Here is a 43,368-nt window from a genome sequence, read left to right on the forward strand (position 1 = left end):
TTCACCCCCACCGGCAACGTCATCGCCAACGACCCCGCCTCCCCCAACGACCCCGCCGTCCGCCGCATCTACCAACGCCACCAGCTCGAGACCATCTGGCTACGAACGAAGCGCAAGGACGCCAACGGCCAGGTCAAGTCCGGGTCTGGTGGGGTGTGTTACCTGTACTTTCCGGTGGAGTCAGCACCAAGTCAGCACCGAGTCCTGCGTGAGCTCGGGATCCGGTAGCGGTCAGGTCGCTGCCGAACGCCACACCGACCGCGGAGCGGTAGCGGTTGCTCGCCCACCTGCTGAACCAGTGGGGGATCGCCTCATGCGCGCCGGGGATATGCCGCTCACCACACGACCGCTCCGCCATGCTGTTGTCCTTCGCGCAGCAGTGGATCTGGTTCTTCCACCGGCTGGCACCGACGTCGGCCGTCTACAACGTGGCCGGCGCCGCCCGCATGCGCGGGCCGCTGGACCAAGGGGAGCTGCGGCACTGTCTCGATGAAGTGGTTCAGCTGCCACGAGGCGCTGCGCACCGCCTTCCGTCTGCGTGAGGGTCGGCCGGTGCAGCGGGTGGAACCGCCGCGTCCGCTCACCGTCCCGGTGCATGACCGGAAGGTGTGCTTCAGGTTGAACCTGCGGAGGAATTTCTGCCACCAGTGGTCCGCGTCCGCCGCGGTAGCTCCGGCCTCGGAGGGCCACAGCCACATCGGTGGCACCTGTCGGTCCTTGGAGAGGTGCTCGACCTGCAAGGGGACCAGAGTTCCCTCGGCGATGGGGAGTTCACTGTTGTGCTCCAGCCAGGCCGAGCGGTGGGTCGGTCTCGGGTGGACTCAGGCCCATGTCTGAGGTTCCCCATGTCTGAGCTTCGGCCTGTCCGTAGTTGGTGGTGTCCATGGTTGTGGTCACGGAGGGCTTGGACCACGTCTCGGTTCTGGCGAAGCGGAGCTCCGGACCGTGCTTGGGCGGGCGTTCGCCCTTGAGGCCGTAGACGTGGGGTGGCTCGGTAGGCGCATCACCGGGTCGCCGCGGATCCGGCCGACCAGCTCGACGGGCAGATCCCGCACCACCCGGGCCGGTGGACCGAAATTCTGGGCACGTTTTCAGCAACGTCTACCTAAAGAGTAACGCCTGTCTAAAGGGTGGGGTGCGATCGATGGGAAGTGTGGCGAATGTCCAAAAGGAAGTGATCTAAGGGTTCCGGATCCTGGTGGGTGTCGGGGTGCGGCGGACGGGTCGGGTGTCTAGTGTTTGAGCTGAAAGGGCGGCCTGTTGGTCGTCTGTCATGCGTGCTCATGACAGATGAGGGCAATGTTGCGGCAATGTATGTGGGTGGGTTGTCGGCCATGAACATTTTGGCAAGTGGGACGGTGGGGCGGACAAGATTGCTGCTCACGGCGGTTTGAAGGCGGTTGCGGCCTGCCGGGTGGGTGGCTTGAAGGGGGTGGCTGAGGGCGCTCTTTTGCGTCAAGGGGTTGCAAAGGCGCAACACGTTGTTATTGCCTGGGGATGTCCAAGCGAGCCCGTTGCTTGTGACATCACCTTTGATCTGTCATTCAACTTCTATATCGGTTCCGGTCGCCTGCTGGCGAGATCCGGCCTCCCTTGGGAATCGCCTGGGTGGGGAAAGTTGGCGGTTCGTCGACAAGTGGGCTCGGCATGCGCGGAGCGCGCTGACCCCTTTCACTCGTATGCGAAAAGGGGATCCGGTGCGGCGTCGGGTCGGAGAGAAGTAGGGGGAATCACGTGAGTTCTCGTTCGATGGTTGCTGCTGCATTGCCGATGGCGATGATTTCCTCGGTGGCTTTCGCGCAACCAGCCGCGTCGGCGGCTGCCGGCTCGGCGGGTGCGGCAAGGCCCGGGCTCTCCGACACCGCCGTGGCAGGCCATATCGAGGCGCTACAGCGCATCGCCGACACGAACGACGGTAACCGGGCGTCGGGGACGCCTGGTTACGCCGCCTCGCTCGACTACGTCGAGAGCCAGCTCAAGCAGGCGGGGTACCAGGTCGAGCGCCAGCCGTTCGCCTTCCACTACACCCAGACCCTGCGGGAGCGGCTGACACTGCCCGGGGGCCAGGAAGTGCCCGTGGTGCTCGCCAAGTACTCTCCCTCGACGCCTGGAAAGGGGCTCACCGCGCGGTTCGCGGCAGTGCCGGGGACGAAGGAACAACGGCAGGGGTGCACGGACAGCGCCTACGACGGAGCCGAGGTCTCCGGGCGGATTGCCCTGGTGCGCAACGGCGGTTGCACAACGGACGAGAAGGAGCATGCCGCGGCCAGGGCAGGGGCCGCCGCGGTAATCGTCATCAACGACGGCCCGGGGCCGGTGTACGGCTGGCTCAAGGACTCGGCCGCAGCGCGGATTCCCGTCGCGGGGGTGTCACCGCAAACTGGGGAGGCACTGGTCCGTGCCGGGAAGGACGACGCCCCCGGCGCCCTGGTGGCTCGGTCGCTGACCGAGTGGCGTACCACCCACAACCTCATCGCGCGTGCCCCGACCGGGGACCCGGAGCACCAGGTGATCTCCGGTGCGCACCTGGACTCGGTGCCTGAGACGGCGGGGATCAACGACAACGGCGCCGCTGTGTCCGTACTCCTGGAGACCGCGCTGCAACGGGCCGAGCGCGCCCAGCACTCCCGCAACCAGCTGGTCTACGCCTTCTGGGGCGCGGAGGAGTTCGACCTGCTCGGCTCGCAGCACTATGTCGACTCCCTCACCTCCGCGCAGCGCAAGCACATCGACGCCTACCTCAACCTGGAGATGATCGGCGGAGCCAACTCCGGGCTGTTCGTCATGGACGGTGTCAACACGGACCCCGGCAGCGGCATCGTCCCGCCGAAAGGTTCGGCCGCCATCGCCGAACGGTTCGCCCGTGCCTTCGCCGCAGCCGGGCAGAGCTCGCAGACCTGGAAGCTGGACGGGCGCTCCGACTACGCCCCGTTCATGAAGGCCGGTATCCCCGCCGGCGGCCTGAACGGTGGTTCCTACGAGGTCAAGTCCCAGAAACAGGCGCGGCTTTGGGGCGGAACGGCCGGGGCGGCCTTCGACCCCTGCTACCACAGGGCATGCGACAGCACTGCCAACTTCAACGCCGGGATCGCCCGCCGTCACGGCAACGCGTTCCTCGCCACGCTCGACCACTTCGCCGAAGCCCGCCCGGACAGCTCCCGGTGAGCGCGCTGGTGGTAGGCGCCCTGATCGTGGACGCCCGGGACCGGGTCTTCCTGCAACAGCGCGCCGCCGACCGCAAGCTCTTCCCCGGCTGCTGGGACGTGGTCGGCGGCCATGTCGAGGCGTACGAGAGCCCGTTGGCCGCGTTGCAGCGGGAGATTGCGGAGGAGACCGGGTGGCGGCTGGCCCGGGTGCTGCACCGGGTCGCCGAAGGGACGTGGGAGGCCGACGGAGGCATCCGTACCGAGGTCGACTACGTGGTCGAGGTCGGCGGCGACCTGTCGGCCCCGCGGCTCGAACGGGACAAGCACCCCCGGTACGCCTGGTTCGGACCGGCCGACCGCCCGTTGCTGGACGAAAGCGTCCGGCGCAGCGGCAGCGCCTTCATCAGGGACGCGGTGACTGCGGCACACGCTTGGCTCGCACGGACACCGGCGCACCACCGGAAGGACATCAGCGACAGCTTGTGACGGCCGCGACTCCCGGACAGCGCCTCGCCCGCAGTGCCACACCGCTCGCAGCGGCGCTGCATACGCGGGAGCCTGACGGCCGCACCTGTGCCAGAGAGGGAAAGCACGTGGTGGTACCTAACAATCGCCCCCGATGTCGTTCGCTCGTGATCGGTTTCGCCGGGCACCAGGGACAGGAGTACCTCCCCATCATCGAACGGCACAGCGACATCGCCGGCGGTGTCGACCCGTCCGACTCCGCCGAGCGGATTGCGCAACGGTGGGGCTTTGCGCGCTACGCCAGCCTCGACGAGGCGCTGTACGCAGCCGACTTCGATGTCGCCGTGGTCACCGTGCCGCACAGCGAACACTTCACCATCTGCCGCGAACTGCTGCGCGCCGACAAGCACGTACTCAAGGAAAAGCCGTTCGCGGTCACCGAGGAACAGGCGCGGGAACTGGTCAAACTGGTCGCGGATGCCGACCGCAGCGTCTACACGCTGGTCCAGCGCGGCTTCAACCCGGTGTTCGGGTTCGCCCAGGAGCATCTGGCTGAGATCGGCAAGCCGTACTGGTTTTCCTACGACTACCACCTCAACCTGCGTTCGCCGACCCGTGGTTGGCGGGCGACGAGCGATGCGGCCCTGGGCGGCGTGCTGCTCGACATGGGCTATCACCTGCTCGATGTGCTCAGTGGGCTGTTCCCGGCTCCTGCGGAGGTGCGCTCGGCTTTTCTGCACCGCTACCAGGAAATGCGGGAGCGCCGTCTGGAGGACCTGGCCAGCCTTCACTTCACGTACCCGGGAAGGGACTTCGCGGGTTCGCTGCGGATTTCCCGACACAACCTGGAGAAGGTCGAGAAGCTGACGATCCTGGGCACCGAGGGGGCGCTGAACGTCACGCCCAAGGAGGCCGCGCTGCACTCCCCGGACGGTGAGGTCGCCTACCGCCTGGTCTCGGAGCAGCCCAAGGACGCCGCGGTGAACACCATGTTCACCCACTACTTCCGGCACCTGGACGATCGCGACTACCGCACATCCCACATCCAGCGGCAACTGGCCGCGGTGCGGCTGCTCGACAGGATCTACCGCGAGCAGCCGGCGAGCGACGCAAGCGGGAACGGCCTCGGGGCCGGCCTCAGTTCCGATGCCACTGCCGAGGCGAGTGCGCGAGCCGTCCGGCCGGCATCCGGCCGTGCCGTACGCGCCTGATCCTGCCGCTTGCCACGGCCCCGCATCCGTACGGCTCTTCCAAACACCTCAGCCAGGAGACACGACCCGTACGCCGTCCCCTCCGCCGGGGGACAACTTCCCTTCGCCACAAGACAAGAGGTACGCATGACATCCACCGGTGAACGCCTTGCCCTGCTGGGCGGTACCCCGGCCGTCTCCCGGCCGCTACCGCACGAGATCTGGCCGCCCCGCGCCGAGCAGAGCGAACTGGCCGCGCTTGCCGCACAGCGCAACGACGACATCTCCATCAAGGGCAGCAGCGGCCCCGTCCGCGAGCTGGAGGACGCCTTCCGCGCCTTCCTCGACCACCAGGTCCGCTGGGCGATCACCTTCAACTCCGGTACCAGCGCGCTGCTGGCCGCCTATTTCGCCCTGGGGGTACGAGAAGGCGTCGAGGTGGTCGGGCCGGCGCTGACTTATCACGCGGCGCTCAGCCCCGTGCACGCGCTGCGCGGCGAGGTGGCCCTCGCCGACATCGACGTCCGTACCCGCGGGCTCGATCCGGACAGCCTGGAGCGGACGCTCACCGAGCGGACCAAGGTGATCACCGTCGTTCACCAGTGGGGCCATCCCTGCGACATGGACGCCATCCTGCGCATCGCAGACAAGCACCGACTGCGCGTCCTGGAGGACTGCTCGCACGCCCACGGCAGCCGGTACAAGGGGAAGCTGTGCGGCACGTTCGGTGACGCGGCGGTCTTCTCCCTCCAAGCGAACAAGGCCGTGTTCGCCGGCGAGGGCGGCATCCTGGTCACCAACGACGACGGGGTCCACGACCGTGCGACGCTGCTGGGGCACTACCGCGACCGCTCTCGGGACGAGGTCGTGGACCAGGAACTGCGCCAGTACTGGGTGACCGGCTTCGGTCTCAAGCTGCGCATGTCGCCGTTCAACGCCATCGTGGCGTTGCACTCCCTGGCGGCCTTCCCCGAGCGCAAGCAGGCCCGGCACAGCGCGCTGGGCTACTTCGGCGAACGACTGGCCGAGGTGGACTACATCGAACCCATGCCGATCGACGACGAAGTGGACATGGGCGCCTGGTACGGCTACAAGCCGCTGTTCCGCCCGGAGGAGATGCCCGGTGTCTCCCGTACGGCACTCATCAGCGCGCTGCGGGCCGAGGGGATGGAGGTCGGTGCGCCGTCCGGGCCCCGGCTGTCGACCCTGCCGCTGTACGCCGGTGCCGAGAGCCCGCTGTTCCCCGGCATCCCCAAGGCCGCGAACGCGCCGATAGCTGGTTCCGTCGCCGAACTCGTGGAGCAGCGGGCCCTGTCGCTGCCCACGTTCACCGAGTGGCCCGCCGACAAGGACCTGATCGACCAGTACATCGCAGCCTTCCAGAAGGTCGGCCGGCACCGAACGGCCCTCGCCGAGCACGCGGCGGCCAGCGGCTGACCGGCGCCGCAGACCACACGCCCAACACGAGGAACACCCAACACAAGGAGTGGAGAAACCGTGACCGTCAAGGAATCCCCCGAGGCCGCCGAGGCCGTGCTCAACCGCGCGCTGGAGGGCGAGGACCTGCCCGACTCGTTCACCCTGCTCGGCCGTGAGTGGGATCTGCACCGCGAGGTGTTCCCCGGCACCATCACCGCCGCGACCGAAGTGATGGCCTCAATCCTGCCGTACCCGAAGGGAGGCTCGTTCCTGGAGGTCGGCTGCGGTACGGGAGTCATCGCGGTGACCGCGGCACTGTCCGGGTGCACGCAGGTGACCGCGCTGGACATCAACGACAAGGCAGTCGCCAACACCGAGGCCAACGCCCACCGGCACGGGGTGGCGGACCGCGTCCGGGCGCTGCACAGCGACCTGTTCGACGCCCTCTCGCCCGACGACCGCTTCGACGCGGTCTTCTGGAACGTGCCGTGGACATACGTGGAGGACGACTTCGGCGTCAAGAACCAGCTGCACAAGGCAATCTTCGACCCCGGTTACCAGGGGCAGGCCCGCTACCTGGCCGGAGCCCCCCGTCATCTAGCCGAGGGCGGGCGGCTGTTCATCGGCACCGCCGACCTCGGAGACCGGGAATTGCTTGACAAGTTCGCCGAGGACGCGGGGATGCGGGTGAAGCTGCTGCGCCGCGTCCGCCGGATCGAGGTGGTCCGCGTCATGGAGTACCACCTGCTGGAACTGGAGCCGAAATAGCTCGTCCAGACACCCAGCGCTCCGCGTACAACGCAGGCTCAGCACGTGCTGAATGCGCCGGCGACGCTCTTCGCAGAAGGCGCTCTGTGCAGGCTCCGGCGGTCATGGCAGACCGCCGGAGCGGCCCACCAGCAACCAGAAAGGCCAATGCCATGCCGAACCCGGGTGACCTCGATGTCGCCCTCGACCTTGCGGACCGCGCCGACGCCATCACCGGTGCGCGCTTCCGCTCCGGTGACCTGCGCATCAGTCAGAAACCTGACCGTACCCCCGTCACCGACGCGGATCTCAGCGTCGAGGAAGCCATCCGCGCCCTCTTGAAGGAGCGGCGCCCCCAGGACGGATGCTTCGGCGAGGAGCACGGCGGTTCGCCCGAGGGACCACGCGTGTGGGTGGTCGATCCCATCGACGGGACGAAGAACTTCCTCCGCGGTGTGCCGGTGTGGGCCACGCTCATCGCTCTGGTCGAGCACGGTCGCCCGACCGTCGGTGTCATCAGCGCACCCGCGCTGCGGCGGCGATGGTGGGCGGCCCAGGGCCAGGGGGCCTGGGTGCGTCGGGACTTCGAACCGGCGGCGTCCATCGAGGTCTCAGCGGTCTCCCGGCTGGAGGACGCCTACCTGTCCACCACCGATCTGAGCACCTGGACCGAGTTTCACTCGCGGCAGGCGTACCTGCGGCTGGCAGACGCCTGTTGGGAAAGCCGCGCCTTCGGAGATTTCCTCCAGCACTGCATGGTGGCCGAGGGCGCGCTGGACATCGCCGCCGAGCCGATTGTCAGCCCCTGGGACGTGGCAGCGGTACGGGTCGTCGTCGAGGAGGCCGGCGGGCTCTGCACCGACCTGCGGGGCGGAGACATCCTCACCGGGGGCGGGGCCCTGTCGGCCAACCCAAGGCTGCACTCGTACGCGGTCGGTGCGCTCGCCGAAGAACCCCCGCAGCAGCCCTAGGCCCTGTCGTCAAACTCCCGTCGTTCGCCCGGAGGGCGGGCCGGGCGGTGGTCGGTGCGTGCTCTCGGCGTGCCGGGCGGCGGCCCCTGTACTGGACGTACTGGGGTCGTCGCCCGGTGCGGCGAGAGTGCGTGCCGGGCGCCGGACGGCAGGCGGGAGTTTGACGACAGGGCCTAGGAAACCGCGCCTGCCCCACGGCACGCCATGGGGCCAACTCCCCTTACCGCACCGCCTTTTCACACCCGTGCGCAGCTGTCCCGTACCCGCACGCATCCGCACCACAACCGAGAACCAGGATTACCCATGACCACGAACCAGCCGACCGTCCGCCCCGCCACCCACGAGGACCTGCCGCGGGCCGTCCGTACGCTGGGGCGCGCCTTCGCCCACTATGCGTTCACCCGCCACACCATCGCCGTCGACGATCACCTCACGCGCCTGGAGCGCTTCAACGAGCTGTTCGTCTCCCGGATCGGCCTGGACCACGGCCAGGTCTGGGTGACCGACGACTGCGCGGCGATCGCCGTATGGACCACTCCCCAGACCGCCAACGCCGGGGACGTCTTCGCCGAAATCGGACCGCGGCTCGCCGAGATCTCCGGGGACCGGCGGCAGGCCGCGGCCGAGGCGGAGGCCGCCATGCGGCCCCACCGGCCCACCGAACCGGTGTGGTTCCTCGGTTCCGTGGGCGTCGACCCCGAGCGGCAAGGGCGCGGTCTGGGGGCAGCGGTGATCCGCCCCGGGCTCCACGCCGCAAACGAGGCGGGGGTGCCCGCCTTCCTGGAGACCTCCGACGAACGCAATGTGCGCTTCTACGAGCGCCTGGGCTTCGAGGTCACCGCCACCTACCCACTGCCCGGCGGCGGCCCGCGCACCTGGGCCATGACACGGAAGCCCGAAAAGCCCAACACCTGATCCCCACACCCGAGGACGAAACCGGCCGACAGGGCGCGGACCGGTGTGCGCACTACGCGGAAGGAGAGGTGAGAACGTGACCATCGGTCTCGCCACGACACTCGGCGACTACCTGGAATACGCCCTCGCCCATCGCGGGCGAGGAGCACGGTACCTGCCGGTCTACGACCCGACAGGGCGGCACGTCTGGCCCCGTCGGATCGCGGCCCGCCTGGGGCTGACCGTCACCGAGGTGTCGCGGCGGCATGCCTCGGCCGAACCGCCGGATCCCCTTGCCCTGATGGCCTACGCGCAGGACGCCGTCGGCGGTAGCCGGGACAACCACACGGTCGTCGCCCTCACCGACGATGCCGGGTTCCGGGCTCCCGCGCTGGTGTTCGCACTGGCCAAGGACGCCCGGCTGATCCAGGCCGATACCGAGGTGCAGGTGGTCAAGGCGGCACTCGAACTCCCGCCCGGCGGCTACCTGACCGTGGTGGGGCCGGAGCGAGCACTGGGGTTCGCGCTGCCGAACCAGCTAAGACGGGAAGCGCCCTCGGTGAACTTCGGAGTGCTGTGCGGCCCGACCCCCGCCAAACTCAGCGAACTGGTCTTCAAGACGCTGCTGTACCCAGAACTCCCCGCCGACCGCGACGAGTTCTTCGCCGGCCTCCTCAAGGGCAAGGAGCCGATGACCTCCGGAAGGCTCACGGTGTACCCGACGGAGGCGGTGGACGCCGGGCACCTCACCGATGAAACCGTCCTGCGCCGGGTGCTGAGCTTCATCGCTCACGCCAGCGAGGACTATCTGCGGGTCACTCCCGATGACATCCTGTGCGGCCTGACCGACCTTCCCCAGGAACGGCAGGCGGCCCAGCAGACGCCCGGCCCGCTGCCCGCGTGCCTCCAGGGGGACGGCTGCGTGTACCCCGAGTCCCGGCGTCACGATCCGGCACACATCCCCGCCCAGGTCGTGTTCGCCAACGCATGCCTGACGATGAAGTTCGGCACCCAACTACTGGGCGAGAACAACCGATTCACCATCTCCCGTCGCTTCCTCGATGGCTGGGCAGGCTGCTTCATCGCCAGCCCGCTACTCAAAGACGGCATACCGGCAGAAAACCTCCTCTTCCACGCACTGATCGAGGACGGCTTCACCATCGGTGCCGCAGTACGCGCGGTCAACGAAAACCTCGCCTGGTGGGGAGTGGACGCACCAGCCGTGACCGTCATCGGCGACCCCGAGGCGGTGTACGCCAAGGAGTCGAGCGACTGGCCGACGAGAGAACCGACATCCACCCTCACCCACCACCCGGACCGGACCGAGATCCGCTTCGACCACACCATGCCCACGCACACCCGGGTACGACTCACGGATCCGGTACTCCTCGCGGCCCACCGCGCCGGAACCCTGGACATCCGGCCCTCCCAACCCTTCGGCGGACGCACCCCGTTCTACGCCGCCGCCACGGAGACCGACGGCGAACTCGACGTACGCATCCTGGGAGTGCGAGAACGGCCACTGCTCGCGAACGAGTCACCGCGCACCCTCGAAGTCCGCGCCCAGCCACCAACAGCAGAACTCGACCGGCTGACACGGGCCTTCGAGCGGTACGAGAACCTGGCCTTCCTGGACATCAAGCTCGACAAGGGCCGCGCCGTACTGGCCGACATGGTCAACAACCTGCCCACCATGGCACGCAGAGCCAAGACCGCCCGCTACGAACTCACCGAGTGGGAGCGGTACAGCAGGTCCATCAAACGCATCCAGGAAAAGTGCGCAATGCTCGACCGCGGCATCATGGACAAGCTCCTGCACGCCACCGAGAGCCGCGAGTACCACTTCGTCGAGGCCTACCGTCACACCTACACGGTCCAACACACCGAAGCCATGGAGGAGGCATGCCGGCACTGCGGTGAGGCCGTGCACCACTACGTCAGCGGCAATACCCTCCGACCGCAGATGCGCCGATACCTGATGAGCTGCCCCGTCTGCGGCGCCGTACAGGACACCGAGGACACCGCGGTGTCGCTCGCCGTCACCGGCGAGAATCGACTGCGGCAGCAGAGCGACACCGTACTCGACGTCGAGGTCACCAACAGCGGTACCGAACAACTCCGGTTCCTCCTCGGCGGGCGGATCACCCACGGTAAGCCGCACGGCTTCGGCTTCCGCCTGGATGAGGAGACGCTGACCGTCTCCCCGGGAACCACAGCCCGCACCCGTCTGACCGTCACCACCGGACGCCCACTGGTGCGGCACGCGATGCTGCTGCGCTTCTACGCGGTGGGGCTGGGCCGGATCCACTTCGCGGGCCGGGACCTGTACGTGCGCTGAGCCGTGCCGGGGCACGGCCGAGCATGCGGAAAGCGAAAACCCACGAAAGCTGGAAAACACAGTGAGAAGCGAGGAAACGCGGTGAAACACGAGGTCAACAACCCACGATTCGCCCGGATGTATCCCCGCCTGGCAGCCTGGGCCGAGGCGAACGGGGCCCAGGAACACCGGGCCGAAGCCCTCGCCCCGGCAAGCGGCCAGGTACTGGAGATCGGCGCCGGGCACGGCCTCAACTTCCCGCACTACCCCAGTGCCGTCTCCTCGGTGACGGCAGTCGAACCGGAGGCGACCCTGCGCGACTTGGCAGAGGAGGCCGCGCACCGAGCGAGCGTACCGGTGACCGTGGTCGACGGGATCGCCGAGCAACTACCCGCTGCAGACGATGCGTTCGACACCGTCGTCTGCTCCATGGTCCTGTGCTCGGTACGGGACCTGGCTGCCGCCCTGTCGGAGATCCACCGGGTGCTCCGCCCCGACGGACGGCTGTGTTTCTACGAACACGTACGGGCCCGAACTGCCGGGTTCGCCCGTTACCAACGCGCGGTGGACCTTCTGTGGCCCCACATCTCAGGCGGCTGCCGGGTCAGCCGCCGCACCGAAATCGCCATCACCCAGGCCGGATTCACCATGAAACACCTCCGCCGCTTCCGCTTCCCCGAAGGCCGCAACCCGGCCCCGACAGCCCCCTTCGTGATCGGGCTGGCGCAGCCCCGATGAACCGCGCCCCGCCAGGCCGCCCGCTCCGCGACCTGGCCGGGGCCGGTTGGTTGTCCTAGAGGCGCACGCCCGCGCGGGGGAGGCCGGGCGACAATGGTCGTATGGCTTCCGATGAGAACCCGCCCGACGGGAACCCGCCCGACCAGAACCCGTGCGGTGGGAACCCGTCCGGTGAGGGACCGTGCGCGTGCGAGGTGGGGCGCTCGTTGCTGTCGCTCGGTGAGGTGGAGGCGCTGGCCCGGCGGGCGTATGCGGGGCAGACCGACAAGGCCGGTCGGCCGTACGCCGAGCATCTGGCCGCGGTTGCGGCCGGTGTGCGGGAGCGCGGTGGCAGTGAGGAGCAGATTGCGGCGGCCTGGTTGCACGACGCCGTGGAGGACGACGCGCTGAGCGAGGCGTGGCTGGTGGGGGCGGCGCTCAGCGAGGCGACCAAGGCGATGGTGCTGGCCGTCACCAAGCGGGTCGGGGAGCCGGTCGAGGAGTACACCGCGCGGATACTGGCCACGCCCGGTGCGCTACTGATCAAGGAGTCCGATCTCGCGCACAACGCCGATCCCGCACGGCTGGCCGTCCTGGATTCCGCGACCCGGGACCGGCTGACTGCCAAGTACGCCCGCGTGCGGGCCCTGTTGGGGATCGATGGCTAAGTCGGGGGCTGGCGTGGGTGGTTGGCCGCAGGGAAGTGCCGTTTGTAGCGGGTGAGGGTGGGTTAAGTTCGCTCGTTGGTTGGGGAATTTGGTGGTTTCGAGTGGGTTCTTGTCTCGCTCCCGCTTTCCAGTGGCCTGTGGTGGCGCGCAGGGTTTTCGCGCAGGGGTTCGCGCAGGGTTTTGGAGTTGCTACTGGGTCGGGGGGATGGGCAGCGGCTCCAGTATGGGGATGAATTTGTCGATGAGGTCGGCGAGTTAGTCGTTGAGGGCATGCTCGGTCCATGCACAGCCCATGCTCAGCCGTCGGTCCATGCTCAGTTCATGGTCGGAGCCTCGTCGTCGGGCTGGTGTGCTGGTCGGTCGGTGGGCCGGTGGGCCGGTGGCGGAGGGGGATTTCGGGTGGTGTTTCTCTGCATGGTGAATCCGGAGGGGATTCCGTGACGGGCTGCCTGTCGCGGGTGTTTCGCGGCTGGGGGTTTCACTGGTTTCACGGGGTTCGGAGGTTGGGAGGGGTTCCTGGGCGGGGGGTGGGGGGCTTGAATCGCTGGTCTGGTCCTGCCGTGCGCAGATATGCGCGTGGTGGGGAATCGAGGCGATAGGAGAGTGGGGGCGTTGTGTCTCGCTGCACTCCCAATCGGCGGTTGTCCGCGCTTCTGTTGGAGGCCGACTGGAGCGCCGCTGATCTGGCACGGGCGGTCAACGCCCTGGGGAGCGCCCAGGGGTTGGCGCTGCGGTACGACCGCACGTCCGTCGCGCACTGGCTCAACGGCTCCCGGCCGCGGGCGCCCATCCCGGACCTGGCCGCCCAGGCGTTGAGCCGTCGCAGTGGGCGTCCGGTCACCGCGCAGGAGACCGGGCTCACGCAATTTCCGAGAGCGGCGGCCGTACGGCCCGGGCTGGCGGAGGAGGGGGAGCCGCTGCGGCGGTTGAGCGCGCTGTGTCGGGGGGAGTCGGATCCGGCGCAGCGGGCCGAGTTGGCGCGGACTGTTTACACGGTGACGACCGCGCCCTCCGCGCAGCCCGGGCCCGCCCAGCCCCCGGCCCGGACGTCGGCGCGGCGGCGGGTGGTTCATCCGTCCGATGTGCAGGGGCTGACGGAGATGAGCGGGGTGTTTGCGTCCCTGGCGCAGATGCACGGGGGCGGGCATGCGCGGACGGCGTTGGCCGCCTATCTCGGGGACGATGTCGTGCCGCTGCTGAACGCCTCGATGACCGAGTCGCTGCACCGCGAACTGCTCACCGGGTGCGCGCAGTTGACGCATGTGTTGGCGGTGATGACCGATGATGCCGGGCACCACGGGCTGGCCCGGCGGTACTTCCGGACCCGCGGTGGGGGTGGATGCGGCGGGGCTCGATGTGCAGGCGTTCGTGTTGGTGCAGCGGGCGCTCGTCCGGGCCACGCAGCGTCGTACGCGGGAGGCGTTGGCGGATCTCGGGGCGGCGGAGAGGGCGCACCAGCGGGCCTCCGGCGCGCCCGGGCCCTTCACCGCCTATCCCCGGTCCGGGCTCGACTACCAACGCGCGCAGACGTTCCGGGCCCTCGGGCGGACGGACGAGGCGCTGGCCGCCCTGCGCGACTCGGCGCGCCACCGCTCCGGTGCTGAGCAGCGCGGGGATGCGCTGACGCAGGCGCGGATCGCCGAAATGCTGCTGGAGCAGGGGCGGTTGGAGGAAGCCTGCGCGCGCTGGCACGCCTTCCTCGACGTCTACCCGCGCCTGCACTCCGTCCAGGCCGACCAGGCCCTCGGCCGCCTCACCCGCACCCTGCGCAGCTTCGCCCGCCATCCACACGCGGCGGACGTGCAGGAGCGCGCGCGGAGCGTCTGGCGCCCGACCCGCCCGACCCGCCCGCCTCGTCCGGCCCGCCCGACCCGTACGGCCTGACGGGCCCGGCGTCACCGCGCCCCTACCGCGCGCCGTTACCCCGCGCCGCGTAAGCCCGATAAGCCCGGTAAGCGCGTCAGCCAGCAGCCAACTGCCGCCGCCTGGCGCCCAGTTGACCACCATCGCACGGGTCTCCGTAGCCCCTCCGCCCCCGCCCGCGCACGCCCCCGACTTCACAAGCTCACGAGCGTTCAACGCGTTCATGGCTGGCGCGGCGGTACGGGGTTCCGGCCGTGGCTGGTTTCGGCGCTTGATAGAGGTCCGAGCCGGCGCCTCCCAGGGTGCCCCGCCCGCATCCGGTTCTCGATGTGAGGTTCCGATGACCCCTTCCACGCACCATCCCGTGACGCTCCCCCCGTTGGCCGACCTCGACTGTTCCGCTTCGCTGCGCGGCCTGCCGTACGAGGCGTTGGCCTTGCTCGCGGAGGAGATCCGCGCGTTCCTGATCGAGAAGGTCACCTCCGTCGGCGGCCACCTCGGGCCGAACCTGGGCATGGTGGAGCTGACGCTCGCGCTCCACCGGGTCTTCGACTCGCCGCACGACACCCTGCTGTTCGACACCGGCCACCAGGCGTACGTGCACAAGCTGTTGACCGGGCGGGCCGCGGACTTCGACGGGTTGCGGCAGCGCGGGGGACTGTCGGGCTACCCGTCGCGGGCCGAGTCCCCGCACGACGTGATCGAGAACTCCCATGCCTCGACGGCCCTTTCCTACGCGGACGGGCTGGCCAAGGCGCGTCGGCTGCACGGGGAGCGCGACCGGGCCGTGGTGGCCGTGATCGGCGACGGGGCGCTGACCGGGGGCATGGCCTGGGAGGCGATGAACAATCTGGGGGCGCATCCGGACCGGCCGGTCGTCGTGGTGCTGAACGACAACGAGCGGTCCTATGCGCCCACCATCGGGGCGTTGGCGGATCATCTCCAGCACCTGCGCGGCGACGGCACCGACAGCGTCGACTGGTTGGTGGACGGGGGCGGGGCGCGGGCCGGGGGCAACCTGGGGCCGTTGCCGGTGGCGGGAAACCTCTTCGAGCTGCTCGGGTTCCACTACCTCGGGCCGGTGGACGGCCATCATCTGCCGTCCGTGGAGGAGGCGTTGCGGGTCGCCCGCGAGCTGTCCCGGCCGGTGGTGGTGCACGTCGTCACCGTCAAGGGGAAGGGGTACCCGCCGGCGCTGGCGGACCAGGCCGACTGCATGCACGCGGTGGGGGTGCTCGACCCGGCGTCCGGGCGGCCCCGTTCGTCTTCGAGGCGGCCGTCCTGGACGCATGTCTTCGCGGACGAGCTGCGTGACCTGGGGGAGCGGCGCCGGGACGTGGTCGCGGTCACGGCGGCCATGCCGGGGCCCACGGGGCTGGCGCGGTTCGGTGAGCGGTTCCCCGAGCGGTTCTTCGACGTGGGGATCGCCGAGCAGCACGCCGTGACCTCGGCCGCGGCGCTGGCGATGGACGGGCTGCACCCGGTGGTCGCGGTCTACGCCACCTTCCTCGGGCGCGCCTTCGACCAGGTGTTGATGGACGTCGCGCTGCACCGGCTGCCGGTCACCTTCGCGCTGGACCGGGCCGGCATCACCGGTCCGGACGGGCCGAGCCACCACGGCATGTGGGACCTGACCGTGCTCGGCGCGGTGCCGGGCATGCGGGTGGCGGTGCCACGGGACGCGGCGCGGCTGCGCGAACTGCTCGCCGAGGCGCTGGACTGCGCCTCGGGGCCGACCGCGCTGCGCTTCCCGAAGGCGACCGCCGGCACCGACCTGCCGGCCGTCGAACGCATCGGACCCGTCGACGTCCTGTACCGCACCGAGACCCGGGACGTGCTGCTGGTGCCGGTCGGCCCGCTGGCCGAGCCGGCGTTGGAGGCCGCGCGCTATCTGGCGGCCAAGGGCGTCGGGGTCACCGTCGCGGACCCGCGCTGGGTGCTGCCGGTGCCCCAGGAACTCACGGAACTGGGCGGCCGGCACCGCGTGGTGGTGACCATCGAGGACAACACCCGCTCCGGCGGGATGGGTACCGCCGTCGCCCGCGCCCTGGCCGATGCCGGCTCCACCGTGCCGGTGCGCGTGCTCGGCCTGCCCGGGCGGTTCATCCGCCACGGCACCCGCGAGGAACTGCTCGCCGCGGCCGGCCTGAATCGCTCCGGCATCGTCCACTCCGTCCTGCGCGCCCGCGCCCACCTCCCCCACCAGGAACCGGAGATCCGGCCATGACCATCGACCTGGGCCTGCCCGCCGTGCCGCCCCGCCTCCCCGACCGCCGCCCCTCGCGCCGGATCGACGTCGGCGGCGTGCCGGTCGGCGACGGCGCACCCATCTCCGTGCAGACCATGACCACCACCCTGACCGCCGATGTCGACGCCACCCTCCAGCAGATCGCCCAAGTCACCGCCGCCGGCTGCGACATCGTCCGGGTCGCGGTCCCCTCCCAGGACGACGCCGACGCGCTGCCGGCCATCGCGCGCAAGTCCCCGATCCCCGTCGTCGCCGACATCCACTTCCAGCCGCGCTATGTCTTCCAGGCCATCGATGCCGGCTGCGCGGCGGTGCGGGTCAACCCCGGCAACATCAAGCGGTTCGACGACAAGGTGGCCCAGATCGCCGCGGCGGCGTCGGCGGCCGGGGTGCCGATCCGGATCGGGGTGAACGCGGGCTCGCTCGACAAGCGACTGCTCACCAAGTACGGACAGGCCAGCCCGGAGGCGCTGGTGGAGTCCGCGCTGTGGGAGTGCTCGCTGTTCGAGGAGCACGGCTTCCGCGACCTGAAGATCGCGGTCAAGCACCACGACCCGCTGACCATGATCGCCGCCAACCGGCTGCTGGCGGAGAACTGTGACTACCCGTTGCATCTGGGCGTGACCGAGGCGGGCCCGGCCTTTCAGGGCTCGGTCAAGTCGGCAGTCGCGTTCGGTGTGTTGCTGGCGGCCGGGATCGGCGACACCATCCGGGTCTCGCTGTCCGCCCCGCCGGTCGAGCAGGTCAAGGCCGGCTGTCACATCCTGTCCTCCCTCGGACTGCGGCCCCGGAAGCTGGAGATCGTCTCCTGCCCCGGCTGCGGCCGCCTCCAGGTCGACATCCACAAGCTGGCCGACCAGGTCGAGGCCGCCTTCGACGGCTTCCCCCACCCGCTGCGGGTGGCCGTCATGGGCTGCGTCGTCAACGGCCCCGGCGAGGCCCGCGAGGCCGACATCGGGGTCTCCTCCGGCAACGGCAAGGGCCAGATCTTCGTCCAGGGCCGGGTCGTGCGGACGGTCGCCGAATCGAAGATCGTCGACGCGCTGCTGGACGAGGCCCTCAAGCTCACCCAGGCCGACCCCGGCCCCGGACTGTCGGGAGACGTCTTGACCGATCCGTGACGCCTAATCCCCGCCCCCTGCCACCCACCCCGTGACCCCTCTCCACCCACCAAGGAACCACCGACGCACCACGGCATGACCAACAGGGAGGAACCACTGTCATGACCACCCACCAGCCACCGGGCCCCGACGAACTCGACGGGATGCAGCCCCAGTTGAGCCTCAGCACAGAAGCCGCGCGCACCCTCGCGACCACCACCAAGACCGAACCGCAGATGCAGGGCATCACCTCGCGGTGGCTGCTGCGCATGCTGCCCTGGGTGCACGTGTCCGCCGGCACCTACCGCGTCAACCGGCGCCTGAGCCACACGGTCGGCCGCGGCCGGGTCGGCTTCCTCCAGAACGGCGCCGACGACGTGCGGGTGATCCCCGCGACGCTGCGCGAGGTGCCCGTACTGCGCGGCTTCGACGACACCGGCGTACTGGAGGAGCTCGCCGCCCTGTTCGTGCCGCGCGACTTCCGCGCCGGCGACGTGCTGACCGAGGCCGGCACCCCCGTCCAGGAGGCGTTCCTCATCGCGCACGGCCGCCTCAACCGGTACGCCACCGGCAAGTACGGCACCGAGGAACTCCTCGGCACGCTCGCCGACGGCGACCAGATCGGCGACGAGGCGCTGGGCCAGGCCGACCTCCCGCGGTGGCTGCACACCGTGAAGGCCACCACCGCCGGCACCGCCCTCGTCCTGCCCTGGCCCGCCTTCCAGGACCTGCTCAGCCGCCGGCCCGGCCTGGTCGCGCACATCGAGCAGCACCTAGCCAGGACCAGCCGCCCCACCAACACCCGCGGCGAGGCCAGCGTCGAGGTCGCCGCCGGCCACGCGGGCGAGCCCACCCTCCCCGGCACCTTCGTCGACTACGACCTCAGCCCGCGCGAGTACGAACTGAGCGTCTCCCAGACCGTCCTGCGCATCCACTCCCGCGTCGCCGACCTCTACAACCACCCGATGAACCAGCTGGAGCAGCAACTCCGCCTGACCATCGAGGAGATGCGGGAGAACCAGGAGTCCGAGCTGCTCAACAACCGGGACTTCGGCCTGCTCCACAACGCCGCGTACGACCAGCGGATCAACACCTGGTCCGGGCCTCCGACCCCGGACGACCTGGACGACCTGCTGAGCATGCGCCGCAAGACCCGGATGTTCCTCGCCCACCCCAAGGCCATCGCGGCGTTCTTCCGCGAGTGCAACAAGCGCGGCCTGAGCCCCGCGTCGGCCAGCGTGGAGGGGCACGACATCCCCGCCTGGCGCGGCGTCCCGATCTTCCCCTGCAACAAGATCCCGATCACCGACGGCCACACCAGCTCCATCGTCGCGCTGCGCACCGGCGAGGAGGACCACGGGGTCATCGGGCTGCACCAGGTGGGCATCCCCGACGAGTTCGAACCCGGCCTGAACGTCCGCTTCATGGGCATCGACGACCGGGCGATCATCTCCTACCTGGTGAGCGTCTACTACTCGGCGGCGATCCTGGTGCCCGACGCCATCGGCATCCTGGAGAACGTCGAGATCGCGGCGGCCCGGTCATGACCTCCCAGGCGCTGCGGGCGCTGCTGTCGGGGCCGGCGGGGTTGGGCACCCTCGCCGCCGGCCCCCGCCCCCCGCGCCCACCGGGTGCAGCGACGCCCGGTGGGGACCAACCTCCCTGTGTCCCCACCGGGTCCGCCCCGGCCGCCGGGGCGGTGCGACGGCCCGCGGGCCCGCCCCGCCCCGGCGACCCGATCCCCGGGCTGTACTACCAGCCCGCCGTGCCGGCCGACCCGGCCAAGGTCGCCGAGGTGGACCGCCGACTCGAAGCGTGGGCCCACGAGTTGGAGCTGTTCCCGCCCGAATGGGCGGGCGACTTCGCCGGATTCCAGACCGGGCGGGCGGTCGTCCTGCAACACCCCGGCGCCGCCGACATGGAGCGCCTGGTCACCGCAGGGAAGCTGCTGGTCGCGGAGAACGTCGTCGACGACTGCTACTGCGAGGACTACGGCGGCTCCCCGATCGGCCTGGGCGGCCGACTGATCATCGCCCAGGGTGCCCTGGACCCTGTGCACACCGCCCAGCCCTACCAGCAGCAGTGGTTCGAGGGGCTGGGTGCGGACGCCCCGCTGCGCTCCTACGCCGACGCGATCCGCGCCTACCGGGAGTTCGCCACCCCCAGCCAGATCACCCGGTTCATCCACGACGTCGCCCGCCTGCACCTGGGCTACCTCGGCGAGGCCGCCTGGGCGGAAACCCGCACCACCCCGCCGGTGTGGAAGTACCTGGTGATGCGGCAGTTCAACAACTTCCGCCCCTGCCTGTCCCTGGTGGACGCGGTGGACGGCTACGAACTGCCCGAGCCGCTCTACTCCCGGCCCGAGGTCCAGCGCGTCACCGCGCTGGCCTGCAACGCCACCACGCTCGTCAACGACCTGTACTCCTTCACCAAGGAGCAGGCCAACGACGAGCACCACCTGAACCTGCCCGTGGTGCTCGCCGCCGAGGAGCGGTGCGGGCTGAAGGCCGCCTACCTCAAGGCCGTTGAGATCCACAACGAGATCATGCACGCCTTCGAGGACGAGTCCGCCCACCTCGCCGCCCGCGACCCGCTCGTGGGCCGCTACACCACCGGCCTCGCCGCCTGGGTGTCCGGCAACCACGCATGGCACTGCACCAACACCTACCGCTACTCACTGCCCGCCTACTGGAACTGAAGGAGCCCCCTCGTGACCACCCACGACACCACAACCCCGGTACTCGCCAGCCGCTACCAGCAGTCGGTCGCCGACTACTGGAACCGCGAGAAGAACGACGTCAACCTCCGCCTGGGCGACGTGGACGGCTTCTACCACCACCACTACGGCATCGGCAGCGCCGACTGGTCCGTCCTCGACGCCCCCAAGGACACCCGCGACGAGGCGATCATCGCCGAGCTGCACCGACTGGAGTCCGCCCAGGCCGAGTTCCTCGCCGACCACCTCGGCACCATCGCCCCCGAGGACCGCCTGCTGGACTCCGGCTGCGGCCGGGGCGGCGGCAGCCTGGTCGCCAACAAGCGGTTCGGCTGCCACGTCGACGGGATCTCCATCTCCGAGACCCAGGTGGCCTTCGCGGGCGCGCAGGCCAAGAAGCGCGGCGTGGCCGACAAGGTCCGCTTCCACCTCAAGAACATGCTCGACACCGGCTTCGAAACCGGCTCGTACCGCGCCATCTGGAACAACGAGTCCACGATGTACGTCGACCTGTCGCTGCTGTTCGCCGAGTACTCCCGACTGCTGGCCCGCGGCGGCCGCTACGTCACCATCACCGGCTGCTACAACGACGCCTACGGGCTCCCGTCCCGCGAGGTCTCCACGATCAACGCGCACTACATCTGCGACATCCACCCCCGCTCCACCTACTTCAGGGAGATGGCCGCCAACCGCCTGGTGCCCATCTGCGTGGTGGACCTCACCGAGGCGACCCTCCCGTACTGGGAGTTGCGCGCCCAGTCGTCCCTGGTCACCGGCATCGAGGACGCGTTCCTCACCGCGTACAAGAACGGCAGCTTCCAGTACCTGCTGATCGCCGCCGACCGCGTCTGACCTCCCGCCCGCGAGCACCCTCCGCCCGGGCCACAACCGGCCTCCCGGCCCGGGCGGAGGGGGAAAGGACCCCGGTCATGACCCCCGCGCCCCTCATGGCGGCCCCCCTGGACCTGGACCACATCCGCGCCAGTGTCGACGAGGTCCTCGCGGCGTTCCTCGACGACCTCGAACGGACCGCGCCCCACCCCCAACTCCCGGAACTCGTCCGGGCGTTGCGACGGTTCGTCGGGGCCGGCGGCAAGCGCCTGCGCCCCCTGCTGTGCGTCGTCGGCTGGCACGCCGCCGGCGGCACCGGCGGCCGGGGCGCCGCGCTGCGGGTGGCCGCCTCGCTGGAGCTGCTGCACGCCGCCGTGCTCATCCACGACGACCTGATCGACGACTCCGCCACCCGCCGCGGCCGCCCCACCGTCCACCGCGCCCTGGCCGACCGGCACTTGACCGGCCGCGGGCCGGACGCCCTGCGGTTCGGGACCAGCGCGGCACTGCTGCTCGGCGACCTCACCCTCGTCTGGTCCGACCACCTGCTGCGGACCGCGCGGCTCACCGACGGCGAGCAGCGGGCCGTGCTGCCGGTGCTGGACGCCGTGCGCCGCGATGTGCTGCTGGGCCAGTACCTGGACCTGCTCTCCACCGGCGCCCCCGGCGACGACCTGGACAGCGCGCTGGCCATCACCCGCTACAAGACCGCCCACTACACCGTCGAACGCCCCCTCCAGGCCGGCGCCGCGCTGGCCGGCGCCGGGCCCGAACTCCTCACCACCTGCGCCGACTTCGGCATTCCGCTGGGCGAGGCGTTCCAGCTGCGCGACGACCTGCTGGGCGTCTTCGGCGACCCGCGGCACACCGGCAAGTCCGACCTCGACGACCTGCGCGAGGGCAAGCACACCCCGCTGATCGCCCTCACCCTGCGCCGCGCCGACCCGCACCAACGCTCCTTCCTCCGCCGCCACCTGGGCCGGCCGGACCTGCGCGCCGCCGACGCGGCCGCCGTCCGCGACATCATCCGTGCCACCGGAGCCCGAGACACCGTCGAGGAAATGATCGAGACCCGCTACCTACAGGCCCTGGCGGCGCTGGACGCGGCCGACTTCCCGCCGCCCGCCACGAGCGCCCTGCACACCCTGGCCGAGGCAGCCGTACGGAGGTCCACATGACCACCCCCGCCCAACCCGGGAGGACCGCTCCCGCCCAACCCGTCCCGCGGCGTGTGCTGTTGGCCGCACCACGCGGCTACTGCGCCGGCGTGGAGCGCGCCGTCGCCACCGTCGAGCAGGCCCTGGAACGGTACGGGCCGCCGGTCTACGTCCGGCACCAGATCGTCCACAACGCCCATGTGGTGCGCACCCTGGAGCGCAAGGGCGCCGTCTTCGTCGAGCGGACCGACGAGGTGCCCGAGGGCGCCACCGTGATCTTCTCCGCCCACGGCGTCGCCCCGCTGGTCCACACCGAGGCCGCCCGGCGCCAGTTGACCGTCATCGACGCCACCTGCCCCCTGGTCACCAAGGTCCACAAGGAGGCTCGGCGCTTCGCCGACGAGGGCTACGACATCCTGCTCATCGGCCACGAGGGCCACGAGGAGGTCGTCGGCACCATGGGGGAGGCCCCCGGCCGCATCCACCTGGTCGACGGCCCGTCGGGCGTCGCCGACGTCCACGTCAGCGACGAGCGGAAGGTCGCCTGGTTGTCCCAGACCACCCTGTCCGTCGACGAGACCATGGACACCGCGACCGCCCTCAAGGACCGCTTCCCGGCCCTGACCAGCCCGCCCAGCGACGACATCTGCTACGCCACCCAGAACCGCCAGGAGGCCGTCAAGCAGATCGCCACCGACGCCGATCTGGTCCTGGTCGTCGGCTCCCCGAACTCCTCCAACTCCGTCCGGCTCGTCGAGGTCGCCCTCGCCTCGGGCGCCGCCGCGGCCCATCTCGTCGACACCGCCGACGAGTTGGTGGCGGACTGGCTCGACGGGGTGCGCACCATCGGCGTCACCTCCGGCGCCTCCGTCCCCGACGTGCTGGTCGACGGCGTCCTGGACTGGCTGGCCGAGCGCGGCTTCGACCACGTCGAGGTGGTCCGCTCCACCGAGGAGACCCAGCGCTTCGCCCTGCCCCGCCCCCTCCTTCCCCACGACGACAGCTGAGCCCCCACGCCGCTGAATCCCCGCCCAACCGTCCCTGCTCTCCCGGGAGTCACCCGTGACCTACGTCATCGCGCTGCCCTGCATCGACGTCAAGGACAAGTCGTGCATCGAGGAGTGCCCCGTCGACTGCATCTACGAGGGCTCCCGCTCGATGTACATCCACCCGGACGAATGCGTCGACTGCGGGGCGTGTGAGCCGGTCTGCCCGGTCGAGGCGATCTTCTACGAGGAGGACACCCCGCAGGAGTGGCAGCGCTACCACGCGGCCAACGCCGAGTTCTTCGCCGAGCTGGGCGCACCCGGCGGCGCCGCCCGGCTCGGCCCGATCGAGCGCGACCACCCCTTCATCGCCCAGCAGACGGCCCGCACCCCATGACCTGGCCCCCGCTCGCCGACCCGCACCGCCCCCCGACACCGGCCGCGGGCCGCCGGGACGTCGTCGTCCTCGGCTCGACCGGTTCGATCGGCACCCAGGCCGTCGAGCTGATCGGGCGCAACCTCGACCGGTTCCGCGTCACCGGGCTCGCCGCCGGCGGCGAACGGGTCGGGCAACTCGCCGCCCAGGCACGCCGGTTGGGGGCGCGCACCGTGGCGGTGGCCCGCGCGGACGTGGTACCGGCGCTGCGTCAGGCGCTGGCCGCGCAGTACCGGGCCGAGCCGCCGCCCGAGATCCTCGCGGGCCCCGGCGCGGCGGCCGAACTCGCCGCCTCCGACTGCCACACGGTCCTCAACGGCATCACCGGCTCCATCGGCCTCGCCCCGACGCTCGCCGCCCTGAAGGCCGGCCGCACCCTGGCGCTCGCCAACAAGGAATCGCTGATCGCCGGCGGCCCGTTGGTGGCGGAACTCGCCCGGCCCGGACAGATCGTCCCGGTCGACTCCGAGCACGCCGCGCTCTTCCAGGCGCTCGCCGCCGGCGCCCGGGCGGACGTGCGCAGGCTGCTGCTCACCGCGTCCGGCGGCCCCTTCCGGGGACGCACCAGGGCCCAACTCGCCGATGTCACGCCCGCCGACGCGCTCGCCCACCCCACCTGGTCGATGGGCCCGACGATCACCGTCAACTCCGCGACCCTGGTCAACAAGGGCCTGGAGGTCATCGAGGCGCAGCTGCTCTTCGCCCTCCCCTTCGACCGGATCGAGGTCGTCGTCCACCCGCAGTCCGCCGTGCACTCCATGGTGGAGTTCGCCGACGGTTCGACGCTGGCGCAGGCCGCCCCGCCGGACATGCGCGGCCCGCTCGCCATCGGGCTCGGCTGGCCCGAGCGCATCCCCGACGCGGCCCCCACCTTCGACTGGACCGCGCCCCTGGCCTGGGAGTTCCTCCCCCTCGACACGGAGGCGTTCCCGGCGGTCCAACTCGCCCGACACGTGGGTCAGTTGGGCGGCACGGCCCCGGCGGTCTTCAACGCCGCGAACGAGGAGTGCGTGACCGCGTTCCTCACCGGCCGGCTGCCGTTCACCGGCATCGTGGAGACGGTCACCGCGGTGGTGGCCGAGCACGAGACCCCCGCCGACGGGGCCGCGCTCACCCTGCCGGACGTCCTGGCGGCGGAAGCCTGGGCGCACGCCCGGGCCCGCGAACTGGCGACGCGGGCGGGACGACCGGTCGCGCACCGCGGATCACGGCGCTGACGGGCCCAGCGACCACCATGCCACCAGGCACCACCCCACCAACTTCCGCCCCACCAACTTCGGCCCCACCAACTACCGCCCCGAATCGGTGAGATGCGGCGGAAAGCCTGGATTCCGCACCCCCGATCCGGGATCGTAGAGAAATGAACTCCGGTGACTGTGAAGGCGACCGCACCCCCGACCGCGAGCGCGACGGCGAGCACGTCCCCGACCGCGACGGCGATGACGTCGAGATGCGCGATGACGTCGAGATGCGCGAAGTGGTCCGCGAACTGGCCCGGGCCTTGGAGACGATGCTCAACCTGATCAAGGCCGACGCCCTGCCCGTCACCCCCGAGGCGCGCGCCTTCATGCACCGGACCATGGCCTTCCTCGACGAGTCCACCGACCGGTTCGTGACCCTGGACCGCCCCGGCGAGATCCTCCCCCTGGCCGCGGCCATCAACGAGATGGTCAACTCCACCCGCCGGCAGATCCACGACGACGTGATCGCCGCCTCCCCACCCCCGGACCACCCGACCCCGTGAGCGCTCACCGGCGCGCCCCCTTCCCTGCAGAAACGTCTGCGCAACGAACTACCCTGACCCGTTATGGACTGGCTCGAACGGGTGGTGGACCTCAGACGGTGGACGCAGAACGGCGTCCGCGCCCCGCACAAGCCGCTGTTGCTCCTCTACGCCCTCGGCAGCTACCAGCGGGACGCCGACGCCGAACTCCGGTACACCGCCGTCGAGGACGACCTCAAGCGCCTGCTCGCCGAGTACGGCCCCCCGAACCCGACGACCCCCGCGTACCCCTTCCACCACCTCGTCAGCGACGGCGTGTGGGAGGTCCGCACCGACCGGGGACCGGGCAGCCCCGGCGCCAAGGTCGGCGAACTCCGCTCCAGCGGAGCCACCGGCAGCCTCGCCCCCGGCCTGCGGGACGCCCTCGCCGGGGACCCGACGCTGCTCGGCCGCCTGGTCAGGGTGGCGCTGGACGCCCACTTCCCGCCGTCCCTGCACGGCGACCTGTGCGAGGCGGTCGGCCTCGACCTGGAGCGCGCCGAGCTCGCCCCCGCGCACCCCACGGACGGCACGGCCCGACGCCAACGGGACCCGCGGATGCGCGAACTCGTCTTCACCGCCTACGAGTACCAGTGCGCGTTCTGCGGCTACGACGGGGGACTCGGCGACGCCCGGCTGCGCAGGAGCCCGGTCGGGCTGGAGGCCGTGCACGTGCGCTGGTGGAGCCACGACGGGCCGGACGAGGTCGACAACGGCCTGTGCCTGTGCGCCCTGCACTACAAGCTCTTCGACAAGGGCGTCCTGGGTCTCGGGAACGACCACCGCATCCAGGTCTCCCAGCGCTTCGTCGGCCGCAACGAGGCCAGCCGCCGGCTGGTCCTCGCCCTCGCCGGCCAACCGGTCCTCGGCCCCCAGCCCGGCTTCGCACCGGTCGCCGAACGGCACCGCGCCTGGCACGCCCAACAGGTCTTCCGCGGTACTCCCCGCGACCCCGTCCTCACCCCCACGAACTACCACACCCTGGCAACGGACTGAGCCGCCTGGGCGGTTGACCCCGTTCACGGGCAACGGGGGCCCCACGCGTAACGGGGACCCGACGGGTAACAGGGCCCGACAGGGGGAATGCGGCCCCTGCCCACCCCTCACGTCACCGAGAACCCACCGTCCACGAACACCGTCTGGCCGGTCAGATACGCCGCGCCCGGGCCGGCCAGGAACACCGCGGCGCCGGCGAAGTCGGACAGTTCGCCGGTGCGGCCGGCCATCGTCCGGCGGGCCATCGCCTCGACGCGGTCCGGGTCGGCGTAGACCTCCGTGGTGAGCGGGGTGCGCACGAAGCCCGGGGCGAGGGCGTTGACGGAGACGCCGTGCCGGGACCATGCCTCGGCCTGGGAGCGGGTCAGCGCCGTCAACCCCGCCTTGGACACCCCGTAGGCGCCGCTGTTGCCGAACGCCCGGATCGACTGCTGGGAGGCGAGGTGCAGGATGCGACCCCAACCCCGCTCGGCCATCTTGGGGCCGAACCGCTGGCCCAGCAGGAACGGGGCGTCCAGGTTGACCGCCATCGTGCGGTCCCACTCCTCGGTGCTCAACTCGCCCATGGGCGGGCGGGGGTTGACGCCGGCCGAGTTGACCAGGATGTCCGGCTCGCCGAAGCGGCGCGCCACCTCGTCCGCGCCGGCCCGCACCGCCGCCCGGTCGCCCAGGTCGGCGGCGACCCAGTCCGCGGTGAGGCCCGCCGCCCGCAACTCCCCGGCGGCGGCCGCCAACGGCTCCGGCCGGCGCGCCATCAGGACGACCTCCGCGCCGGCCCGGCCCAACGCCTCGGCGATGGCCCGCCCGATCCCGGAGCTGCCCCCGGTCACCAGGGCCCGCCGACCGGAGAGCGAGAACAGCGCGTCGAGGTACGGGGTGGACATGGGGCGGGCCTCCTGGATGCGACGGAACGGGACGGGGCGCGGCGGGGCCGGCGTTGCCGCCCGTCGCGCCCCGACGATCACACGGTTTGGTCGACCAGATCCAGAACGGGTCGCAATCCGTCCGGGCGGTGGTCGACGGGAAGGTGGTCGACCGGGAAGTAGCCGCAGCCGACGGCGGTGGCGCCGCCGTCCGCGGTCCGGTCGTCGCCGACCATCAGGACCTGCCCGGGGGAGCGGCCCAACTCGTCGCAGGCGAGCGCGAAGAGGCGCGGGTCCGGCTTCTGGAGGGCGTGCTCGTAGGAGAGGACGCAGGCGGTGAGATGGCGGTCCAGGCCGTGGGCGCGCAGGACCGGGCGGAGGTCCCAGCCGATGTTGCTGAGGACGCCGGTGCGGATGCCGCGGCGGTGCAGTGCGGTGAGCACCTCGGCGGCGTCGGGGTAGGGCAGCCAGGCGTCCGGGGTCATATGGCGGTCGTAGAGCACGTCGTAGAGCGAGCGGCCGCCCGGCGGGTCGTACAACTCGGGGTAGGGGAGGGGTACTTGGCGGGCCAGACCGGTGTAGAGGGCGCGGTGGTGGCGGGCCTCGCGGTCGCGGGCCTCCCAGAGGGCGGTCAGGGGGTCGGGGAGCGTGGTCGGCGGGGGCCCGCCGGGGAGGGCGCCGGCCCGGGCCAGGGCGGCGGCCAGCTCGGTGATCTCGGCGTCGCCGAGCGGGCAGGGCGCGGTGCCCGGGGCGGCGTGGAAGGCGGCGAGGGAGGCCCGGAGCCAGGGTTCGGTCGGCTCGATGCGCAGCAGCGTCCCGGAGAAGTCGAACAGGACGCCGGTGATCCGGCCGTCGGCCGGCCCGCCGGGCGTGCCGTTGAGGGTCGTCATGACTCCATGGTGACCCCGTCCCGGCCGTCGGGTCAGGTCAGCGCGTTCAGGCCCGGCCAGAACGTCACCACGAGCGGTACGGCGGGCAGCAGCACGGCGCAGGCGGTCATCCCCAGGCGGCGGCCGGGGGTGAGCCGGGCGGCCGGCGCCAGCAGCCGGTCGACCCGCTGCGGGACCTGCGCGAGCTGGGGCGGACACGGCCCGAACACCCCGCTGTCCTCGTTGAGTTGGACCAGCGCCAGGGCTATCGTCAGCCGGCCGAAGCGGCGCGAGGCGACGTCGTCGGCGGCCCACTCGACCAGCCGGTGCACCTGGTCGCGGAACGCGGCGAAGACCGGGATCTGCGGGAAGCCGGTCGCCAGCGCCGACGCGCAGTGCAACAGCACGTCGTGCCGGGCCCGGTGGTGCCCCTGCTCGTGGGCGATCAACGCATCGAGCTGACGGCCCTTCAGGCGTTGCAACGCCGAGGTGGTGATGACCATTTGGGACGCGGGGTGGTGCTGCAACAGCCAGGCGGCCGGCCGGTCGCCCTCCAGCACCACCAGGCGGCCGCCGCGCGGGTCCTCGCCGGGCAGCAGCGGCGAACGGCGCCGGAGCTCGGCCCGGCGCCGCCGGCGGCGGGCCCGCGCCGCCCGCACCTCGCGGGTGAGCGCCACCACCGTCCACGCGCCGCCGCCCGCCAGCAACAGCGCCAGCACACCGGCCCACGGCCCGTAGGTGTTGAGCGCATACGCCTCGACGACCACCCGCGGGGCAAAGCCGAAGACCGGGCTGCGCACCGCCTCCCAGGCGGCGGCCGCGCTCAGCGCCATGGCGAGCACACAGCAGAGCAGCACCCCGGCCACCACGCAGTGCCACACCCACAAGGCGAGCACCGGCTCCCGGTCCGGCCAGTTGGAACGGGCCATCAGGCGCGGCGCCGTCGCCGCGGCCAGCACGCCGAGAGTCATCAGCGTGAGGGGGACCATCATGGCCACAGCCTATGAGCGGCCGACTACTGGTTGGTACGGTCCGGCGGCGGAAGTGACGCACGCCACGCCGCGGATCGACGCGCCCCTGGGGCGGCGCAACTCCGTTCCCGGCGGCGTCCCTCAGAGCGCCAGCAGCATGGCGAGCATGCCCACCCCCATGGCCACCTGACAGGCCCGCAACACACCGGGCGCACCCGGGCGCGCGGCGGGCCCCGCGTCGGAGGCCGGGCCGCCCGGCGCCAACCGCACCCCGGCGGCGAGCACATAGACCACGTAGTAGACGAGCAACACCCCGGTCACCAGCGGCACTCCGGCCGGCACCGCATGCCCCGCCCCGGCCGCGCCGCTCATGCCCGTCATGCCGTGCGCGCCCTGCATCCCCGGCATCCCTTGCATCCCTGGTGCCTCTGACGCCCCCGACGCCCCCGACATGCCAGGCATGCCAGGCATACCGACCATCGCCAGCGCCATATAGACCATCGCCAGCGCGCCCACCGCGTGGTGCAGATGGCGCCGCAGCAGCGCCCACAGCGCCGCCGCGCCGAACACCACGGCGTACGGCCAGGGCGCCCACGCCGGCGGCGCCACCACGGACGCGGGCAGCGCCATCACCGCCATACCCCCCGCCATCAGCGCCTCGCTCCGAGCCGTCGCCCGCTGGGCCGGCGACCCGCGGCGCATCCGGGACAGGCAGTAGCCGCCGGTCGCGGCGCACAGCGCCACCAGCAACCAACCGACCAGCGGCGGCGTATGCATGCCACACCTCCCGGACCGGGGGACGGAGAGCGGGACGGAGATCACCCGCAGGATTCCCGCCCGGGGCATGGCACATGGGAGCGCACGGGCGCACTGCGGGAGCGCAGGGCGCCGCCCGGTCCGTACCAGGCGCGCCGGTCGCCGACCGCCGGCCGGTCAGCCCGCCGCCGGCCGCTCCGGGCCGCACCAGACGGTCAGCGCCGCCCGCAGCGCGTCCTCGGTCACCGGGGCGTCGCACGCCCAGGCGAGATAGCCGTCAGGGCGCACCAGCAGCGCCGCCGCCGGCACCTCCTCGGCGTCGGCCGGGACGATCGCGACGCGGTCGGCCCACCCCGCCGCGGCCTTGCGCAGCCCGTCCGCGCCCGCTGCGCCGTCGAGCCCCAGCAGCAACGGCCGCCCCGGGTGCAGCAGTTCCACCAGCCGGGTCGGCCCGTCCGCCGTCGTCAACGGCAGATCGCGGAGGAACGTCCCCGCCAACGGGTGCCCGTCCGGGCCCGGGTCGTAGCGGATGCCGGTGGCGTAGACGATCTCGCTGAGGTACTTGTTCACCTCCTCCATCGCCATCAGCTCGGTGAACAGCTCGCGCAGCGCGTCGACTTGGGGACCCGGCCGCATCAGCGCCACCTGGGCGCGGGTGTTCGCCAACACCCGCGCGGTACCGGTCCGCCTGCCGGGCGCTGTCGGGGAAGCGGCTGACGAAGTCCACGTCGGTCAGGGTGATCCGCACCCCGGTCACCCGCTCGATGCCCGCGGCCAGTTACGCCGCGGTCGCCGGCCCCTCCGGCGCCGTTGCCGGGTCCCACTCGGTGACGGCTATCCGCCCGTCCGGCATCCGCATGAACCAGCCCCGGTCGGTCCGCTCCCAGGCGGCCGGCAACTCCCCGCCCCCGTGCACCTCGACGGTGCCCCGCCCCATCCGGCTGATCAGCGACGCATCGGTGCCCGGGAAGCCGATCCCGGCGCCCTCGCGGACCGCGCTGCGCCCGCCGTCGCACCCGACCAGGAAGCCCCCGCGCACCTCCGACTCGCCGTCCGCGGTCCGCACCCGGACGGTGACCCCGGTGTCGTCCTGCGTCAGCCGTGACCGCGGGCGCCGCGGTCGTCGACGTTCCGCCGGAAGGCCGCGAGCCCCGGCAACCGCTCCTGGGCTTGGGCGAACTCCGCCAGCAGCCCGCGCCGGTCCAGACTCTCCAGCGTCCGGGAGTGCACCATCAGCGTGCGCGGCTCGCCCTCCCCGGGCCGGCCCCTCTCCAGGGCGAGCGTCGCGACCCGTGCAGCCGCAACTCCCCCGCCAGCGCCAGGCCGACCGGCCCGCCGCCCGCGATGACAACATCGAAGTGCTCCCCGCCCAGCGGGTGTTCCGTGGTGGTCATGCCGCGACGCCAGCGACCGCGGCCGGCTACCACCAGTTACCGTTTCGCAGGCCAGAGTTGCACCGCACGCACTGATGCCGCCGAGCCGCCGGCTTCTACCGGTCACTCGGTGCACATATGCCCTCTGTAGCTGAAATGAGTTAAGTGAATGACTTATGCGATCAACTTGAGCGGATACCGAGTCTTTCGAGACGTGACCCCCGGCCTTCTGTTGGCTTGTTTCGTAGGTTGACGGCTTCGATGACGGCGTGATCGGCTAACTAAAGCGGGGTGAGTTTTACGCAAATGACATAGGGCGGCATGGGAGGTTTTCCGTGGGTGCCGGTCGGTAGCGAGGCTTGCGGTAATCCGGCAAGCGTGCCGCTCTGACGTGCGGTAACCGGCGGGCGGTATGCGTAAACGCTACTCCGCATAACTGGCCGACGGAAAGCGAGGTCCCATGTCAGCACATACCCCCACACCTGACACTATTTCGCAAAAGGGATTCTTCGGGCACCCGCGAGGACTCTCCACGCTCTTCATGACGGAAATGTGGGAGCGTTTCTCCTACTACGGCATGAAAGCAATTCTGCTCTATTACATGTACTACCAGGCCGCCCATGGCGGCTTGGGGCTCGACAAGAATCTGGCCATGAGCCTCGTCTCCATATACGGCGCGGCTCTCTACATGTCCGGCATCGCCGGCGGGTGGGTGGCCGACCGGATTCTGGGCGCTCGTCGTTCCATCACCTGGGGCTGCGTCCTCATCGTGTGTGCCCACGTCGCGCTGGCAGTGCCGAGTGGGGGTCAACTGGCCCTGTACACCTCCATGATCCTGCTCGTCGTCGGTACGGGCCTGCTGAAGCCGAACATCACGAAGAACGTCGGCGACCTCTACGAAGAAGGCGACAACCGCCGTGACGCCGGGTTCACGCTGTTCGTCATGGGCGTGCAAATTGGGTCCTTCCTTTCTCCCATCATCGTCGGGGACCTGTTGACGGAGCCCAACCAGGCGAGCTCGCAGGGAAACCACTTCCACTGGGGGTTCAGCGCCGCCGCGGTCGGCATGACCATTGGCCTCGTCCAATACCTACTGCGTGCCCGCAAAACTCTGAGCGACGCAGGTATGCAGGTCCCCAACCCGCTAGAGCCCCACCAGCGAAACCGCGTGTACGGAGCGCTCGGCGGCGGCATTCTCGCGTTGGCGGCGGTAATCACCATACTGGGGATCAACGGTCATCTGAGCGCCGACGGTGTCGTCAACTCGGTCAGCGTGCTCGCGCTCGTTGTGCCCGCAATATATTTCATCGTCATGCTGCGCAGCAGCAAGGTCACTGCTGTCGAGCGCGGCCGCGTGCTGGCCTTTATTCCTCTCTTCATCGCCATGATGGTGTTCTGGTTCGTCGAGGAGCAACAGTCCACCGTCATGGCAAGCTACGCTGACCAGCAGACGGACCTCAACGCCTGGGGATTCCATCTCGACCCCACGCTGTCGCAGGTAATCAACCCGGTTGTCATGCTGGCCTTCGCGCCCATCGTGGCGTCCCTGTGGACAAAGCTCCGCCGACAGCCGACGACCCCGCAGAAGTTCGCCATCGGCCTGATCCTCACCGGTGCCGGATTCGCCCTCCTCTTCTTGCCCTGGTTCCTTGATGGGCCACGCACCCCGGCGAATCCGGCCTGGCCCCTGGCGAGTCTCGGGTTGATCGCGATCGGCGAACTGTTCGTCAATCCTGTCAGCCTGTCGGCCACTACACAGCTCGCGCCCCTCGCCTTCGCGTCTCAGGTCGTGGGCCTCAACTACGCTTCCGACTCCGCGGCGCAGGGCCTCATCGCCCAGGTCTCGAAGTACTACAGCGCGGCTACCTCGGGACCGTACTTCGGCGTCATCGGCGCTCTCGTGATTCTTGTCGGCGTCGGCTTGTGGTTCTATGCGCCCAAGGTGCACCAGCAGATGGTCAGCAAGCCTGACCTGGGCGATCCGGCGCATCCCGAAAAAACTCCCTAAGGGGCTCAGGGGCAGACCCTCGCCGCGGTCGCGGAAGGCGCCCCGCGACCGCGGCCGGTTCGCTGCCGATCCCCTTCCGATCCCTTCCTGTCCCTTCCGATTCCCTTTCCAACAAACCGAGTTGAAGGCGGCCGCCCCGCTCGCCGTTCGCGAGCTGATCGCGCCAGCAACGCGCCTCGGCGTACGCCGGTGTCCTCACGTACCGCGGTGGATGCGTCGCGGTGCGGTGCTCAGCAGCCGTCGAGGGCAGGGTCGGCGGCACCCTGGAGGGAGAGGGGGAAGGAGGGAGAGGAGGCGTGGTGCGAACCAGTGACGAGATCTATCACCGGGTCCGCTGGGACCCGCGGTTCGACCCGACCCGGTTCGTGCTGGGGATCAGCCAGCGCAGGGCTGCCGTCGCACGCATCCCGCTGACTTCCTTCGTGCCCGGGGGCGACATCCCGTGGCACCGGGTGATGTTCATCGAGGCGGACGGCGAGGTGGTCTGGGACCGGACCACGGGTATGGACCGCATCGACGCGTCGGGGGCCGGCCGGGTGCGGGCCCCGCACGCGCACCCGAGCCTCGTCGGGGGCGAGCCCGCCGGCGTCCTCGATGCGCTCCCGACGGCCCGCACGGCGCTGGCCTGGATCCCGCCTGCGGAGCTGTGGCCGCCGATCCAGGACGTCCGCCGGGATTACGATCCCCAGATCCACCGCTGGCCGCCGCACGTCAACGTGCTCTTCGGCTTCGTGCCGGAGTCCGACTTCGAGCGGGCGGCCCCGTTGCTCGCCGCGGCGATGGCCGAGACGCCGGTCTTCACCGCCCGCCTGAGCGGCGTGCGCACCTTCCGACACAGGGCGTACGTCACGGTGTGGCTCGAACCGACGGCCGCCGGCAAGGCACCGTGGGCAGACCTGCACCGCGTACTGCAGCAGCGGTTCCCGCGCTGTCGTGGGCCCGCCAAGAACTTCACCCCACACCTGTCCCTGGGCCGGACCCGCGATCCGCGGCGCGTCACCGCCGACTGCGCCACCCGGCTCGACGCCATGACGGCGACGGTCTGGGAACTCGTCCTGCTGGCACGCAGGGGCGACGAGCCGATGCGGCCACGGGCCACGGTCGCCCTGCGCTCGGGCGAGGTCCGCTGGCTGCCCGCGCCCGACCTCGAAGCGCCGGGCCCGGAGGACACCGCATGGCTCTCCGCGATCACTGACAGGTGACGCGACGGCCGGGTGGCGCGGAGCGCCGCCTGCTGAGGCGGCGGATCTCGTCGGGGCCGTGGGCGGTGCCACCAGGCCGAGGCCACATCGTCGGACCATGCAGCGACGGTGTCTGAGACGGGAGTTGGGCTGGCAAGGACGGCGACTTCGTATGCCCGCGGAATGCGACCGGGGCCCATCAGGCCGCGGCCGCGTTGCGTCAGGGCCGGTAGCGGAGCGGATGGTCCGCCGGCACTTCCACGATGACGACTTTGTGCCCGTCCGGATCCGCGATCCACATCTCGATCAGCCCCCACGGCTCCCGCACCGGCGGCCGCAGCACCGTCACCCCGCGCCCGACCAACTCCTCGTGCGCCCGCGCCGCGTCGGCCACCTGGAGCCACAACTGGAGCGTCGGCGTAGGCGCCTGTGTGGCCCGCCCGGACACCTCCAGGAAGCCGCCGCCGAGGAAGTACACCGTGCCGCGCTCCGGCCCCGTACCGAACTCCCGGTAGATCGCCAGGCCCAGCGCCTCGCCGTAGAACGCCCGCGACCGCTCCGGATCGGCCGGCCGCAACAGCACCCTGCTGCTCAGTACCTGCACCATGCCAGGGACCCTACGCCGCGCGCCCGGCCCGGGGTGCCTGACACGGCGCATCTCACGGTCCGCACCGCCCGGAGCAGGGGACCTCCGGCCCTGCCGCCGGCGCCCGCCTCTTGTTAGCCTCCCGTCAGCCATCCTTACGTCCCGAGAGGACCCCGCGCGCCATGTCCACCACCTCGCTGACCTTCCGCACCGCCACCGCGGACGACATCCCCGAGCTCGTCGACCTGGTGGAGGCGGCCTACCGCGGGGACGCCAGCCGGGCCGGGTGGACGACCGAGGCGGACCTGCTGGAGGGGCAGCGGACCGACCCCGAGGGCGTCGGCGCGGCGGTGCGCCACGAGAGCGGCCGGCTGCTGATCGCCGAACAGGACGGCGAGTTGGTCGCCTGCTGCCAGTTGGAGCACCGCGGTGACCACACCTACTTCGGGATGTTCGCGGTCCGGCCCGCCCTCCAGGGCGCCGGCCTGGGCAAGACGATCATCGCCGAGGCCGAGCGGGTCGCCCGCGCCACCTGGGGCGCCGGGGAGATGCGGATGACCGTGATCCGGCAGCGCGAGGAGCTGATCGCCTGGTACGAGCGGCGCGGCTACCGCCGCACCGGCGAGCTCAGCCCGTTCCCGTACGGCGACGAGCGGTTCGGCATCCCGCAGCGCGCCGACCTGGAGTTCGAACTGCTGGTCAAGGCGCTGGGCTGACCGGCCCGCCGGTCGCCGCACCGCTCACAGCCGCCCGGCCTCGGTGATCCGCTGGAGGAACTGCCGGGTCCGGGCGTGCTCGGGAGCGCCGAACACCCGCTCCGGCGCCCCGCGTTCCAGCACCACCCCGCCCTCCAGGAAGCACACCTGGTCGGCGACCTCCCGGGCGAACCCCATCTCATGGGTGGCGATCACCATCGTCATGCCCTCCTCCTTGAGGTCCCGCACGACCGTCAACACCTCGCCGACCAGCTCCGGATCGAGCGCCGCGGTGATCTCGTCGAGCAGCAGCAACCGCGGCCGCCCGGCCAGCGCCCGGGCGATCGCCACCCGCTGCTGCTGGCCGCCGCTGAGCCGGTCCGGATACTCCCCGGCCCGCCCGTCGAGCCCCAACCGCGCCAGCAGCGCACCGGCCCGCTCCTCGGCCTCGGCGCGCGGCACCCCGTGCACCCGGCGCGGCGCCAGCGTGACGTTGTCCAGCACGCTCATGTGCGGGAAGAGGTTGTACGCCTGGAAGACCACGCCGATCCGCCGGCGCACCGCGTCCGCGTCCACCCGCGGATCGGTGATCTCCTCGCCGTCCAGGAAGATCGCCCCGTCGTCGATCTCCTCCAGCAGATTGGCGCACCGCAGCAGCGTGGACTTGCCGGACCCGGAGGCCCCGATCAGCACCGTCACGCTGTGCGGGGCGACCGCCAGATCCACGTCCCGCAGCACGACGCTCCGCCCGCGCCCGTACGTCTTGCGCACCGCCTCCATCCGCAGCACCGGCCCGCCGTCCGCCGCGTCCACCGCCCCCGCCGTCGCGGCCCCGTCCGTCGTGCTCATACCGTCCCTCCCTGGGCGCGCCGGCGGTCCATCCGGGCGGTGACCCAGTCCGTGAAGCGGGTCATCGGGATCGTCAGCGCCACGAAGACCAGCCCGGCCACCACGTACGGCGTGTAGTTGAAGTCCTTGCCGGCGATGATCTGCGCCGCGTACACCGCGTCCACCGCGCCCGCGATCGACACCAGCCCGGTGTCCTTCTGGAGCGACACCAGGTCGTTCAGCAACGGCGGCACCACCCGACGCACCGCCTGCGGCAGCACCACGAAGCGCAGCGCCTGCCCGCTGGTCAACCCCAACGACCGGGCCGCCGCCCGCTGCGAGGGGTGCACCGACTCGATGCCGGCCCGGAAGACCTCCGCCACATACGCCGAGTACGTCAGCACCAGCGCCGCGCCACCGAGGACCACCGGGTCGGTGGTGACCCCCTGGAGCCGCAGCGCCGGCACCCCGAACACCACCATCAACAGGCAGATGATCAGCGGCATTCCGCGGAAGAAGTCGGTGTACGCGGTGGCCAGCGCCCGCAGCGGGAAGAACACCGGCCCGCGCAGCGTCCGCGCCACCGCCAGCAGCAGCCCGATCACCAACACCGCGGCCCCGCACACCACCAGCAGCCGCAGGTTCAACAGCAGCCCCTCCAGCACCTTCGGCAGCGCGATCCGCGCATACTCCGGGCTGAAGAACGTCTCCCGAGTGCGCGGCCAGCCCGGCGAGTTGACCACCGCCACCACCAGCACCGCCCCGGTGACCAGCGTGCTCAGCGCCGCGATGGCGACGGCCCGCCGCGCCCGGACCCGCCGGTACCGCTCCCGCTCGACCCGCCGCCACGACGGCACGTAACCGTCCTCGACCACGCCGGCCCCGGCACCCGCCGCCACCCGCCCCGCCTGCGTCATCTCCCCTTCCCCGTACGTCACTTGAGTACCGGAACGTCGACCGCGTCGGCCAGCCACCGCTTCTCCAGCGCGGCCAGCGTGCCCTTGCGGCGCAGCGCGTCGACCGCCGCCGTGACGCAGCCGGTCAGCGGGCTCTCCTTGTCCAGCACCAGCCCGAACTGCTCCTTGGCCGGGCCCCGTTGCGCGAACTGCCCGACGACCACGGCGTCCTTCAGCTCCGCCGAGGTGATGTAGAAGGCCGTCGGCAGATCGACCAGGATCGCGTCCACCTGGCCGTTCTTCAGCGCGGACTTGGCCAGATCGTTCTTCTGGAAGACCGCGGCGGGCCGGTCGGGGCGGATGGTGTCGTTGACGACGTCGAGGCTGGTGGTGCCGACCTGCGCGCCCAGCCGTACGCCCTTGAGGTCGGCGATGCTCCTGGCGCCGGCCGCCTTGGAGCCCTTGAGCGCCACCACCGCCTGTCGCACGTCGTAGTAGCCGGACGAGAACGCCACCGCCTGCCTGCGCGACGCGCTGATCGACACCTGGTTGATGTCGAAGTCGAAGGTCTTCGCACCGGGCGCGAAGGCGCTGTTGAACGGCACGTTCCGCCACCGCACCGCGCCCTTGCCGTACCCCAGTTCCGCCGCCACGGCGTAGGTCACCGCCGACTCGTAGCCCTTGCCGTTGGCCGGGTCGTCGTCGTTGAACCAGGGCGCGTAGGCGGGCTCGTCGGTGCCGACGGTCACCGTCCCCGGCGTCACGGTGGCCAGCCGGCCGGGCGCACAACTCCGCTTCCCAGCGGCCTGCGTGCCGCCCGGGGCGGCGTCCTGCGGGGCGCAGCCGACCGCCGTGCCGAGCAGCACGACGGTGGCGCAGACGGTCAGACGCACGCGGCGTCGGGAGGGATGCATGCCCGGAGAGTGGCAGTGCACCGCCCGATCTGTCGAGATCACCGGCCCCAACGTCCGCATGCTGGAAGCAGATTGCACCGCTGTGAACTGCACGTTTCCCGAACCCGGCGGCCCGCGCGCCGGGTTCGGACCCGCGCCGACCGAGCGCTACGCGGTGAAGCGCACCGCCCGCCGGATCTCCGGCCGGTCGGTCACCACGCCGTCCAGCCCCAACCCCCGCGCCAGCCGCAGTTGGTCATGGGTGTTCACCGTCCACCCCAACACCCGCAACTGCGCGGCGTGCGCCCGCTCGACGAGCTCCAGAGTCAGCCGCCGGATGTCCAACGACACCAACCCCGCCCCCACCGCCTTCGCGCGCGCGATGACCTCGGCGTCGTAGTGCTCGGCGACCAGCCCGGTGCACACCCCCGGCAGCGCCCCGCGCACCGCCGCCAACGCCTCGTCGTGGAACGAGATCACCTCCACCCGGCCGGTCAGATCGCGCGCGGCCACCACCTCGGCCAGCGCCTGCGCCGCCGCGACGTCCTTGATCTCGGCCTGGAGCGGCAGCCGCACTGCCGCCACGACCTCCTCGAACACCGGAATCCGCTCGCCGTACCCGGCGTCCAGCTCCCGCAGCTCGGCGAGGGTGCGCTCGGCGATCGGGCCGGCGCCGTCGGTGGTCCGGTCCACGTCCGGGTCGTGCATCACCACCAGCGCACCGTCCTTGCTCAGGTGCAGGTCCAGCTCGATGGCGTCGACGCCCTCGCGTTCGGCGCGCACGAAGGAGCGCAGGGTGTTCTCCGGCTCCACACCCATCATTCCGCGGTGCCCGATGGTCAGGAAGGACAAGGCTGCCTCGCTTCTGGTCGGCTCGGTTGCTGTCGGCTCCGTGCACAAGTCGGCCACCGGCGCACTGCCGCCCGAAATGGCGCACAGCCTAATCCGCTGACGTGCGGCAGCGCCGTAGGGACAAGTGCCCTCTAGCCCGTACGAGTGCCCCCGCGCCACGCCCGCTACGCCCCGCCGCCCCACCCACCGCCCGCGGCGGCGCCCGATCCCCGACCACCGTCACCCGTTCGGCCCAGAGTCGACCTTCGGTCCTACCCGCGTCGAGCCGGAGAAAACGCGGTGACCATGACGCTAGAAGCAAGGAAGTGAGATCGAAGTCGTAACGCACAGGAAAAACAGTCGTGACCATGCGAGTCGGCAGAATAATTTTCAGCATCCCCACTTGAATGGGTGATCCTTGGCTGGTTACCGTGGTCTTAACAGGACGATCTACCGCCGGAGGGCAGTCATGACGGAAATTCTTTCGCCTGTGGGTGTCCAGGGCGGCGCTCTCTCCGACGAGCCCGTGGTCGCGCACCTCGCGTGGCCGGTGCTCAAGGACGCCGTCGAAACCATCCGCCCGTGGCAGTCCAAGGACGGCTCGATCGACCTCGCCGCCGAGGGCGCACCGACCGCCGCCGCCGTCCGCCACGAGGTCGACCGCGCCATCACCGCCATCCGCGAACTCGCCCCGCTGCTCCCGCACGACGCTGCCTACCACCAGGCGCTCGTCGCCGACCTGCGCCGCTGGGCCGACGAGGGCTTCGGCGTTCCCGACTTCCTCGACTCGCTGCTCGCCTTCCAGCCCGCCAAGCAGCGCGCCGACGGCCTCCAACACCTCGTCGTCTTCCCCATGTACACCCAGAACGGCAACCCGAACCGCAACTTCGAGGCCGTCGTGCTGCGCATGGTCTGGCCGGACTGGCTCGCCGACCTGGAGCGCACCCGCTACGACAACCCCCTCTTCTGCGGCATCACCTTCGAGGACTTCACCGCCGGCTACGACACCAACTCCGCCGTCCTCTTCCCCGAGACCATCGCGGTCCGCCAGGCCCCCGAGCGCTTCAGCTGGGGCGGCATCTTCTGCGACCGCGAGGCCGCCCGCTTCCGCCGGGTCAGCGCCGCCGCCGTGGAGATCCTCGGCGTCCAACTCCCCGACGACATCCGCGCGATGCTCGACGACCAGCAGCGCTGCCAACAGGCGTTCGTCCTCTGGGACATGGTCCACGACCGCACGCACAGCCACGGCGACCTGCCGTTCGACCCGTTCATGATCAAGCAGCGCCAGCCGTTCTGGATGTACGGCCTGGAGGAACTCCGCTGCGACCTCACCGCCTTCAAGGAGGCCGTGAAACTGGAGGCCGAGGGCTACCCGCAGGCCCGCGACGTGCAGTACGCGGTGATCTTCGACCGGCTGTTCCGCTTCCCGGTCACCGGCGAGCGGGTGCGCAACTACGACGGCCTCGGCGGCCAGCTCCTCTTCGCCTACCTCCACAAGCACGACGTCGTACGCTGGACGGACAACACACTGCACATCGACTGGGAGCGGGCGCCCAAGGTCACCAACCAGCTCTGCGGCGAGATCGAGAAGCTCTACCGCGACGGCATCGACCGACCCAAGCTGGTCCACTGGTTCGCCGCCTACGACCTCGTCTCCAGCTACCTCGCCCCGCACCCCGGCTCGGCCTGGGCCAAGGGCCCCGACGCCCTCGACCTGGACCGGCCGCCCCGCAAACTCGTGGACGACGTGCTCCCCGACGAGTTCCCGCTGAGCATGTTCTACGAGGCGCTCGCCAAGAAGCTGCGCGCAGTGATCGCCTCCACCAAGGGCATCACCGCCCACAGTGATACGCCGGCGGCGGCGTGACGAGCGCGCGGAACGAGCAGGATCACCAGGTGAAGAGCGTGCGGACCGACCGGGACCCCCGGTCGGCGGCCGTCCAGGGGCAGGACGACGAGGAGGCGACGGAGATGGGTACTTCGACGGGCGGACAGGGGCCGCTGGAGGGCGCGGTCATCGCGGTGGCCGGAGCGGCCGGCCCGGCGGGCCGCGCCACCCTCCTGCGGCTGGCCGAGGCCGGTGCGACGGTGGTCGGTTCGGACTCCAACCCCGAACGACTGGCGGAGGCCGTCGACGCGGCCCGCTACGCCCACGGCGGCGCCACGGTCATCGGCGAGACCGTCGACCTCCTCGACCGCGACCAGACCCGCGAATGGGCCACCCGCACGGAGAAGGAATTCGGCCGCGTAGACGGCCTGGTCCACCTCGTCGGCGGCTGGCGCGGCTGCTCGACGTTCACCGAGACCGACCTGGCGGACTGGGACACCCTCCACAAGCTGCTGATCCGCACCGTCCAGCACACCTCCCTCGCCTTCTACGACGGCCTCGAACGCAGCGGCAACGGCCGTTACCTGCTGATCAGCGCCGCCGGCGCCAGCAAACCCACCGCGGGCAACGCCGCCTACGCCGCGGCCAAGGCCGCCGCCGAGGCGTGGACCCTCGCCATGGCGGACGGCCTGCGCAAGTCGGGGGGCGACGCAGGACCCCGCGCCGCCGCTGCGATCCTGGTCGTCAAGGCGCTCGTCAACGACCAGATGCGCGCCGAGCGACCGAACGCCAAGTTCGCGGGCTTCACCGACGTCACGGAGCTGGCCGAGGCCATCGCCGGGGTCTGGGACCGGCCCGCCCAGGAAGTGAATGGACAGCGTCTGTGGCTGACCCCCAAGCCGTGAACCGGGCGAAGACCGACGCCCGCCAGCACCACGACCCGCAGATCCGCGGCTTCGCCAGCGACAACTACGCCGGCGCGCACCCCGAGGTGCTCGCCGCGCTCGCCCTCGCCAACGGCGGCCACCAAGTCGCCTACGGCGAGGACGAGTACACCGAACACCTCCAGCGCGTCTTCCGCAGCCACTTCGGCCAACGCGCCCAGGCATTCCCGGTGTTCAACGGAACCGGCGCCAACGTCGTCGCGCTCCAGGCGGTCACCGACCGCTGGGGCGCGGTGATCGCCGCCGACACCGCGCACATCCACGTCGACGAGTGCGGCGCCCCCGAGCGGATCGGCGGCCTCAAGCTGCTCACCGTCCCCACCCCCGACGGCAAGCTCACCCCCGAGCTGATCGACCGCGAGGCGCACGGCTGGGAGGACGAACACCGCGCCATGCCGCAGGTCGTCTCGATCACCCAGAGCACCGAACTCGGCACCGTCTACACCCCGGACGAGGTCCGCGCCATCTGCGACCACGCCCACGAGCGGAAGATGCTCGTCCACCTCGACGGCTCCCGGATAGCCAACGCCGCGGCCACCCTCGACGTCCCGATGCGCGCCTTCACCAACGCCGCGGGCGTCGACATCCTCTCCTTCGGCGGCACCAAGAACGGCGCCGTCTTCGGCGAGGCGGTGGTCGTGCTCAACCCCGACGCCGTCGGCGCGATGAAGCACCTGCGCAAGCTGTCGATGCAACTCGCGTCCAAAATGCGCTTCGTCTCCGTCCAGTTGGAGGCCCTGCTCGCCAAGGACCTCTGGCTCCGCAACGCCCGCCACGCCAACGCGATGGCCCAACGCCTCGCCACCGGCGCCCGCGAGATCCCCGGCGTCGAGATCCTCTACCCCGTCCAGTCCAACGGCGTCTTCGCCCGCCTCCCGCACGACGTCAGCGAACGCCTCCAGAAGCGCTACCGCTTCTACTTCTGGGACGAAAGCGCGGGGGTCGTCCGCTGGATGTGCGCCTTCGACACGGAGGAGTCGGACGTCGACGGCTTCTTGACGGCCTTGCGAGCCGAGATGGCTCGCTAGGCCACGTTTTTGGCTCTCCCGCCGCGCGGGTTGCCGTTTCGCTGCGCTTGGCGTGCCGCCCACGTGGTTGGCTTTCCCGCCGTGGCGCCTGCGGCGGGCGTTGCCGCTGCGCGGGGCTGTTGGGTGCGGTGACGGGTCTCCGGGGGCGGTATGCCAGACTGCTTCGCTTTACGTCTGGCATACCGC

The 43,368-nt window shown here is 70.9% G+C and carries 43 protein-coding genes (1 of these 43 running past the window's edge); 30 read left to right on the top strand and 13 right to left on the bottom strand.

What is annotated here, in order from left to right:
- The 24 genes from ACFVFQ_RS21200 to ACFVFQ_RS21315 form a co-directional block, all read left to right on the top strand.
- On the top strand, nt 1-228 hold the end of the coding sequence (locus tag ACFVFQ_RS21200; protein WP_383418245.1) for a peptidase C39 family protein. The gene continues 1,140 nt to the left of window position 1, outside the view; 228 of the gene's 1,368 nt are visible here — the last part of the coding sequence; its start codon lies beyond the left edge, outside the window; it ends in the stop codon at nt 226-228.
- A gap of 128 nt (nt 229-356) precedes the next feature.
- Nucleotides 357-542 carry a hypothetical protein gene (locus ACFVFQ_RS21205; protein ID WP_383418247.1) on the top strand — a complete coding sequence of 62 codons (186 nt, stop codon included), beginning with the start codon at nt 357-359 and terminating at the stop codon, nt 540-542.
- A gap of 1,324 nt (nt 543-1,866) precedes the next feature.
- Nucleotides 1,867-3,165, top strand: coding sequence for a M28 family peptidase (locus tag ACFVFQ_RS21210; RefSeq protein WP_383418249.1), 1,299 nt, complete (start codon nt 1,867-1,869; stop codon nt 3,163-3,165).
- Nucleotides 3,162-3,632 (top strand): NUDIX domain-containing protein, encoded by a 471-nt coding sequence (locus ACFVFQ_RS21215; protein WP_383418251.1) that lies wholly within the window; start codon nt 3,162-3,164, stop codon nt 3,630-3,632. Before ACFVFQ_RS21210 ends, ACFVFQ_RS21215 begins: the two co-directional genes overlap by 4 nt.
- Before the next feature lie 146 nt (nt 3,633-3,778).
- Complete coding sequence (locus tag ACFVFQ_RS21220) at nt 3,779-4,822, top strand: Gfo/Idh/MocA family protein (RefSeq protein WP_383418253.1); 1,044 nt, start codon at nt 3,779-3,781, stop codon at nt 4,820-4,822.
- Nucleotides 4,823-4,948: 126 nt separating this feature from the next.
- The gene (locus ACFVFQ_RS21225; RefSeq protein WP_383418255.1) at nt 4,949-6,238 is read left to right on the top strand and encodes a DegT/DnrJ/EryC1/StrS family aminotransferase; all 1,290 of its coding nucleotides are present in this window, start codon (nt 4,949-4,951) and stop codon (nt 6,236-6,238) included.
- A gap of 60 nt (nt 6,239-6,298) precedes the next feature.
- Entirely contained in the window at nt 6,299-6,988 is a 690-nt protein-coding gene (locus ACFVFQ_RS21230) for a methyltransferase (RefSeq protein ID WP_383418257.1), read from the top strand.
- Nucleotides 6,989-7,140: 152 nt separating this feature from the next.
- The gene (gene hisN / locus ACFVFQ_RS21235) at nt 7,141-7,938 is read left to right on the top strand and encodes a histidinol-phosphatase (protein WP_383418259.1); all 798 of its coding nucleotides are present in this window, start codon (nt 7,141-7,143) and stop codon (nt 7,936-7,938) included.
- Between the two features lie 303 nt (nt 7,939-8,241).
- The gene (locus tag ACFVFQ_RS21240; protein ID WP_383418261.1) at nt 8,242-8,853 is read left to right on the top strand and encodes a GNAT family N-acetyltransferase; all 612 of its coding nucleotides are present in this window, start codon (nt 8,242-8,244) and stop codon (nt 8,851-8,853) included.
- Between the two features lie 76 nt (nt 8,854-8,929).
- Nucleotides 8,930-11,170 carry a hypothetical protein gene (locus ACFVFQ_RS21245; RefSeq protein ID WP_383418263.1) on the top strand — a complete coding sequence of 747 codons (2,241 nt, stop codon included), beginning with the start codon at nt 8,930-8,932 and terminating at the stop codon, nt 11,168-11,170.
- 81 nt (nt 11,171-11,251) lie between these two features.
- A complete protein-coding gene (locus ACFVFQ_RS21250) occupies nt 11,252-11,887 on the top strand; it encodes a class I SAM-dependent methyltransferase (protein WP_383418265.1) in 636 nt (211 codons plus the stop codon).
- 209 nt (nt 11,888-12,096) lie between these two features.
- Nucleotides 12,097-12,534: an HD domain-containing protein gene (locus tag ACFVFQ_RS21255; RefSeq protein ID WP_383418341.1), complete on the top strand. Its 438-nt coding sequence runs from the start codon at nt 12,097-12,099 to the stop codon at nt 12,532-12,534.
- A 1,284-nt stretch (nt 12,535-13,818) separates the two neighbouring features.
- The gene (locus ACFVFQ_RS21260) at nt 13,819-14,418 is read left to right on the top strand and encodes a tol-pal system YbgF family protein (RefSeq protein ID WP_383418267.1); all 600 of its coding nucleotides are present in this window, start codon (nt 13,819-13,821) and stop codon (nt 14,416-14,418) included.
- Between the two features lie 343 nt (nt 14,419-14,761).
- On the top strand, nt 14,762-16,624 hold the full coding sequence (gene dxs, locus ACFVFQ_RS21265) for a 1-deoxy-D-xylulose-5-phosphate synthase (protein WP_383418269.1): 1,863 nt from the start codon (nt 14,762-14,764) through the stop codon (nt 16,622-16,624).
- Nucleotides 16,621-17,766 (top strand): flavodoxin-dependent (E)-4-hydroxy-3-methylbut-2-enyl-diphosphate synthase, encoded by a 1,146-nt coding sequence (gene ispG / locus ACFVFQ_RS21270; RefSeq protein WP_383418271.1) that lies wholly within the window; start codon nt 16,621-16,623, stop codon nt 17,764-17,766. Before dxs ends, ispG begins: the two co-directional genes overlap by 4 nt.
- Before the next feature lie 101 nt (nt 17,767-17,867).
- A complete protein-coding gene (locus ACFVFQ_RS21275) occupies nt 17,868-19,292 on the top strand; it encodes a family 2B encapsulin nanocompartment shell protein (RefSeq protein ID WP_383418273.1) in 1,425 nt (474 codons plus the stop codon).
- Entirely contained in the window at nt 19,289-20,446 is a 1,158-nt protein-coding gene (locus ACFVFQ_RS21280; protein WP_383418275.1) for a family 2 encapsulin nanocompartment cargo protein terpene cyclase, read from the top strand. Before ACFVFQ_RS21275 ends, ACFVFQ_RS21280 begins: the two co-directional genes overlap by 4 nt.
- A 12-nt stretch (nt 20,447-20,458) precedes the next feature.
- Nucleotides 20,459-21,316, top strand: coding sequence for a geranyl diphosphate 2-C-methyltransferase (locus ACFVFQ_RS21285; RefSeq protein WP_383418277.1), 858 nt, complete (start codon nt 20,459-20,461; stop codon nt 21,314-21,316).
- Between the two features lie 77 nt (nt 21,317-21,393).
- Nucleotides 21,394-22,473: a polyprenyl synthetase family protein gene (locus tag ACFVFQ_RS21290; protein ID WP_383418279.1), complete on the top strand. Its 1,080-nt coding sequence runs from the start codon at nt 21,394-21,396 to the stop codon at nt 22,471-22,473.
- The gene (locus ACFVFQ_RS21295) at nt 22,470-23,459 is read left to right on the top strand and encodes a 4-hydroxy-3-methylbut-2-enyl diphosphate reductase (RefSeq protein ID WP_383418281.1); all 990 of its coding nucleotides are present in this window, start codon (nt 22,470-22,472) and stop codon (nt 23,457-23,459) included. The genes ACFVFQ_RS21290 and ACFVFQ_RS21295 overlap by 4 nt, the downstream gene beginning before the upstream one ends.
- A 55-nt stretch (nt 23,460-23,514) precedes the next feature.
- Complete coding sequence (fdxA, locus tag ACFVFQ_RS21300; protein WP_383418283.1) at nt 23,515-23,835, top strand: ferredoxin; 321 nt, start codon at nt 23,515-23,517, stop codon at nt 23,833-23,835.
- A complete protein-coding gene (gene dxr / locus ACFVFQ_RS21305) occupies nt 23,832-25,091 on the top strand; it encodes a 1-deoxy-D-xylulose-5-phosphate reductoisomerase (protein ID WP_383418287.1) in 1,260 nt (419 codons plus the stop codon). Before fdxA ends, dxr begins: the two co-directional genes overlap by 4 nt.
- A 143-nt stretch (nt 25,092-25,234) precedes the next feature.
- Nucleotides 25,235-25,618 (top strand): hypothetical protein, encoded by a 384-nt coding sequence (locus ACFVFQ_RS21310; protein ID WP_383418289.1) that lies wholly within the window; start codon nt 25,235-25,237, stop codon nt 25,616-25,618.
- Nucleotides 25,619-25,681: 63 nt separating this feature from the next.
- Nucleotides 25,682-26,632 carry a phosphorothioated DNA-binding restriction endonuclease gene (locus tag ACFVFQ_RS21315; protein ID WP_383418290.1) on the top strand — a complete coding sequence of 317 codons (951 nt, stop codon included), beginning with the start codon at nt 25,682-25,684 and terminating at the stop codon, nt 26,630-26,632.
- Between the two features lie 107 nt (nt 26,633-26,739).
- Here the strand turns inward: ACFVFQ_RS21315 and ACFVFQ_RS21320 are convergent, their stop codons facing one another.
- From ACFVFQ_RS21320 to ACFVFQ_RS21355, 8 genes are all read right to left on the bottom strand, one after another.
- Nucleotides 26,740-27,516, bottom strand: coding sequence for an SDR family NAD(P)-dependent oxidoreductase (locus ACFVFQ_RS21320; RefSeq protein ID WP_383418291.1), 777 nt, complete (start codon nt 27,514-27,516; stop codon nt 26,740-26,742).
- A 77-nt stretch (nt 27,517-27,593) separates the two neighbouring features.
- A complete protein-coding gene (locus ACFVFQ_RS21325) occupies nt 27,594-28,385 on the bottom strand; it encodes an HAD family hydrolase (RefSeq protein ID WP_383418292.1) in 792 nt (263 codons plus the stop codon).
- 32 nt (nt 28,386-28,417) lie between these two features.
- Complete coding sequence (locus ACFVFQ_RS21330) at nt 28,418-29,356, bottom strand: M56 family metallopeptidase (RefSeq protein ID WP_383418294.1); 939 nt, start codon at nt 29,354-29,356, stop codon at nt 28,418-28,420.
- Between the two features lie 120 nt (nt 29,357-29,476).
- Nucleotides 29,477-30,112, bottom strand: coding sequence for a DUF5134 domain-containing protein (locus tag ACFVFQ_RS21335; RefSeq protein WP_383418296.1), 636 nt, complete (start codon nt 30,110-30,112; stop codon nt 29,477-29,479).
- 156 nt (nt 30,113-30,268) lie between these two features.
- Entirely contained in the window at nt 30,269-30,757 is a 489-nt protein-coding gene (locus ACFVFQ_RS21340; RefSeq protein ID WP_383418298.1) for a hypothetical protein, read from the bottom strand.
- A gap of 112 nt (nt 30,758-30,869) precedes the next feature.
- Nucleotides 30,870-31,157 carry an FAD-dependent monooxygenase gene (locus ACFVFQ_RS21345; RefSeq protein WP_383418300.1) on the bottom strand — a complete coding sequence of 96 codons (288 nt, stop codon included), beginning with the start codon at nt 31,155-31,157 and terminating at the stop codon, nt 30,870-30,872.
- 29 nt (nt 31,158-31,186) lie between these two features.
- The gene (locus ACFVFQ_RS21350; protein WP_383418301.1) at nt 31,187-31,324 is read right to left on the bottom strand and encodes a hypothetical protein; all 138 of its coding nucleotides are present in this window, start codon (nt 31,322-31,324) and stop codon (nt 31,187-31,189) included.
- The gene (locus ACFVFQ_RS21355) at nt 31,324-31,485 is read right to left on the bottom strand and encodes a hypothetical protein (RefSeq protein ID WP_383418303.1); all 162 of its coding nucleotides are present in this window, start codon (nt 31,483-31,485) and stop codon (nt 31,324-31,326) included. The genes ACFVFQ_RS21350 and ACFVFQ_RS21355 overlap by 1 nt, the downstream gene beginning before the upstream one ends.
- A gap of 439 nt (nt 31,486-31,924) precedes the next feature.
- On the opposite strand from ACFVFQ_RS21355, the gene ACFVFQ_RS21360 reads away from it, so the two are divergent.
- Together ACFVFQ_RS21360 and ACFVFQ_RS21365 are read left to right on the top strand one after the other, a co-directional pair.
- The gene (locus ACFVFQ_RS21360) at nt 31,925-33,472 is read left to right on the top strand and encodes a peptide MFS transporter (protein WP_383418305.1); all 1,548 of its coding nucleotides are present in this window, start codon (nt 31,925-31,927) and stop codon (nt 33,470-33,472) included.
- Nucleotides 33,473-33,768: 296 nt separating this feature from the next.
- Nucleotides 33,769-34,674, top strand: a complete 906-nt coding sequence (locus ACFVFQ_RS21365; protein ID WP_383418307.1) for an RNA repair domain-containing protein — start codon at nt 33,769-33,771, stop codon at nt 34,672-34,674.
- 199 nt (nt 34,675-34,873) lie between these two features.
- On the opposite strand, the gene ACFVFQ_RS21370 is transcribed toward ACFVFQ_RS21365, so the two are convergent.
- The gene (locus tag ACFVFQ_RS21370) at nt 34,874-35,260 is read right to left on the bottom strand and encodes a VOC family protein (RefSeq protein WP_383418309.1); all 387 of its coding nucleotides are present in this window, start codon (nt 35,258-35,260) and stop codon (nt 34,874-34,876) included.
- Nucleotides 35,261-35,421: 161 nt separating this feature from the next.
- Here ACFVFQ_RS21370 and ACFVFQ_RS21375 point away from each other — a divergent pair, with 161 nt between their 5' ends.
- Nucleotides 35,422-35,955, top strand: a complete 534-nt coding sequence (locus tag ACFVFQ_RS21375) for a GNAT family N-acetyltransferase (protein WP_383418311.1) — start codon at nt 35,422-35,424, stop codon at nt 35,953-35,955.
- A gap of 24 nt (nt 35,956-35,979) precedes the next feature.
- Here ACFVFQ_RS21375 and ACFVFQ_RS21380 read toward each other — a convergent pair whose 3' ends face one another.
- The 4 genes from ACFVFQ_RS21380 to ACFVFQ_RS21395 form a co-directional block, all read right to left on the bottom strand.
- Nucleotides 35,980-36,783, bottom strand: a complete 804-nt coding sequence (locus tag ACFVFQ_RS21380; protein WP_383418313.1) for an amino acid ABC transporter ATP-binding protein — start codon at nt 36,781-36,783, stop codon at nt 35,980-35,982.
- Nucleotides 36,780-37,679, bottom strand: coding sequence for an amino acid ABC transporter permease (locus ACFVFQ_RS21385; RefSeq protein ID WP_383418315.1), 900 nt, complete (start codon nt 37,677-37,679; stop codon nt 36,780-36,782). Before ACFVFQ_RS21385 ends, ACFVFQ_RS21380 begins: the two co-directional genes overlap by 4 nt.
- A gap of 17 nt (nt 37,680-37,696) precedes the next feature.
- Nucleotides 37,697-38,572 (bottom strand): ABC transporter substrate-binding protein, encoded by an 876-nt coding sequence (locus ACFVFQ_RS21390; protein WP_383418317.1) that lies wholly within the window; start codon nt 38,570-38,572, stop codon nt 37,697-37,699.
- A 147-nt stretch (nt 38,573-38,719) separates the two neighbouring features.
- Nucleotides 38,720-39,403: a glycerophosphodiester phosphodiesterase gene (locus tag ACFVFQ_RS21395; protein WP_383418321.1), complete on the bottom strand. Its 684-nt coding sequence runs from the start codon at nt 39,401-39,403 to the stop codon at nt 38,720-38,722.
- A 448-nt stretch (nt 39,404-39,851) separates the two neighbouring features.
- Between ACFVFQ_RS21395 and ACFVFQ_RS21400 the strand changes: the two genes are divergently transcribed.
- The 3 genes from ACFVFQ_RS21400 (at nt 39,852) to ACFVFQ_RS21410 (ending at nt 43,182) form a co-directional block, all read left to right on the top strand.
- Entirely contained in the window at nt 39,852-41,249 is a 1,398-nt protein-coding gene (locus tag ACFVFQ_RS21400; protein ID WP_383418324.1) for a DUF6421 family protein, read from the top strand.
- A 104-nt stretch (nt 41,250-41,353) separates the two neighbouring features.
- Nucleotides 41,354-42,115 (top strand): SDR family NAD(P)-dependent oxidoreductase, encoded by a 762-nt coding sequence (locus ACFVFQ_RS21405; protein ID WP_383418343.1) that lies wholly within the window; start codon nt 41,354-41,356, stop codon nt 42,113-42,115.
- The gene (locus tag ACFVFQ_RS21410; protein WP_383418327.1) at nt 42,094-43,182 is read left to right on the top strand and encodes a threonine aldolase family protein; all 1,089 of its coding nucleotides are present in this window, start codon (nt 42,094-42,096) and stop codon (nt 43,180-43,182) included. Before ACFVFQ_RS21405 ends, ACFVFQ_RS21410 begins: the two co-directional genes overlap by 22 nt.
- Nucleotides 43,183-43,368: the final 186 nt, after the last annotated feature.

This window comes from Streptomyces sp. NPDC057743 (genome assembly GCF_042798755.1).
Lineage (GTDB): Bacteria > Actinomycetota > Actinomycetes > Streptomycetales > Streptomycetaceae > Streptomyces.

Bases quoted from the DNA above. Each gene is read 5' to 3' on its own strand.
- ACFVFQ_RS21205 (WP_383418247.1), top strand. From the start codon at position 357: ATGCTGTTGTCCTTCGCGCAGCAGTGGATCTGGTTCTTCCACCGGCTG.
- ACFVFQ_RS21225 (WP_383418255.1), top strand. From the start codon at position 4,949: ATGACATCCACCGGTGAACGCCTTGCCCTGCTGGGCGGTACCCCGGCC.
- hisN (WP_383418259.1), top strand. From the start codon at position 7,141: ATGCCGAACCCGGGTGACCTCGATGTCGCCCTCGACCTTGCGGACCGC.
- ACFVFQ_RS21240 (WP_383418261.1), top strand. From the start codon at position 8,242: ATGACCACGAACCAGCCGACCGTCCGCCCCGCCACCCACGAGGACCTG.
- ACFVFQ_RS21260 (WP_383418267.1), top strand. From the start codon at position 13,819: ATGCCGGGCACCACGGGCTGGCCCGGCGGTACTTCCGGACCCGCGGTG.
- ispG (WP_383418271.1), top strand. From the start codon at position 16,621: ATGACCATCGACCTGGGCCTGCCCGCCGTGCCGCCCCGCCTCCCCGAC.
- ACFVFQ_RS21275 (WP_383418273.1), top strand. From the start codon at position 17,868: ATGACCACCCACCAGCCACCGGGCCCCGACGAACTCGACGGGATGCAG.
- ACFVFQ_RS21280 (WP_383418275.1), top strand. From the start codon at position 19,289: ATGACCTCCCAGGCGCTGCGGGCGCTGCTGTCGGGGCCGGCGGGGTTG.
- ACFVFQ_RS21290 (WP_383418279.1), top strand. From the start codon at position 21,394: ATGACCCCCGCGCCCCTCATGGCGGCCCCCCTGGACCTGGACCACATC.
- ACFVFQ_RS21295 (WP_383418281.1), top strand. From the start codon at position 22,470: ATGACCACCCCCGCCCAACCCGGGAGGACCGCTCCCGCCCAACCCGTC.
- dxr (WP_383418287.1), top strand. From the start codon at position 23,832: ATGACCTGGCCCCCGCTCGCCGACCCGCACCGCCCCCCGACACCGGCC.
- ACFVFQ_RS21310 (WP_383418289.1), top strand. From the start codon at position 25,235: ATGAACTCCGGTGACTGTGAAGGCGACCGCACCCCCGACCGCGAGCGC.
- ACFVFQ_RS21315 (WP_383418290.1), top strand. From the start codon at position 25,682: ATGGACTGGCTCGAACGGGTGGTGGACCTCAGACGGTGGACGCAGAAC.
- ACFVFQ_RS21320 (WP_383418291.1), bottom strand. From the start codon at position 27,516: ATGTCCACCCCGTACCTCGACGCGCTGTTCTCGCTCTCCGGTCGGCGG.
- ACFVFQ_RS21325 (WP_383418292.1), bottom strand. From the start codon at position 28,385: ATGACGACCCTCAACGGCACGCCCGGCGGGCCGGCCGACGGCCGGATC.
- ACFVFQ_RS21330 (WP_383418294.1), bottom strand. From the start codon at position 29,356: ATGATGGTCCCCCTCACGCTGATGACTCTCGGCGTGCTGGCCGCGGCG.
- ACFVFQ_RS21335 (WP_383418296.1), bottom strand. From the start codon at position 30,112: ATGCATACGCCGCCGCTGGTCGGTTGGTTGCTGGTGGCGCTGTGCGCC.
- ACFVFQ_RS21350 (WP_383418301.1), bottom strand. From the start codon at position 31,324: ATGGTGCACTCCCGGACGCTGGAGAGTCTGGACCGGCGCGGGCTGCTG.
- ACFVFQ_RS21355 (WP_383418303.1), bottom strand. From the start codon at position 31,485: ATGACCACCACGGAACACCCGCTGGGCGGGGAGCACTTCGATGTTGTC.
- ACFVFQ_RS21360 (WP_383418305.1), top strand. From the start codon at position 31,925: ATGTCAGCACATACCCCCACACCTGACACTATTTCGCAAAAGGGATTC.
- ACFVFQ_RS21370 (WP_383418309.1), bottom strand. From the start codon at position 35,260: ATGGTGCAGGTACTGAGCAGCAGGGTGCTGTTGCGGCCGGCCGATCCG.
- ACFVFQ_RS21375 (WP_383418311.1), top strand. From the start codon at position 35,422: ATGTCCACCACCTCGCTGACCTTCCGCACCGCCACCGCGGACGACATC.
- ACFVFQ_RS21380 (WP_383418313.1), bottom strand. From the start codon at position 36,783: ATGAGCACGACGGACGGGGCCGCGACGGCGGGGGCGGTGGACGCGGCG.
- ACFVFQ_RS21385 (WP_383418315.1), bottom strand. From the start codon at position 37,679: ATGACGCAGGCGGGGCGGGTGGCGGCGGGTGCCGGGGCCGGCGTGGTC.
- ACFVFQ_RS21390 (WP_383418317.1), bottom strand. From the start codon at position 38,572: ATGCATCCCTCCCGACGCCGCGTGCGTCTGACCGTCTGCGCCACCGTC.
- ACFVFQ_RS21400 (WP_383418324.1), top strand. From the start codon at position 39,852: ATGACGGAAATTCTTTCGCCTGTGGGTGTCCAGGGCGGCGCTCTCTCC.
- ACFVFQ_RS21405 (WP_383418343.1), top strand. From the start codon at position 41,354: ATGGGTACTTCGACGGGCGGACAGGGGCCGCTGGAGGGCGCGGTCATC.